Raw genomic sequence first — 57,230 nt, forward strand, 5'->3', positions numbered from 1 at the left:
CTGGGTTCCCACCGCATAGGGCGCGCGGTCTCGGCCGACGTTCACGACACCGTGGGTCACGCGGATGCCGTCGTCGACGAGTTCGTAGCGCACCGTGGTGTCGAGGGTGAACGGGTACCCGCGGGTCGGGTGGACTGTCGCCGCCAGGGTCACGGCCTCCGCTGTGCGGTCGACCACCGTGTACGGGCGCTCACGAAGGAGCCCGTGAAGGGCATTGTGCAGGGCGGGCTCCGTGATATCCAGCACCTGCGCCGCGCCCTCGTGGATCCACAGGCCGTCTCGCACCCGGTTCGGCCAGGGCACGAGCACGGTGCCGTCGCCGAAGGGCGGCACCACGTCTTCCCCGTAGGGCTCGGTGAGCTCTACGCCGCCGATGGAGAGCACGCGCAGCGATGCCGCGACCTCCGTGATCACCGCGATCGCCTCGCCGTGTGGAGTCGACTTCGAGAGGGCGAATTGGTCTCCGGTGGGGGCACGCATGCGGTCAGCCTAGCGAGCCAACAGGATGTGCAGTCCCGCTGCCTCGAGCATCGCCAGCTCGCTCGCATCGGCTTCGCTTCCGGTGATGAGGGTGTCGATCTCACCGATCGGGGCCACGCGGCTCTGCTGGGTGACCCCCAGTTTGGCGCTGTCGGCCACCACGATGCAGCGGGCGGAAGCCCCGAGCATCCGCCTCTTGAGGTCGGCCTCCGGCAAGTTGACGTTTGTGATCCCGGATGCCGCATCCACGCCACTGCACCCGATGAATGCGAGGTCGGCGCGAATGCGGTCGAACACCACCCCGGCGAGCGGGTCGACGAGGGAGTGTTGCAGCGGTCGCACCGTGCCACCGGTGACGACGACCGTGAACCGTGGGATGACCGGCTCGAGGAGCAGCGCGATGTTGAGCGCGTTGGTGATCACGACCACACCCTGCAGATCGTCCCGGTCGAGGAGGGCGGCGGCGATCGCCGTCGTGGTGGTTCCCACGTCGAGCACGATGGTCTGGTGCGACTGAACTAGCGAGGCGGCCGCACGCCCGATCCGTGCCTTCTCCGGCGAGGACGCGAGCATGGACTGCTCGAAGGGGCGCTCGGGCCCCGGCGGTCGGCCGGTCGCGGGGCTCCCGGTCACCGCACCCCCGTGCACCCGCTGCAGTGCGTTGCCGTCGGCGAGCGCATCGAGATCTGCTCGGATCGTCACCTCGGAGATGCCGAAGAGCTGGCTCAGTTGCGCCACCTTGGCGAATCCGCGCTCTTCGACGATGGACAGGATCTGCTCGCGCCGCGCCGCCGCTGGCGGTCGGGAGCTGGGGTCTGTCATGCGCTCATCTTCGATTACTTGTGTTTTCTTGTCAAACGCCGGTAACGTTTTGTTGTTTTCGAAACTCCTTCCGTGCATCCTCCCCAGAGAGTCGCCATGTCATCGATTGTCAAACGCGAATTCCGGCTGGCCGATGGGCGGGAGCTCATCTACTTCGACGACGCCGATACCCGCCTCAGCCCGGAGCGCGCCCCGGATGCCCGCCACCTGGATGCGCGACCGGACACGGCGTCCATGCGCCAGGATCCGCTCACGGGCGAATGGATCTCGATCGCGGCTGCCCGCCAGAACCGGGTCTTCCTTCCGCCGGCGGACCAGGATCCGCTCGCGCCGGCAAGCGCGAACAACCCCTCAGAGATCCCGGATGTCTACGACGTCGCCGTGTTCGAGAATCGTTCGCCCAGCTTCGGCCCCGGGATCGCGGCACCGTTCGAGGCCGAGGAACTCACCCGCATCGGTCTCGGTCGCAGCCTGCCCTCGATCGGTCGGTGCGAGGTCGTCTCCTTCGGGCCGGAACACGAGGGAGCCTTCGGCAGCGTGAGCCGATCGCGGGCGCGCACGGTGATCGAGGCCTGGGCCGACCGTACAGAGGCGTTGTCTGCGCTGCCGGGCATCCAGCAGGTCTTCCCCTTCGAAAACCGAGGTGAGGCCATCGGCGTCACCCTGCGACATCCCCACGGCCAGATTTACGCCTATCCCTACATCACGCCGCGCACGACCCGGTTGCTCGAGTCGATCGCCCGATTCGGTCCCGGCCTGTTCGCGTCGATCCTCGAGTTCGAATCGGCCTCCGACCGGGTGGTGCTGCGCGGCGAACACTGGACAGCGTTCGTGCCTTTCGCCGCCCGCTGGCCCATCGAGGTGCACATGCTGCCGCATCGCCAGATTCCCGACTTCGCCGCGACCTCGTCGGAAGAACGCGACGAACTTGCCGGCCTCTACCTGCGATTGCTTCGCGGAATCGACGAGCTCTACGACACCCCGACGCCGTACATCGCGGCCTGGCACCAGGCGCCGGTCGCGACAGGGCGTGACGACATCCGTCTCATGCTCCAGGTCACCTCGCCGCGCCGCGCGGAGAACAAGCTGAAGTACCTCGCCGGATCCGAGGCCGCCATGGGGGCCTGGATCGGCGATGTGACCCCCGAACAGACCGCCGCCTTCGTGCGCGACGCCCTCACCCGAGTAAAGGACCCCCAGTGACCTCGATCGATATCCGCGACGACCTGCAGGCGAAGTTCCTTGCGCTCTACGGCTACGAGCCGGCGGGCGAATGGTCGGCTCCGGGGCGCGTGAACCTCATCGGGGAACACACCGACTACAACCTCGGTTTCGTGCTGCCGTTCGCCATCAACCGTCGCACTTTCGTCGCGCTCGGGCTGCGAGAGGATCGCGTCATCCGGGTCGCGAGTTCGTTCTCCGACGAGGTCGTCGAAATCCCCCTCGCCGAGCTCTCCCCCGGCGCCCTGCACGGCTGGAGTGCTTACCCGCTCGGCGTCGCCTGGGCGCTCAGCGGGCACGGCGCCGACCTCGCCGCCGTGCCCGGGGTCGACATCTTCATCGAATCGGATGTGCCGGTGGGCGCCGGCCTCTCCTCCTCCGCTGCCATCGAGAGCGCGGTCGCCATCGCCCTGAACGACGTGTGGCGGCTCACCCTGGCACGCCCGGTGCTCGCCCAGGTGGGCCAGCGCGCCGAGAACGAGGCGGTAGGAGCACCCACCGGGATCATGGACCAGACCGCGTCCCTGCTCGGCCAGAAGGACTGCGCGGTGTTCCTCGACTGCCGGAGCCTCGACTCGGAGATCGTGGACCTCGGCCTCGAGGCGGCCGGTCTCGTGGTGCTCATCATCGACACCGGTGTCAGCCATCAACACGCCACGGGCGGCTACGCCGAGCGACGGGCATCCTGCGAACTCGGAGCCCGGATGCTCGGGGCGAAGTCCCTGCGCGATGTGACCGTTGCCGACCTCCTTCGCGCTCGCGAGATCCTCGACGACGTGACCTTCCGCCGTGTTCGCCATGTGGTGACCGAGAACCAGCGGGTGCTCGACACCGTCGAGGTGCTGCGCGACCTCGGACCCGCCGGCATCGGCGAGCTTCTCGATGCCTCGCACCTGTCGATGCGCGACGACTTCGAGATCTCCGTTCGCGAGCTCGATCTCGCCGTCGAGACGGCACAGGCGAACGGGGCGATCGGCGCCCGGATGACCGGCGGCGGGTTCGGCGGGGCGGCCATCGCCCTCATCCGCTCGGATGATCTTTCCCGCCTCCAGGTTGCGATCGACGGCGCATTCGCGGAACATGGTTTCGGTCAGCCTGATACCTTCGTCGTGACGGCCGCGCAGGGAGCATCGCGCGAGAACTGATTCCCCCCGAGCACGCAGGAGCCAGCAGTGAGAGCCAAGTCGATCCTCGGTGCGACCACCGGCGCCCTTCTCGTGGTGCTGCTCGCCGGCTGCACAGGCTCTTCGACGGACGCCGGTCCGACCACACGGCCCTCGGCCTCCCCGAGTCCCTCGGCCAGCGCGAGCACCCCGGCAGCGCAGAAGGACGTGCTGTTCACCATTTCGGCGAACGTGCGGGATAAGACCGGCAACACCATCGCGATCGAACTCGTCGCCCACAAGCCGCTGCCCTACAGCGACAGCAGCGCGAAGTCCCTGGTCACTGAGTTCGTGAGCGCCTGCGGCACGGGGGTCGGCACCACGCCGGTCACCGCCGACACGCTGGCGGCCAACGGCAGCATCCTGCTGCAGATGGACCTCGCCTCGAGCACCAACGGCAAGCAGTTCGTCTACCCGATCGACGTCACGCTCGGCAACGTCTACTTCGGCCAGTCGGTGCTCGGCAAGGGCATCGCCCCGACGGACTCCGCGCATCCCTGCTCGAGCGGCTTCACCTGGACCACCTCCGGCAGTGGCCGCGCCATCGCCGACTTCGAGAGCGGCAACCCGGGCCCGGACCTCACCAGCTGGAAGTACGCGCTGTACGGCTTCAGCGTGCCGGCGGATTCGCAGTCCACAATCGAGGCCTGCAAGGTGACCCTGACGGATGTCGCGAAATCGACGGTCGCCGACGTGGCCGGGTGGGACCCCGGCCAGGCCGCAACGGGCTACGCCTGCACCATCGGCTACGTCGGCGAGTAGCCGCAGGCGCGCTAGCTGTCGAGTAGTGCGCGAACGGATTCCGGCTGCGGGATGCCCGGGGCGAGGTCCGGCGTGGCGATGGCCGTCTCGTACCCGGTGCGGAGCGGCAGGATGCCCGCCCAGGCCGCGCCCGCGACATCCGCGGGGCCGTCCTCTGGCCAGCCGTCGGACACCTTGAGCGTCCACTCGTCGATGGTCATGCGCAGCACGAGGGTCGCCGCAAGTTCCTTGGCCGAGTGCGGACGCAGTTCGGCCACCCGTCCCGGGATGAGTCCCTCGGTCACGAGGTCGAGGGCAGCGGCCTTGCCCGCCGCGGTGTCGGCGACCGGGGCGCAGCGGCCGAACAGCACGGCGCTGCGATAGTTCATCGAGGATTCGAAGGCGGAACGCGCCACCACGAGAGCGTCTAGCGCGGTCACCGAGAGTGCGACAGGGATGCCCGTCGCCAGCAGTCGCAACCAGTGCGAGCCGGTGGATCCGTGCAGCAGGATGTGCGCGCCATCCGCCACGATCGCGATCGGGAGCACGCGCGGCCGGCCGTCTTCCACGAAGGCGAAGTGCCCGACCCGCGCGTCCCGCACGAGGGCCCCGAGCGCCTCGAGATCTGGTGCGACGAACTTCTCGGGCATTCGACTCGGTCGATTGCGCGCGGCGTCGCTCACAGCCGTTCGGCCGCCGCGACCACGTTGTACATCAGCATGGCGCGCGTCATCGGGCCGACCCCGCCGGGAACCGGCGAGAGGAATGCGGCGACCTCGGCGACCGCCGGATCGATGTCCCCGATGAGCTTCGCCTTGCCGGTATCCGGGTTCATCACGCGCGTGATTCCCACATCGAGCACCGCGGCTCCCGGCTTCACCCAGTCGGCCTTCACGAGCCCGGGCACACCGACAGCCGCGATCACGATATCCGCTCGACGCACTTCGGCCGCGAGGTCGACGGTGCGGGAGTGAGTGAGCGTGACCGTGGCATCCACCCCCTTGTTCGTCAGCAGCAGGCCGAGCGGGCGGCCGACGGTGAGGCCGCGACCGATCACGACCACCTGCTTTCCGGCGATCGGCACGTCATAACGCCTCAGCATCTCCACGAGACCGGCCGGGGTGCACGGCAGCGGCGAATCCAGGTCGCCACCGACGCCGAGCACGAGCCGTCCCAGATTCGTGGGATGGAGCCCGTCGGCATCCTTCGCCGGGTCCATCAACTCGAGCATGGCGTTCTCGTCGATGCCGGCGGGCAGCGGCAGCTGGATGATGTAGCCGGTGACCGCAGGATTCTCATTGAGGCCGCGGATGGCCGCCCGCACCTCCTCCTCTGTCGCCTCGGCCGGAAGGTCCACCCGGATCGACTCGATGCCGAGCTCGAGGCTGTCGCGATGCTTTCCGGCCACGTACGACAGTGATCCGGGATCGCTGCCGACCAGCAGGGTGCCGAGACCCGGGTGGATGCCGCGGGCCTTGAGCGCCGCGATGCGGCCGACGAGCTCGTTCTTGACTGCCGTCGCGGTGGCGACGCCGTCCATGCGTACTGCGGTCATCTGTTGAGTCCTTTCGGCCCGGGAGTCGACCCGACCCGCCCTTCCCGGGCACACAGTCGCCCCCTCCCGGGGTGATTCGTGGTCAGGACCAGGTTGCCGGTGACACGAGGCCCGGGTAGAGCGGGTAGCCGTCGGTGAGCTTCAGCACCCGGGCGCGCAGAGCCTCGACATCCGGAGTCGGCTTGAGTGCCGCGGCGATGATGTCGGCGACCTCTGTGAACTCCTCGTCGCCGAATCCGCGGGTGGCGAGCGCCGAGGTTCCGATGCGCACGCCGCTCGGTGTCATCGGCGGACGCGGGTCGAACGGCACCGCGTTGCGGTTGACCGTGATTCCGACCGAATGCAGGATGTCCTCGGCCTCTTGGCCATGGATCGCCGCGTTGCGAAGGTCGACGAGCACGAGGTGCACATCCGTGCCGCCGGTGAGCACGTCGATACCGGCTGCCGTGGCGTCAGCAGCGACGAGCCGCTCGGCGAGGATCTGCGCCCCGCGGATGGTGCGCTCCTGGCGGTCCTTGAATTCGGGCTCAGCGGCGAGCTTGAACGCCGTCGCCTTGCCGGCGATCACGTGCATGAGGGGCCCGCCCTGCTGGCCGGGGAACACGTTGGAGTTGATCTTCTTCTGGAGGTCGAGATCGTTGTTGAGGATGAAGCCGGAGCGAGGACCGCCGAGGGTCTTGTGCACCGTCGACGAGGTGACATGCGCATGCTGCACGGGGTTCGGGTGGAGCCCGGCGGCGACGAGCCCGGCGAAGTGCGCCATGTCCACCCAGAGGGTGGCTCCCACCTCGTCGGCGATGGCGCGGAATGCCGCGAAGTCGAGCTGGCGGGGGTAGGCGCTCCAGCCGGCGATGAGCACGTGGGGACGGGTCTCGAGTGCCTTCTCGCGCACGACATCCATGTCGATGAGGAAGGTCTCCGGGTCGACCCCGTAGGCGTGCGCCTCGTAGAGCTTTCCGGAGAAGTTGAGCTTCATGCCGTGGGTGAGGTGGCCGCCGTGGGCGAGTTCGAGGCCGAGGATGCGATCGCCCGGGCTCGCGATCGCCGCGAGCACCGCCGCGTTGGCGGATGCCCCGGAGTGCGGCTGCACGTTCGCGTAGGCCGCACCGAAGAGGCTCTTCGCGCGGGAGATCGCGAGGCTTTCCGCGACATCCACGAACTCGCAGCCGCCATAGTAGCGGCGACCGGGATAGCCCTCGGCGTACTTGTTCGTGAGGACCGAGCCCTGCGCCTCGAGCACGGCGCGGGGGACGAAGTTCTCGCTGGCGATCATCTCGAGGGTGCCGCGCTGGCGATCGAGCTCCTGCTCGAGAACGCGGGCGATCTCCGGATCGACGTCACTGAGCGGCGAATTGAACATGTTGGACATCTGGATGACTCCTCTTGGCACGACCGGATTGATGAAAAGGTTATCCGGTTCGGCCCAGGCGAACGGCCGAAACGTGGAGGCAAGTCACTCCCTGATGGATGCCCATCCGAACGCCAGTTGTGACGTCTTCGATTGTACCCGGCAGTGCGATCGGGCGCATCAGAAAGCCGAGACTTCGCCCCCGTGGATGGCATCAGTCCGTGCGCACCCGGGACGCTTCACCAGAGTGTGGGCTGCCCCCCTTCGACGGATGTCCTCGCCTCGAGTTGCACTCTTTTGCGGGTTGCCGGCCGAGGACACCCGCAAAAGAATGCAACTCACGCCGGGGCCACCCCGAGAGAGGTCAGTGGTCGAGCACGCGCCGCGGAGGGCGTTGCCGCAGCACCAGTTGCGAGACGATCACGAGCGCGATCGAGAGCACGAGGATGCCGGCGTAAACGAAGGGCAGCGATCCAAGACCGAGGGTGCCGAGCAACAGCGAGCCGAGGAGAGCGCCCCCGCCGATCCCCACGTTGAAGGCGGTGGTGTAGAACGCACTCGCCGTGTCCCGGATGCGCGCGGGGGCCGCATGCAGCATCCGCGTCTGCAGCAGGGGCGGAACGACCCCGATCGCGAGGCCCCAGAGGAAGAACGCGGGAAGGGATGCGGCCAGCACTCTCGGTTCGAGACCGAGCACGAGCACCGACGCGAGCAACACGATGAGGGCGATGACGAGTCCGAGGTTGGGCCGGCGACCGAGCACGAAGGCCACGAGCACCAGCGAGAGCACACCGGCGATTCCGTTCGCGAAGAGTGCGGGGCTCACCGCGGAAGCGTCCAGGCCCACGGCACGCGTGAGATAGGGCGCGATGAAGGTGTAGAAGCAGTATTGGCCGATCATGATGATGGCGGCGATCACGCAGACGAAGACGACGGCCATGGTCGAGTGGTCGCGCCGCGGAACCGTGGAGGTGCCGAATTGCCCGTCGAGCACGGTGATGCCCCCCGTCGCCGTTCCGACTACTGCGGCGCCCGCGAGGTGGTCGACCCGGGGCAGGAACCGGTGGACGAATCCGGCACCGACGATGAGCAGGGCGCCGAGCACGAAGAAGCTCGCCCGCCAGCCGATGGCCTGGCCGAGGGCGGTGCCGATCGGCACCCCGAGCACGAAGGCGAGCGAGCCGCCGCCGAGAGTGATGGAGACGGCGCGTCCGACCTGATGCTTCGGCACCAGGTAGGCGGAATACGCCCCCACGACCGACCAGAACACACCGTGGGCGAGCCCGCCGAGCACCCGGGAGGCGACGAGCACGGCGTAGTTGGGGGCGAGGGCCGTCGCAACAGTGCTCACCGCGAGCACCAGCAACACCGACACCACGAGCGCGTGGCGAGGAACCCGGCGGAGGAGGCCGGTGAGGGGCGCGCTCGACAGCACGACGGTGAAGGCGAACACCGACACCGTGGCACCGATGAGGGATTCGCTGACGCGCAGATCCGCGCTCATCTCCGGCAGGAGTCCGGTGGGCAGCATCTCGGTGGTGACGCTGAGGAAGATCGCGACCGCGACGGTCACGAGGGCGAAGTAGGGAAAGGGGGCTGTCGTTCGTGGCGCGGTCATGAGACCGGTAGTCCGTTCGAGGAAGAGGTGGAACGTCTCGCCGTCCGCGGGAGGCCGCGGCTCATGCGGCATCCCCTCCAGAGTACGGCCATCTCTTCGCCGTGGGGCGCAATGGAGGCAATAACCTAAGCAGATGACCTCTGCGCTGTCGACCCACTGGGTGCTGACCCTCGTCTGCTCCGACCGGCCGGGCATCGTGCACGCGATCAGCGGGGCCATCGTCACCGCCGGTGGCAACATCACCGAGTCCCAGCAGTTCTCCAGCGCCGACACCGGCACCTTCTTCATGAGGCTGCAGGTGGAATCCGCGGTGACCCGCGAGGCATTCGAGGCGGCGATCGTGCCAGTCACCACCCACTACGACGCGACCTGGACCCTGGATGTCGTCGGCCGGCCCCTGCGCACGCTCGTACTGGTCTCGAAGGCCGCCCACTGCCTCAACGATCTGCTCTTCCGGGAGCGCGCCGGTCAGCTTCCGGTTGAGCTGCCCCTCGTTCTCAGCAATCACCCCGATCTCGGCGGCCTCGCCGAGTTCTACGGTGTTCCGTTCGAGTCGCACCCCGTGGCATCCGATGGCCAGAAGCTCGCGTTCGAGGATCGTGTTCTCGATGCGGTGGAGCAGTTCGATATCGAGCTGGTGGTGCTCGCGCGCTACATGCAGATCTTGTCTCCAGCCCTCTGCGAGCGACTGTCGGGGCGCATCATCAACATCCACCACTCCTTCCTTCCGGGCTTCAAGGGGGCGAATCCCTACCGCCAGGCCCATGCCCGGGGAGTGAAGCTCATCGGGGCGACCGCGCACTTCGTGACCAGCGACCTCGATGAGGGTCCGATCATCGAGCAGAACGTGGTGCGCGTCGACCATTCCCGCACGCCCGCCGAGCTCATGGCCATCGGCCAGGACGAAGAATCCCGCACACTCACCCAGGCGGTGAAGTGGTTCGCCGAGAACCGAGTGCTGCGGGATGGGGCCCGCACGATCATCTTTCGATAACGACAGATGGATCGCTCCCGGTTCGATCGGGCAGAAACGCAGCGCCGCTGCCAGCCGAGGTGCCTAGGATCTGCACATGAGCTCACTCGAACGACACACCGACTACGGATCGACCGGCCTCTCGGAGTCGGACGTGCTTCGCGACCCGATGGCACAGTTCGCGGCCTGGCTCTCCGCCGCTGAGGATGCCGAGATCTTCGAGCCCAACGCCATGGTGGTGAGCACCGTGGATTCCGACGGCACGCCGAGCAGCCGCACCGTACTGCTCAAGGGCCTCGACGGCGAGGCATTCGAGTTCGTCACGAACTACCGGTCGCACAAGGGGCACGCGCTGTCCGCGCATCCGGCCGTCTCGCTGCTCTTCCCCTGGTACCAGCTCACCCGCCAGGTAATCGTGCGGGGCGTCGCCCACCGCACGGATGCCGCGACCTCCGACGCGTACTTCGCCGCCCGCCCGCACGGCTCCCGTCTCGCCGCGCTGGCGAGCGAGCAGTCGGAGCCGGTCGCCTCACGCCAGGTTCTCGAAGATCGGATGCGCGAGCTCGAGCTCGAGACACGCTACCCGGAGGGGTCGATCGTGCCACGCCCCGAACACTGGGGCGGATTCCGCGTGGTGCCGAGCACGATCGAGTTCTGGCAGGGACGCACCTCGCGACTGCACGACCGGCTGGTCTTCACGGCCGTCGACGGCGGGTGGACGCTGGAGCGGCTGCAGCCCTAGCCCGCGCGATCGAGCAGCCGCTGCACCTCTGCCGCGGTCGGGGCGGTCGCCGGGCCGCGCCGGGTGACCGCGATGGCGGCACACGCGTTCGCCCGCCGCGCCGCAGTCGGCGGCGTCTCCCCCGACGCGAGTCCGGCGAGGAATGCCCCCGTGTGGGCATCGCCCGCGCCGTTGGTGTCGACGGCCTCCACGGCGAAGCCCGGAACGAATCGGGCCTCGTCCTGCACGACGAGACACCCCTGCGGCCCGAGGCGGATGATGACTGCGCTCCAGGTCTCGCGCAGAACTGTAGCGGCAGCGCCGGCATCCGCGGCACCGGTCAGCGACAGGGCCTCCCGCAGGTTGCAGCTGAGCCAGTCCGCGCGCCCGGCGACGGTGGCGAGCGCTTCCCCGGGGATCGTGGTCGCGAGCGGCCCCGGATCCAGCAGAACCGTGTGCCCGGGGCCGATCCCCGCGACCCACGGGGCAAGCACGTGGGCGTTCGTGCGCTCGAGCAGGCCGTAGCCCGAGACGTGCACGAGATCACCCGCACCGAGGCTGATGCTCGCCAGGTCGCGGGCGGTGAGCCTCGCCTCTGCTCCGAACACCGTGACGAAGGTGCGCTCGCCCTCGTCGTCGACCAGGGCGATGTCGAAACCCGTGTCGGCATCCGGGGAAGGATCGAGCAGCACCGAGATTCCCTCGGCGCTGAGGGCCGACCGCACCCGGTCTCCGTGCGGTCCGACGCCGTGCGCTCCGCCGTACGCACTGGCGAGGCCCTGCCGGGCGGCCGCCACCAGTGTGTTGAAGGCTCCGCCCGGCGTGCTGCCGGTGTCGCGGGCGAGCACATCGCCGCCTCTTTCGGGAAGCTCGGGGATGCGCAGGGTGACGTCCACGATCACGTTGCCGACGCTCACCAGCCGGGTCGTCATCGCAGCGCCAACAGGCCATCGGCGACGGACTCGAGGTCGAGTGCGTTCACCACCCGCACTCTCTCGCGCGCCTCATCGGGGAAGGCTGCGGTGCCTGAGACCGCTCCCGCGATCGCTCCGGCCATCGCGGCAACGGTATCGCTGTCACCGCCGAGCGAGGCCGCGGCGCAGACGGCCCGCCAGGGGTCGTGCGGGAAGGTGGCGAGGATCCCGAATGCGACCGGCACGGACTCCTGCGTGGCGAGACTCGTGCCGATGACCTCGTAGAGGCGGGTGAGGCTGGCATCGGGATCGGCGGGATCGGCCAGGTCGATCGCGAGACGGATGCGCGCCGAGACATCCGCCGCGGCGACCCAGTACCCCCGGCTCGCACCCAGCCGGGCCGCCTCGATCGCCGCGCCGAAGGCTTCGCCGAGGCCGGCGCCGTCGATGCCGGCGCTGATTGCGGCGGCGACAGCGCTCGCTCCGGCTATGGCGACGCCGGTGTTGTGCGAGACGAGGCTGGTGGCCGCGACGAGGTCGACCAGCATGTCAACAGGCTGCCATCGGCGGATGATGCCGACCGGCGTCACCCGCATGGCGGCACCGTTCGTCGTTCCGAACCGCCCGGCGGTGGCGATCGGCTCCCCCTCGAGCACGGCGCGAACAGCGCGCTTCGTCGACGGGCCGAGAAGGTCGAGCGAACCACGCTCGCGCATCTCGTCTTCCCACCTCACCAGAGCGGCCGCGAAGGCCCCTGGATCCACCGTGCCGCGTCCCGCGATGAGAAGGCCGGCGAGCAGGAGCGCCTGCTCGGTGTCATCGGTGATGTGCCCGGCGGGGAGACCGCCGGCGAGCGGATGCCCGGGATCGGCGGCCCGGAAGCCGTCGATGATGCCGTAGCGGCCGGCGATCTCCGCGCGTGACATCTGCTGGGTCGGCATGCCGAGGGCATCGCCGATCGCCAGTCCGTACAGGGCTGCGATGGCGTGGTCGCGAGCGGTCACTCGTGGGCCGAGAACTGGAAGTGCAGGCTGAAGTGAGCGGGATCGAGCAGACTCTCCACGTGCTCTACGAGCTCGCCGACGGCGTTGCGTGTGACGCACCGTGACCAGAGGAACGCCGCACCGGGTGCGCGATCGAGCAGTGCGGCCTCGGTCGTGTCGAGCATCCGCACCTCCACCCACTGCTCGCCGGTCGACGCGACGAGGTCGCACTCGAGCAGCATGCGGGTGAGCGATCCCGCGGCCTGGCCTGCCGCGACCGCATCGGCCACCTGCGATGTCGCCCGCACCCGTGATCGCTCGTAGGAGATCACCGGGCCGTTCACGATGGATCGCAGGCGATCGATCGCGATGAAGCTGTCGCTCGGTTCCCCGAGCAATGCGGCCAGCGCGGCATCCTGCACCGGCTGCGCGCTGACGACCCGCACCGTCGTTTCGAGCCCCTGCTCCTGCAGGGCCCGCGCCCAGCCGAGCCTCACGTTGAGCGGTCGGCCGTCGTAGGTGACGAAGGATCCCTTGCCAGAGCGGGTGCTGATGAGCCCGGCCCGGCCGAGCTCCGTGAGGGCCGCGCGCACAGTATTGCGGCTCACCGAGAACCTCTCGGCGAGGGTGGTCTCCCCGGGCAGCTGCAGCCCGTAGGGCACCTCACCCGCGCGGATCTCCCCGGTGAGGATGCGGGCGATCTCCTCGTGCTTGAGCCCGGAGACCCGTGCGCCGCCGACCATCAGGACATCACGGCGTCAGCGCTCGTGATCTCGATCAGCGGGCCGTAGAGCGCCATCGCGTCGAGAGCGCGCTGGTGGTCCGCCGCGCTCAGCCCGGCACACGCGTCCTGCGCCACGAGCACGCGCACCCCGGCATCCGTGGCGGCGAGGGCCGTCGAGAGCACGCAGCAGTCAGTCGAGACGCCGGCGAGCACCACCGCCGCATCCGGTCCGATGATCGTGGAGAGTTCATCGCCCCACTTGCCGAACGTCGTGCGCGAGATCACCGGATGGTCGGTGCCCGAGAACGCCGGCATCAGCTCGTAGAGCGGATCGCTGTGATGCACGAGCGCAAACGGCCACAGCTCGTAGTAGGGCACCCAGGCGCCGGTCGGATGCTCCGGCGCGATGAACCGCGTGAGCACGACCCGCTCACCGAAGTGTTCGACGAGGCGCTCGACGGTCGGTTCGATCGCCGCGTAGCCGGGGGTGAACCAGGCGCTGCTCGGATCCCCGAACACCACCTGCATGTCGATGACGACGAGCCAGGGACCGTTCATCGCACGACGGTCTCGACGGGTTCCTCGATCGGCAGTGCCTCCTGGCGGCGGATGGTCGCCCGGCTGAAGACCACGGTGCCGAAGAAGCCGACGAGCAACGACAGCAGCACCCCGAGGTTGGCGTAGGACCAGTCCTTCGCGAGACCGAGCGGGCCGAGGAAGTAGCCCTGCCAGTTGAGCCACGGCACATCTGCGGTGGCCACGACGAGTCCCCAGCCGAGACCGGTGCCGACGGCGATGAGCAGGATCGGCACCCAGCGCACGTCACCGTAGCGCCCGGTGGTCGAGTAGAGCTCTGCCTCCGCGTAGTCCTTACGGCGGAGGATCACGTCGGCGACCATCACCCCGCACCACGCTGCGACCGGCACTCCGAGAGTGATGAGGAAGCCCTGGAATGGACCAATGAAGTTCGTCGCGAAGAAGACGACCACGATCGCGCCGACGATCATCACGACGCCGTCGATACCGGCGGCGGCGAAGCGTGGGATGCGGATGCCCGCGCTGAGCAGCGCAAGACCGGAGGAGTAGATGTCGAGCACCGCTCCCCCGACGAGGCCGAGCACCGCGACGAGCGCGAAGGGAATCAAGAACCAGACCGGGAGGATCGACGTGAGCGCGCCGATCGGGTCACCACTGATCGCGTCGCTCAGCTTGGAGGATGATCCGGCGAGCAGCAGTCCGAACACCACGAGCACGATCGGCGCGACGGCGGCTCCGAACGTGGTCCATCCGACGACGGCGGAGCTGCGGGTGGACCGCGGGAGATAGCGGGAATAGTCCGCCGCAGCATTGACCCAGCCGAGGCCGAAGCCGGTCATGACGAGCACCAGAGCGCCGACCACGGCCTGGGGCTGGCCGGCGGGGAGGGCCGCGATCTTCGCGAAGTCGATGCTGGGCAGAGCGAGCACGATGTAGACGACGGTGAGCACGCCCGTGATGACGGTGATCCACACCTGCAGACGCATGATGAAGTCGATGCCGACGATCCCGGCGACCACGATGAGCGCCGCGATCACGATCAGTGCGACGATCTTCGTCGCTATCCCGCCGTCGAAGCCGAGCTCCGTGAATACCGTGGAGGTCGCGAGCACGGCGAGGGCCGTCAGCGCCGTCTCCCAGCCCACCGTGAGCACCCAGGACAGCACGGCGGGAACCCGGTTTCCGCGCACGCCGAAGGCCGCCCGGCTGAGCACCATCGTGGGGGCCGAGCCACGCTTGCCGGCGAGCGCGACGACGCCGCAGAGCAGGAACGAGACGATGATGCCGATAAGGCTGACGACGGTCGCCTGCCAGAACGAAATGCCGAAGCCGAGGATGAAGGATCCGTAGCTGATGCCGAAGACCGAGACATTCGCGCCGAACCAGGGCCAGAACAGGCTGGACGCCTTGCCTTTTCGTTCGGACTCCTGAATCGTGTTGATGCCGTTGAGCTCGATGCCCCTGGCGTCTCGCAGCTCTCGTGGGGTGTCGGTGGTGCTCACTGAATTCCTCCGGTTCGTCGTGACAACGCTCGTACTGCACCTGTTCAGACCTGTTCAGTCCGTGAGCACACGCTAGTGGCCTCCGCGCCGGCCTGTCAATGCATCGCTACTCTGAGGGTGTGCCAACGTCAGGAATTGTTGCGGTACGAATCGGGCCGAACGATGTGCTCCGCTTCGCCCTCGAGCTGTTCGCCCTGTTCTCCCTCGGATTCTGGGGATACCTCGCCTGGCCGTTTCCGTGGCCGGGGGTGCTCTTCATGGTCGGCGCTCCTCTCTTCGCCGCCGTGGTCTGGGCCCTGTTCCGGTCCCCGAAGGCGGTGTTCCCGCTGGACGTCGTCGGCCGCAGCCTGGTGGAGATCTTCGTGATGGGGGCCGCCGTCGCCGTCTGGTTCATGATCGGATACCCCGTGGTCGGCGTCGTCTTCGGGGTTCTCGCCGCGACCAGCGGCGTCATCGCGGGCCGCACGGAAATCGCTGCGGAACTGACAGCACAGGAAGCAGAACCACGATGACCACCCTCTTTCACAGTGCCCGCAAGCTCGACGCCAACGGCCAGGTCGACGACTTCTGGGCGCTCGTGCGCGGCGACACGATCGAATCCGTCGGCTCCGGACGGCAGCATCCGGAGGCAGACACCGAGGTGGACGTCGACGGGCGCTGGTTCGTGCCCGGTTTCATCGACATCCACGCCCACGGAGGAGGAGGGCACTCCTTCGACAACGGCAGGGAGGAGATCTCTGCGGCGCTCGACGCTCACCGTGCCCACGGCACCACCCGCTCGGTGATCAGCCTCGTGGCGAATCCGGTGGCACAGCTTCGTGAGAGCCTCGGCGTGATCGCCGAGCTCGCGGCATCCGATCCACTCGTGCTCGGGTCTCACCTCGAGGGGCCGTTCCTCTCCTCCGATCGTCGGGGCGCCCACAACCCGCAGTTCCTCCTCGACCCCCTCCCGTGGGCGGTCGACGAACTGCTCGGTGCCGCTCGCGGAACCCTGCGCCAGATCACGATCGCGCCCGAGCGCGAGGGTGCGCTCGAGGCGATCGACATTCTCGTGGAGAATCGCGTGACCGTGGCGGTGGGGCACACCGATGCCGGGTTCGACCTCACCCGCGAGGCCTTCGACCGGGGAGCGCGCCTGCTCACCCACGTCTTCAACGCCATGGCGCCGATCCACCACCGGGCGCCGGGACCGATCATCGCCGCTTTCGAAGACGAACGGGTGACCATCGAACTCATTCTCGACGGCCTCCACGTGCATCCGGACGTCGCGGCTCTGGTGTTCCGTTCGGCCCCCGGCCGGGTCGCACTCGTCACCGACGCGATGGCCGCTGCGGCATCCGACGACGGGGACTACCGCCTCGGTTCCCTCAACGTGACGGTGAAAGACGGCCTCGCCGTGCTGTCGGGCACCTCGACCATCGCGGGCTCCACCCTCACTCAGGATGCGGCGCTGCGCTGCGCGATCCAGGCGACCGGGATCTCACCACGGGATGCGGTCGCGGCCCTCACCATCACGCCCGCCGCCGCGCTCGGCTACGGGCACCGCTTCGGGTACCTGGCTCCCGGCTTCGCCGCCGACGCGGTGCTGCTGGATCACGAGTGGCAGGTCTCCGAGGTCTGGGCGGCCGGCGCGAAGCTGTAGGCGCATCGCGACATCACCCATCCTCCCCGCCGTGGTCGCCATTCGAGCGGGTCGAGAAGCGGGGGTTACAGGCCTTCCCACTCCGGCTTATTGGCCCAGGCGTAGCGGTAGTAGTCGACGTTCGCGAGGCCGGATGCGGCGGCCTCATCGACGATCACCGTGACGTGCGGGTGCAGCTGGATCGCGGACCCTGGAGCACTCGCCGTCACCGGCCCCTCCACGGCGGCCGCGATCGCCGCCGCCTTGCCGGCGCCGAAGGCAAGCAGCACCAGGTGGCGGGCGCGGCGGATGGTGCCGAGTCCCTGGGTGATGCAGTTGACCGGCACCTCGTCTACCGAGGCGAAGAACCGGGCGTTGTCGCGGCGGGTCTGCTGTGTCAGGGTCTTGACACGGGTGAGCGACTCGAACGACGATCCCGGCTCATTGAAGCCGATGTGACCATCTGTGCCGATGCCGAGCACCTGCAGGTCGACTCCCCCGGCCGCCCGGATGGCGAGCTCATAATCCTCGCCCGCCGTCTCGATCGGTCCGAGGTGGCCGGGAACCGCCACGAGCGATTCGTCGAGCCCGAGCGGTTCGACCACCTCCCGGGCGATCACGGCGCGATAGCTCTCCGGATGACCGTCGGGCAGTCCGACATACTCGTCGAGGGCGAAGCCGCGGACGCGGGAGAGATCGGCCCCCCTGTCGGCGAGGGCGCGCCAGACTCCGAGCGGGGTCGATCCGGTCGCGAGGCCGAGCACGGCATCCGCTCTTCTCGCCACGAGCGCGAGGATGGCGTCCGCCGCCAGTTCGCCTGCCTCCGCGGTGCCTTTCACGATCACGATCTCAGCCATCGGTCGATGCCCTTCTCTGGTCCGGTTCTCGTTGCGCGTCTGGTTCTCGTTGCGCGTCTGGTTCTGGTTGCGGGTGTGGTGTCGGTCGCGGGCCGGCACCGTGCGATGCGGCCCCGACGAAGGCGGCCCCGACCGCCGAAACGGGAGTGCCCGCAGGCACGAGTCGCACCCGCTCGGAGAGCCGCAGCGAGGCGATGAATGGCGAGTGCTCCGACCAGCCGTCGAGCGCGGCCCGGATCCCCTCCAGCAGGGGGTCGCCGAGCGAACTGATCCCGCCACCGATCACCACGGTCTCCACATCGACGCTCAACACGAGGATCCGCACCGCGGAGGCCACGTTCGCCAGAAACCGCTGCTTCACCGCGACGGCGAGGGGCTCGCCCGCGAGCGCCGACTCGAACAGCGCGTGGACCGGGGAGGCGGCCTCGCTCGGCCACTGTCGCGAGACGGCGGATCCGGAGGCCACCATCTCGAGACATCCGCGCTGTCCGCACTGGCAGACCGGGCCGTCGGGGTCGACCGGGATGTGCCCGATCTCGCCGGCGGTGCCGCGGGCACCGCGCCACAGCCGACCCTCGAGGACGAGGCCGGCGGCGAGCCCGGTGCCCAGGTTGAGATAGGCCATGGATGTCGCGCGCGGCAGCCCGAGCAGATGGAAGGCTCCGAGCGCCGCGGCATTCACATCGTTCTCCACCCGAACCGGCAGCCCGAGCATGTGGGAGAGCTCGCCGCCGAGTTCGAGCTCCTCCAGCCCGAGATTGACCGCATGCGAGACGCGTCCGCTCGCGCTGTCGACCGCACCCGGCACGCCGACACCCACCGATTCGATGCTGTCGATCGGCACCTGCAACGCGGTCGCGAGGGACGAGACCACTCCCGCTGTGGTCTGTAGCACCGAGGAAGCCCCGAAGCCGGTAGACACCCTCAACTGGTGGAGGATCCGACCCGTCTCGTCGATGGCCACCGCGTCGGTCTTCGTGCCGCCGACATCCACTCCCACTCTCATGCGCCGGCCTTCCGCTCCAGCCAGAGGAGCAGGGCGAGGCCCGCGTGGCGTGACGCTCCGAAGGTGGCGACTTCGGCGTAGCGCCGGTCGTCCGATGGCCAGCCCATCTCCACGACGACGGTGGACGGATGTTTCCGGCGCGCCTCGTCGATCAGGCTCCGCACCCACGCCTGGCGATGGTTGCCGCGACCGACGACCACCGGTTGTGTGCCGGGCGGCAGCTCGAGTGCCTCCCCCTCTCGCACCACGAATACCTCGGCACCGGCCGCTGCCGGCCCCCAGGGGGACGCGCCCACGGCGATGTTCGCCTCGGTCTCCAGGACGACGATGGCACGGTCGGGTTGAATTCGAAGGCCGGCCGCGCTGAAGGCGGCAGTGTCCAATACGGCGGTGTCGAATACGGCGGTGTCGAATACGGCGGTGTCAAACGCAGCGGTGTCGAATACGGCGATGGTCCGTTCGAGTGAGAAGCGGGGCTCCGACGTATATGCCGGCAGCGGAATGTCGTGGGCGTCCTTGATGCAATCCCGAGCCAGTCGTCCCACCCTCGAGGCGGCATCGGTAAGGCGTTCGGGGTGCAGCCTTCCCGTCGCCACGGCATCCGCGAGCGCCCGCTCGATGTCGTCGAGCTGTTCGGCGGTGTTCTCCGTGCCGATGCAGAGGAGGTCGCAGCCGGCGGCCACGGCCCTCACGGCCGCCTCGGGGATGCCGATCTCGCCGCTGGCCCCGGCCATATCGAGGGCATCGGTGACGATCACCCCCTCGAACCCGAGTTCTCCGCGCAAGAGGCCTCCGAGCACCGTGGGAGAGAATGTCGCGGGATACTGCGCATCCAGCTGCGGCACCATGATGTGCGAGGTCATGATCGTGCGCACGCCCGCGGCGATCGCGGCCACGAAGGGCACGAGCTCACGGTCACGGAGCTGGTCGAGCGATCGATCGATCACCGGCAGTGCCAGGTGGGAGTCGAGGGCGGTGTCGCCGTGCCCCGGAAAGTGTTTGGCGCTGCCGCCGATTCCCGTCGACTGGAGTCCCGTCACCCAGGCGGCGCTGTGGCGGGCGACGAGCGAGGCATCCGTGCCGAAGCTGCGCACGCCTATCACCGGGTTGTCCGGGTTGGAGTTGATGTCGACATCCGGAGCGAAATCGAGGGTGCACCCGGCTCGGCGCAACTCCCAGCCCACGGTCGTCGCTATCGCTGTCGTGTAGTCGACGTCGTCGGTGCGACCAAGGATGGCGTTGCCCGGATAGGGCGAGCCGACCCGATCGTGCAGGCGGGTCACGTCGCCGCCCTCCTCGTCCACGGCGATCACGGCGAGGGGATTGGCGGCACGGATGGCGGCGGTGAGTTCGGCGAGCTGCGCTGCGGAGACGATGTTCTGACCGAACAGGCAGACCCCGGCGAGACCGGCGCGCAGCCGGACCGCGAGCCAGTCGGGGAGAGTCTCCCCCACAAAACCCGGAAGCAGGACGCCTGCTTGGGTGATCCCGGAAGCTTGGCTGACCACGTTGTGCTCCCTTCGAATCGCGAAACGGGGTTTGTTAGTAGAGCTTACTAACGTGACCTGCCGTGGCGAAAGCTCAGGACACACCCAGTCGTGAGGAGATCACCATGACCGCGGCTCCCCGCAGGACGATGTCGTCCCCGAGGGTCGAGAGGCGCAGCGCGAGACCCCCGTGGAACCGGTCCATCGTGCGGCCGCGAATAGTCTCGAGAGTCGCCGCGGTGAGCGAGCCGCCGAGGAGCGAATCCGGGCCGCTCAGCACCACCTCGCTGAGGTTGAGAGCCCCGACGATCGGCGCGAGCGCGATTCCCAGCCGAGTGCCCGCCTCGCGCAGGATGATTGTGCGGGACGCCGCCGGATCCGGATCGCGCTCGGCCTCTCCCAGCTTCGCCTCGAGCCGGGGTGCGGCGAGCCAGGTCTCGAGACAACCATGCTTGCCGCAGCTGCAGAGCTCCCCGCCGTCGGTGCCGACGACGACGTGGCCGATCTCGCCCGCCGCGAATCGGCTGCCGTGCAGCAGGGTGCCGCCGAGCAGGAGTCCGGCGCCGACCCCGCGGCCGACCCGCACGAGCATGAGGTCTCCCTGCGCGTCGCCGTAACTGTGCTCGGCGAGAACCGCCGCGTTGGCATCGTTCGCCACGACGACCGGCACTCCGAATCGCTCGGAGAGCTCGGCCTGCAGCGGTAGCTCGGTCCAGTGGAGGTTGGGTGCGCTCACCACTGCCCCTGCGAGGTCGACGATGCCGGGAGATCCGACGCCGATTCCGAGCAGGGGTGCCGTCACCACAGCGAGCAGGTCCTCGATGAGGGAGAACACCTGCTGAAGTGCCGCCTCCCCTGCACTTCCCGCGATCGTAAGCTCCACCCGGCGAAGGATCGTGCCTCCCAGATCGAGTACGGCCCCGCGGAAGACCTCGGAATCGCTCAGGTCGATGCCCACGATCTGAAACGCTGCGCGATCGATATCGAGCAGGATCGCCGGCTTGCCTGGCCGGGGTCCGTCGCGCTGGCCGGTCTCGACCAGCAGGGCCTCCGCCATGAGCTCGGTAACCAGATCGGAGACGGTGACTCTCGTGAGCCCGGTGCTGCGCGCGACATCCGCCCGGCTCTGCTGGCCGGCAGTAAAAAGGGTCTGGAGCACGAGGGCCCGGTTGTGCCCGCGAGCGTGTTCCGGCAGCACTTTGGCGTTCGGTCGCAGCGGGCGCCCCGAGGCGCCGGCACTGCGCTGCGAGAGGAAGGATGCCCGCGAGCGAGCCGCCCCGGTCTCGCCTGGCTGCGTCATGTTTGTTAGTAAAGCTTACGAAGGGGGGTGCCGCAACAGACCCCCCTTCGCACTGCGGCTAGAAGATGACCAGATAGCGCTTCGTCGGGCTGGTCGACCCGGCAACGGTGTCGGCCGCCGTCGGCACGAAGCTCGCTCGCACCGAGTAGATACCGCTGCCCCTCTTCGGCAGTGGGTAGCTCACGACACCCGAACTCCCCGCGGCGATCGGCACGGTGGCGACCGGACGACCGTTCACGGTGATCACGACCTGCCCCGCGGGCAGCGCGGCGGCACCGGACGTCAGCTTCACGGTCGCCGTCGTCTGCTGCCAGGAGAACAGCACGGTGCGGCTCAGGGAGAGGCTCGTCGCGGTGGCGAACTTCACCGTGACCGCGGCAGAGGTGGCCGTGCCCGGGGGCAGCGTGCCCTTCATCGCGGTGACCACCACGGTGAGCGCCTTGCCCTGGTCAGCAGTCGCTACGCGATAATTCGCCCGGGTCGCACCGGGGATGTCCACCCCGTTCGCCTGCCACTGGTAGGCGAAGCGCAGGCCCGCGACATCCCACGGTCCGGGCGTCGCGGTGAGCCGCTGGCCGACCTCCGGGGTGCCGGTGATGGTTGGCGGAGCCGTGTTGAGGGGCGTACCCGGTTTCACGTCGGCCTGTGTCACCACATTGACGACGGTGTACGCACCGGTGTCTCCGTAGCTGACGAGTCCGAGATAGTTGGAGTAGGCCGCGAGGCCCGCCCAGGCTGCCGTGTAGGTCGCCGGCACACCCTGCTTACCCGGCAGCACCGGGGGCGTGAGGGTGAGCGGGGCGCCCCCGTCGGACACCGCGTAGGTGTGCAGGTCGAAGGTGGTCGGCGCGGGCGCCGCATACACACTCACCTCCACGAGATAGCTTCCGGCATCCGGAGCGAGTAGGTTCACCCGCTCGTCGGCAGAGCCGGTGGCCGACTGGAAAGCCGCGACCGGAGTGCCCGTGGCATCCAACTGGTAGACCACGAGGTCGAGGTCCGCGGCGTTGTCGGTGGTGTCGAGATCGAACCGGGCGTACTTCGATCCGGCGGGCACGTCGACCGTGTAGTCGAAGGTGTCAGCCTCGGCACTCGACCCCGAGTGGCCTGGCGTGCCGCCCGCGGTGGGGTCGGGCTGCAAGGTTCCGGCGGTGAGACCGGTGGTCGTCAGCGGGATGTCTCCATCACCACCCGGCGTGACGGTCACGTCGACCGATCCATAGGTGCCGGTGCCGTTGGCGGAGGCCGGTGCCACGATCGTCACGGGCTGCACCGCGATCGGACTGCGGACCGTCGTCGAGCCGCTGGTCCAGGTGAGGGAACCCGTGGCGAAGGCATCGAGAGGCGCCGTCGTGCGGGTGAAGGTGACCGTGTAGCTCTTGGACTCGCCTGCCGCACCGAAGGTGAGGGTCGATGGGGTGACCACCGCGTCGATTCCCGGCACGCTCGCCGCAGCGGTGAAGGTGCCAGCCTGGGTCGAGGTGACCGTGCGAGTGACGGTCTGCGAGCCGGTGAGTGATCCGATGCCGATGGAGGCCAGGTTGAGATCACTCGGATCGATCGGGGCGACTCCCACGTCATAGCCGGCGCCCTGGATGTAGCCGTACCAGTCGTCGAGACCGTTGAGGTAGAGGAGTCCCGGCGCGAAGAACCTGGTCGGGTCGGCGTGACCGGCTCCCTGGGTGAACGGATCGGTCACCGCCTTTCCGGCACCGTCCTTGGTGTCGTAGGCGGTGGTCATCAATGCGGACTTGATCTCCGACGGCGTCGCGGTGGGATGCACACCGAGGTAGAGCAGACCGAGGCCGGAGATGTGCGGCGCGGCCATCGAGGTTCCGGAGAGGAACTGGAAGGTCGGGTCGGCGCCGGCGGCGTTCGCCCCGTCGGCGATGATCGCCACCCCGGGGGCGGAGATGTCGGGCTTGATGATGTCGCTGCCGTCGGCGAGCACCGGGCCGCGGGACGAGAATCCCGCCACGATCGGAGTCGGCGGGGTGTCACCCGCGGTATTGTCCGGGGTGAAGGTGGCCGTCGCACCTGCGGTCGCCGCGTAGGCGAGCACCTGATTGTGGTGCTGCGCATCCAGGTGAACCGTCGGCACGGAGTGCGGGTCGAGGTCGAGCGATCCCGCAACCACATTGACGAGGACCATGCCGATTCCTCCGGCACGCTTGACCCCGGCGGACTTGTCCACCCGAGCGTTGGTTCCCCGCTCACAGACCACGATCTTGCCGGCTGCCTTCGCCGGGTCGAGGGAGTTCGTGAAGCAGAGGTTGGGGCTCGTGCCACCCGCGAGTGCCACGCTCGCCGCGGTGACGAGCGGGCCCGTGAGTGGAGTCGCACCCGCGGTCCGGTCGACGGAGACGGATGCGCCGCCGAACTTGCTGCCGTCGCCGAGGGTCACTGTCGCCTCGTAGCTGGGGATCGTGCTGGCGGCGACCGTGGTGATCCACGGAGACGCGTTATCGAGAGTGGATGCGCCCGGGCCGGAGTTGCCCGCCGAGGCGGAGACGAAGACTCCGGCAGCGGCAGCGCCGAGGAAGGCCTGGTCGGTCGGTGACACCGTGGTTTGGGCCGCCCCGCCGCCGATCGAGTAGTTGATCACGTCGACGCCGTCTGCGACCGCCTGGTCGATTCCGGCGAGGAGGTCGGAGGTGGCGCATCCGTCATCGGTCGTCACCGAGGGATCGGGACCGGACCAGCAGACCTTGTAGACGGCGATCTTCGCCGCGGGGGCGACACCGGTGATCGTGCCGTAGCTCGTGCCGCTGACGGAGGCGGGAACTCGGGCGTCACCCGCGGCGGTGCTCGCGGTGTGGGATCCGTGGCCGTCGCCGTCACGCGGCGAGACGTACTCGCCTGTCGCTGCGCTTCCGATCTTGCCGGCGCCGAAGCCGGCGAGGAAGTATCGGGCGCCGATGATCTTGGTGGAACAGTCTGCGGCCGTGAATTGCTCACCGGTCTGGCACACACCGGTGAAGGTGGCACCATCGGCCTTCGCGAAGGTCGTGGTGGTGCCGTTGAGATAGGGGTCCGCACCCGCGGTCGTTCCGAGGGGCGAGCCGGCGAAGGAGGGATTCTCCGGGGCGATGCCGGTGTCGAGATCGCCGAGCACGATGCCCTTGCCCGCCTTGTCGAGACCGCCGATCTTGTCCCACACGCCCCCCGTGCCATCGAGGCCGAGGAACGAGGTCGACGGGGTCGCCGTCACGTGCTTGAGTTCGTCCGGTGCAAGGGACGCGACTTTCCTGTCGGAGGAGAGCGCGGCGAGCTGCTTCACCGAGAGAGTCGCGGAGAAGGCATTGAGCGCCAGCGTGTAGGACTGGTCGATCTTCACGGCCGCCGCCCCCGCGACATTCTTCTGCTCGGTCGAGAGGTATTCGGAGTAGGTCTGCACGGCCTTGGCCCGGGCATTGAGCTGCTTGCCCTCCACGGGCTTCGTGGCCGCGTAGCCCTTCACCCCTCCGCGATACGTCGCGACGGCCGGGTCGGCGAGGGTCACGATGTAGCGACCGGGAGTGAAGGTGGTCTGGTGTTGACCACCGATCCCGGTGGGGGCGGCACTGGCGCTGAGCGCGGTGCCGGCGACGAGGGAAGTGGTGATCAGGCCGACGATGGCGAGGCCTGAGAGTGCTTTCCGAATGCTCAATACTTTCCGAATGCTCACAGATAGGTCCTTTTCGTGGAAGGTGAATCTCTGCCGGGCAGTCGGGAACTGCGCGCGATTGTCTCAACCTAGGGTTCTACCCCCGTCCCGGGGGTGCCTCGTTACTATTCCGTTACCGGAATGTCCCCCGTCCGTCCCTGAACGGGACAAACGGGGGACACTTCGTCCGGCCTGTCGGCGGTTGACTGCAAGACGGAGGAGTCGCTCAAACGACGAACGCACGGGCGCCATGCGGCACCCGTGCGTTCGGAAGACGTTCCTGGTGAGCCCAGGTTGGTGGACTAACCCAGTCGCGCGGCGAGATTCTTGTCGAGCGTGTCGAGGAACTCCTCGGTGGTCTCCCACTTCTGGTCCGGTCCGACGAGCAGCGCGAGGTCCTTCGTCATGTGACCGGCCTCGACGGACTTGATGACGACGTCCTCGAGCGTTGCGGAGAACGCCTCGAGCTCGGGGTTGTTGTCGAGCGTTGCGCGGTGCGAGAGGCCGCGGGTCCAGGCATAGATCGACGCGATCGGGTTGGTCGAGGTGGGCTTGCCCTGCTGGTGCATCCGGTAGTGGCGCGTCACGGTCCCGTGCGCGGCCTCGGCCTCGACGACCGATCCATCCGGAACCGAGAGCACCGAGGTCATCAGACCGAGCGAGCCGAAGCCCTGCGCGACGGTATCTGACTGCACGTCACCGTCGTAGTTCTTGCAGGCCCAGACGTAGCCGCCCTCCCACTTCATGGCGGAGGCCACCATGTCGTCGATCAGGCGGTGCTCGTAGGTGAGACCTGCCGCGTCGAACTTCTCTTTGAACTCGGCCTCGAAGACCTCCTCGAAGATGTCCTTGAAGCGACCGTCGTAGGCCTTGAGGATGGTGTTCTTGGTGGAGAGGTACACCGGGTAGTTGCGGGTCAGGCCGTAGTTCAGGCTCGAGCGCGCGAAGTCGCGGATCGAGTCATCCAGGTTGTACTGCACCTGCGCGACCCCGTCGCCCGGGGCGTCGTAGACCTCGAACTTGAGCGGCTCGGATCCGTCTTCCGGGGTGAACTCCACGGTGAGCTTTCCCTTGCCGTGAAAGCGGAAGTCCGTGGCACGGTATTGGTCGCCGAACGCGTGGCGTCCGATGATGATCGGCTTGTTCCATCCCGGAACCAGTCGCGGGATGTTCGAGATGATGATCGGCTCGCGGAAGATCACACCGCCGAGGATGTTGCGGATGGTGCCGTTCGGCGACTTCCACATCTTCTTCAGGCCGAACTCCTCGACGCGGGCCTCGTCGGGAGTGATGGTCGCGCACTTGACACCGACGCCGTGCTTCTGGATGGCATGGGCGGCGTCGATGGTGACCTGGTCGTCGGTCGCGTCGCGGTGCTCGATACCGAGGTCGTAGTACTCGAGGTCGATGTCGAGGTAGGGGTGGATCAGGGTGTCCTTGATCTTCTGCCAGATGATTCGCGTCATCTCGTCGCCGTCGAGTTCGACGACAGTTCCTGCGACCTTGATCTTTTCAACCTGGCTGTTGGACAAGCGATTCTCCTTACACGACGGGGCATTCTGCGCACCGCGTGTAAGCTTACCGGTTTCTCGAAGTATCTCGATATCGAGATACTTTCCGGACTCGAGACGACTCCGACTACCCCCGGATCGGTGGCGGGGGTTAGCCTGTGCTCATGGCTGAACTGAGACTGGAAGAGTTGTCGGCGAGAACTATCGTTGCCGCCAACAGCCTCACGCTTCGACGCGGGCAGGAGCAGTTCGTCACTCCCCCCTCTTACGCGATCGCGGATGCGTACCTCAGTCCGGTCACGTCCTGGCCGCGGGTGGTGCTCGACGGAGACACCGTCGTCGGCTTCATCCGGGGCAATTTCGACCCGGATGCCACGCAGGAGGAATTCCGCAGCTGTATCTGGCGCGTCACCGTCTCCGCCGATGCGCAGGGCACCGGAGTCGGACGTTTCGCCGTCTGGGCCCTCGCGGAGGAGGCCCGCCAGCGCGGCTTCGATCGCATCACCGCCATCTGGGAAGAGGGCGAGGAGGGCCCGGAGCTGTTCTTCCTCCACACCGGCTTCACCGTGGTCGGCGAGACCCAGTACGGCGAGAAGATCGGCGAGCTCGGGCTGTGATTCGGGTGCTGAGGGCTGTGGGGGCGTCGATTCTTCGGATTGCGATGAACGTGCTCCCCGGCCTCGCTGGCCGCAACTCGGAGCCGGTGCGGCCGACACCGCGCCCGCCGGAGTATCGGCCATAGCCGGCCCACCCTCCGAACGAGTGAGCTTCGATACGGCGGCCTCTGATGGGCCCGCTGGCGACTTCGTGTCCCGCGTGCTCACGGTGGTCGAGGCCATCCCGAGCGGCCGGGTGATGACCTACGGCGATGTCGCCGCCGCCATCGGATCCCGCGCTGCGCGGGCCGTCGGCCAGGCGATGGCCTACTACGGGTCGGATGTGGCGTGGTGGCGGGTCATCCGGGCGAGCGGCCATCCCGCGGTCGATCACGAGTCAGCGGCCCTCGAGCATTTCCGTGTCGAGGGCACGCCGCTGACGTGGTCGGCTTCCGGCATCTTCCGCGTCGACCTGACCAAGGCGCGCTGGGTGTCCTGATCGGGGTCATGTGCCCTGTGCCCTGTGCCCTGTGCCCGCAAGATCCCCCGCACCCCGCCGAACCGTCACAAACAGCTCCCCGCTCGGCCCGCCCAAGCACTTTGTGACGGGTGACCGTCGCGGGCGCCCGGCGCGGCGCACCCGCCCGGCGCCCGGCGCGTGGCTCACGGCTCCCCGGCGCACGGCTCACGGCGCACGGCTCACGGCTCACGGCCCCCCGCTCGGCCCGGCTCACGACTCACGGCTCCCCGGCTCACGGCTCCCGGCTCCCGGCTCGCGGCTCACCAACTGGCCGAACGGTCACAAACTGCTCTCGACTTCGCCGCAACGAGCTGATTTTGACGGTTGACCCGGACCGTACCGGCTCCCACGCAGCCCAACCGTCACACATAGCGCTCTACTCTGCCTCCCCAAGCACATTGTGACGGATGATCGCCGCACCTCGCCCGGCCCTGGCGCTGGCGCTGGCCCCATCCCAGCAGATCGCCGAACCGTCACAAACAGCTCTCCGCTCGGCCCGCCCAAGCACTTTGTGACGGGTGATCGTCGCGGCCGCCCGGCACCGGCACCGGCACCGGCAGCGGCGCCCGGCACCGGCACCGGCACCGGCACTCCTAGACCAGCGACTCCCGCCAGGCGGCATGCAGCTTCGCGAAGCGACCGGTTCCGGCGATGAGGTCGCGCGGCGCGCCATCCTCCACGATGATGCCGTGTTCCATGACGAGCACGCGGTCGGCGATCGCCACTGTCGACAGGCGGTGGGCGATGATGATCGCGGTGCGGTCCGCGAGCAGGGTCTGCAGGCCCTCCTGAACAAGACGTTCCGAAGGAATGTCGAGCGACGCGGTGGCCTCATCGAGAATCAGCACGACGGGATCCGCGAGGAACGCCCGCGCAAACGAGATGAGCTGGCGCTGCCCGGCCGAGACGCGACCACCGCGCTTGTTCACATCGGTGTCGTAGCCATCCGGAAGCGACTGGATGAACTCGTGAGCTCCGACCGCCTTCGCTGCGGCGCGGATCTCCTCCGGCGTCGCATCCGGCTTCCCGAGCGCGATGTTGTCGGCAACGGAGCCAGAGAAGAGGTACGCCTCCTGGGTGACCATCACAATCGCTCGCCGCAGGTCCTTCGGATGCAGCCGGCGAAGGTCGATGCCATCGAGCGAGACGACGCCATCCGAGGGGTCGTAGAACCGGGAGATGAGCTTCGCCAGGGTCGACTTGCCTGCTCCCGTCGATCCCACGAGGGCGATGGTCTGCCCGGCCGGGATGTCGAGATCGAAGCGCGGGAGGATGACCCGGTCCGCTTTGTAGGCGAATTCGACGCCCTCGAATCGCAGCTCGCCCTCCGCCTTCCAGAGGTCGATCGGACGGGTCGGGTCCGGCACACTCGGCTGTTCCTCCAGAACTCCGGAGATCTTCTCGAGCGCGGCGGTCGCGGACTGGTAGGAGTTGTAGAACATCGCCATCTCCTGGGCCGGCGCGAAGAACGACCGCGTGTAGAGCAGCGCCGCGAGCAGCACACCGATGGCGAGCCCTCCGCCGGCGACACGCAGCCCGCCGACGAGCAGCACCACGGCGAGCGCCACGTTGCCGATCAGTACGAGACCGGGATCGAGAACTCCGAAGAGCTTGATGGTGCGCAGGTTCGAAAGACGGTAGTCCTCCACGAGTTCACCGAACTCGGTCTCGTTGCGCTTCTCCTTGCGGAACGCCTTCACCGCGCGGATGCCGGTCATCGTCTCCACGAACTGCACGATGAGACGAGCGGATGCGGTGCGCGTCTCGCGGAACGCCTTCTGCGAGCGCACCTGGAACCAGCGGATCAGGAGGCCGAGCGGCACGAGCGATCCGAACAAGACCACTCCGCTCACCCAGTCGATCGAGAACAGCGCCACGGCGATGAACACCATGTACAACCCGCCCTGGATCAGCTGGTTGATACCCGAATCCAGGAGTTCGCGGATGGCATCCAGGTCGCTGGTCTGGCGCGCGATGATGCGACCGGAGGTGTAGCTCTCGTGAAACTCGAGGCTCAAGCGCTGGGTGTGCAGGAAGACGCGCTTGCGCAGATCGATCAGGATGGCCTGGCTGATGCGCGCAGTGAGCACCGTATACCAGGCGATCAGAACCGCCCCGATCACCCCGGTGAAGAGATAGGCACCGACCGCGAAGGCGAGGGGCACCCCGTCGTGTTTCACCAGGGCGGGCAGGCCTGTGTCGATCCCGAACGCGATCAGCGCGGGACCGGCGACCTGCGCGGCCGTCGAGACCACCACCACGATGATCGTGAGGGTGACACGGGCCCAGAGCGGGCGCAGCAGCGAGTTGAGCAGGCGAAGCGAGCGGTCCCGGATCTGCCGGCTCTCCGCCTTGCTGAAGTCGTTGCGCTCTTCGCCCTCGACACCGGTGATGTTGGCGGTGCTCATGCGGTGACCTCCTGCGCTTCGCGCTTCTCTTCATCCTCGAGGCTCGAGATGACGAACCTGTAGTGATCGCTCGATTCGAGCAGTTCGCTGTGGCGACCGACGGCGGTGATACGGCCGCGTTCGAGCAGTGCCACCCGGTCGGCGAGCATGACCGTGGACGGGCGGTGCGCCACAATGAGCGCGGTCGTTGAGGCGAGCACCCGACGGAGCGCCGCCTCGACGAGCGCCTCGGTGTCCACATCCAGCGCGGAGAGGGGATCATCGAGCACGAGCACCTCCGGGCGCGCCGCCACCGCACGGGCGAGCGCGAGCCGCTGGCGCTGGCCCCCGGAGAGGCTGAGCCCCTCCTCCCCCACCTTCGTGTCGATGCCGAAGGGCAGGTCGTAGACGAAGTCCGCTTGCGCGATGTCGAGCGCCTCGGCGAGGTCGGCATCGGATCCCTCCGGACGCCCGAGCATCACGTTGTCGCGCACGGAGGCCGAGAACAGCGTGGCATCCTCGAACGCCATGGCGATGTGGGTGCGCAGGTCGAGTCGTCCGAGGTCCCGGATGTCGACCCCATCCAGCCGGATCGCGCCACCGGTGACGTCGTAGAGCCGGGTGGTGAGCGCGGTGAGAGTCGACTTGCCGGAGCCGGTGAGGCCCACGACCGCCATCGTCTCCCCTGGCTCGAGCTCGAGGTCGATTCCGTCGAGGAGGTCGTCGTACTGGCTCGGGGAATCCGAGTAGCGGAAGTGCACGTCGTCGAAGACGAGACGCCCCTCGGGCTTCGCGATGGTCTTCGGGTGCTCCGGGTCGACGATCGTGTTCTTCGCGTCCATCACCTCGAAGAAGCGATCGGCAGCGGTGCGCGTGTCGAAGGTCATCGACAGCAGGAAGCCGATCGACTCCACCGGGAAGCGCAGCACGGTCGCGGTCGCGAAGAACGCGACGAGCTGGCCGACCGAGATCTGGTCGGCAGCGGCGAGCCAGACGCCGCCGAGAAGGCAGAGTCCGAACGTGACATCCGGAACCATCAGCAGCCAGAGCCAGATGCCGGCGATCGCCTTGGCCTTCTCGATCTCGGTGCCGCGCAGGTCCTCCGCCTGGGAGGCGAAGTTCTTGAGCGCGTGAGGGCCGCGGCCGAAGGCCTTGAGCACCCGGATGCCGTGCACCGACTCCTCGACGGCCGTCGCGAGGTCGCCGGCCTGGTCCTGGCTGCGGCGAGCGACCACCGAGTATTTCTGTTCGAAGAGGTAGCCGTAGATCCAGAGCGGAATCGAGCAGAGCACGAAGACGACGCCGAGGATCCAGCTGATCGAGAGGAGGAACACGAATCCGATGAGGATCGTGATGGTGTTGACGACGAGCAGCACGATGCCGAAGGAGATCCACCGGCGCACCAGGTTGAGGTCGCTGACGGCGCGCGAGAGCAACTGGCCGCTCGCCCAGCGATCGTGGAAGTTCACCGGCAGGTCCTGGAGCTGCTTGTAGAGCGAGTTGCGCAGATCCGCCTCGACATGGGTGCCGGGCTGAAGCACGAACCAGCGGCGGAACCAGATCATCACCGCTTCGAGCACGCCGAGCCCGAGCACCGCGGCCACCGGCCACCAGATCTGGCTCGAATCACCGTCTTGAAGCGGGCCGTCGACGAGGGCACGCAGCACCTGCGGGATGAGCAGCGCGACGAGCGCGGCGATGAGCGCGGAAACCATGCCCAGGTAGATGCGCGGCATGGCCGGCTTCGCCCAGGGGTAGATGCGCACGATGGAGGCGAAGGTGCCCTGGCGTTTCGTGGCCGGGACCTTCGCTGTCGGAAGCGAGCGTTTGCGGTTGTCTGCAGACAAAGGATTTCCTTGCGGATTGGATGGCACGCACCGATGTGGTGGTGGCCGGAAACAGAAGGTGGGAGAGATAGGGATGATGCCGTGCGGACGCGCCAGTGCGGGCCGGGCGACGGACGGTGGAGCTGGCGGGGCAGGCGAGCGACTCGGCGGCCCCGGGTGTTACCGGGTGCCGATGAAGGGGACGAACGGAAGGACGGCACCACGCGTCGCGCCTGCAGTTGCGAGATGTGTGATGGTCATGGTGTCCTCCGGAACAGTTGTGTCTTCACCAGTGTGGCCACGATTCGGCCCCTCGTAAGGGTCGACCGGACAGCCTTACAGGATATGCCCACTACTTACAGAGATACAACCTTTGTCACGAATTAGTCGCAGAATCCTTCTCCCAAGGAGCGGACGCCCGAAGGGCTCAGCGCACCCGCACCGAGAGGCAGGTGACGCAGCCCTCGAGCTTCTCGAACTCGCTGATGTCGGTGGTGAGCACACGGTATCCGAGGTCCGCGATGAGCGCGGCGGACTTCGGAGCTGCGGATGACATCAGCACCGTGTCATCCGCCAACACCACAACGGCCACGCCCTCCGCCTCCGGCACCGCCAGATAGCGACCGAAAACCGATGGGTCATCGACGAGTGGCGGGTAGCCGATGACCGTGCCATCCGGAAGCGCCGTCACAGCGCTCTTGAGGTGCAGGGCTTTGGTCACCGGAACCGCGACGACCGTGTAGCCGAGGGGCGTCACGAGGGCTCGCAACTGGCGAATCCCTTCCGCGTTCGTGCGACCGCCGCGGCCGACGAAGACGGTGCGATCCACCTTGAGCACGTCGCCGCCGTCGAGGGTACCGGGCATCTCGATGCGGCGGATGCTGAGTCCGAGCGCCGCGACGGCCCGCTCCGCTTCGACGATCTCCCCGGCGCGGGACTCGGCTCCGGGGCTGCCGATGATGGCCGTGTCGCCGAAGATCACCATGGTGTCCTCCACGAACACGGAATCGGGCTGACCGGTGGCCACCGGCACCTCCACGACGTCCCACCCGGCGTTCGAGAGCAGTGCGACGTATTCGTCCCACTGGGAGTTGGCGAGCTCGAGGTCCACCGGAACCCGTTCGATGTGGGTGACCTGCCCGTCGGCGAGGCTGTCTGCCGGGGCCCGCACGAGCGCGATGCGGCGGCTGGCGGCATCCGCCTGCCTTCCCATCAGCAGTCGCCAGACGGCGTACCCCGCGGTGACTGTGCCGACGATCGTCGCGAGCACGAAGGGGAGGTTCGTGCCGATGAGCTGGGTCGCGACCGTTTCGGTCACGGGGGAGGCGCTTCGGGCGACCGTGATCGCCGCTCCGGCGATGGCTCCGACGAGACCGGCGACGACGCCGCCGATGAGTCTGAGGTACCAATAGCGATAGAAGCCGACAAGGGCGAAGACGGTGAGGACGACGAAGACGATGAGGGTCGACCCCAGGAAGAAGTCGAGCACCTGGCCGAGAGTCGAGACGCTGCCGCCGTAGAACAGCAGGGAGACCGCGAGAAGCGAGATCAGGGACACGGCTAGGGCGGAGACGACCGCGCCCGTGAGTCGGCGGAGGAATGGCGAGCGGGCGCTGTCGACGGTCATGGGTCCCGACCCTAGGGGATTTCGGCTATGGATCGGCTGTGCCGGGCCGTTGGCCTCGAGACGCTCGCTGGCGCCCGCTACTCGACCGGCGTGGTCGGCACCGCGTCCCGGTCGCCTGGGACGCTGCAGCGGCCGCGCTGCGCCCGCCGCGCGGCTCGAGCCGGCGCAAAGTGCGCTCAAGCGCCTGATTCAGCACCGATTGTGACGGTTGAGCGAGTCGGGGGCGCCGGCCGTCCGGGGCGCCGGCCGTCCGGGGGCACTCCGGCGCCGGCGCGAGCCGCGCGGGCTCAGCCGGCGCGAACTGCTCTCTGCGACAGGGCTCAGCGCCGATGGTGACGGATGAGCGGGCCGACGACAGCGGCAGTCTGCCATCCGACCCCGAAGGTTCCCTGCCCCGTCGCCCAATGCAGCGCCCACTGTCTGTAGCGCCCACTGTCCCGCCACCGACTCCTCGACCGCCGGCACCCCGACCAACGGCACCCCGAGCCCGGCGCTCTGGCCCCGGCCCGACCCAAACCGCTGCGCGCCCGGGCCGAGCCGGCGCAAAGTGCTCCCAGCGGCGGGTTTCGGAGCGGATTGTGACAGCCGGGTGAGCGGAGCGCAGCGCAGCGACCTAGTGGTAGAAGTGGCGCTCGGCCGTGAAGTACATGGTGACGCCAGCAGCCTTCGCCGCCTCGATCACATCGGCATCGCGGATCGACCCACCGGGCTGCACCACCGCGCGCACGTCCGCGTCGAGCAGGATCTGCAGGCCGTCGGCGAACGGGAAGAAGGCGTCGGATGCCGCAACCGATCCGGCCGCGCGATCGCCGGCCCGCGACACCGCGAGTCGGCAGGAATCCACGCGGTTGACCTGGCCCATGCCGACGCCGACCGAGGCGCCGTCATCCGCCAGCAGGATCGCGTTGGACTTGACCGCCCGCACCGCACGCCACGCGAATTCGAGGTCGGCGCGGGTGGCGTCATCCGCCTCTTCACCGGAGACGAGGGTCCAGCCGTCGCTGGAGAATTCGTCGAAGACATCGGGCTGTTGGACGAGAAGCCCCCCGCTGATCTGCTTGAACTCGAGGGCTTCCCGCGTGTAGCCCTCTGGCAGTTTGAGCAGCCGGAGGTTCTTCTTGGTCTGCAGCAGTTCGAGGGCCTCGGGGTCGAAGTCGGGGGCGATCACGACCTCGGTGAAGATGTCCTTCACCGTGTGGGCCATCTCTATGGTGACCGGGCGGTTCGCCGCGATCACTCCGCCGTAGGCCGAGACCGGATCGCAGTCGTGGGCGCGCTGGTGCGCGGAGGCGATGGGATCGCCGGCCCCACGCGCGACCGCGATGCCGCAGGGCTGGGCGTGCTTGATGATGGCGACGGCGGGCTCGCGGAAGTCGTAGGCGGTGCGGAGCGCTGCATCCGCATCCACGTAGTTGTTGTACGACATCTCCTTGCCGCCGAGCTGGGTCGCCTGCGCGATTCCCGCTCCGTGCTCGGTGACGTAGAGCGAGGCGTCCTGGTGCGAATTCTCGCCGTAGCGCAGCACGTTCTTGAGCGACGCGGTCACGCTGAAGGTGTGGGCTTCTTCGCGCGGATGCTCCGCCCGGATCCCCACATTCGCGGCGAAGAACTCGGCAACGGCCGAGTCGTACGCAGCGGTGTGCGCGAAGGCCTCACCCGCGAGACGCTGGCGCTGGGCGAGGGTCGTGCCACCGAGGGTGACGGCCTTGATCACCTGGGCGTAGCTGTCGGGCGACACGACGATAGCGACGTTGGCGTGGTTCTTGGCGGCCGCGCGCACCATCGCCGGTCCGCCGATGTCGATCTGCTCGATCGCATCATCGCCGGTGATCCCCGAGGCGATGGTCTCGACGAAGGGGTACAGGTTCACGACGACGAGCTCGAAGGGGCGGATGTCGAGCTCGGCGAGCTGCGTCTCGTGGCTCTCGAGCCGCAGGTCGGCCAGGATGCCGGCATGGATGGCGGGATGAAGCGTCTTCACCCGCCCATCGAGGGTCTCCTGGAAGCCGGTGACGCTTGCGACCTCGGTGACGGGGTGGCCGGCATCCGCGATCGCCTTCGCCGTCGAGCCGGTGGAGACGATCTCGACGCCCGCGCCCGCGAGAACCGCGGCCAGTTCGAGGAGGCCGGTCTTGTCGCTCACGGAGATGAGGGCGCGGGTGATCGGGATGGCATCCCGTGCGCGGTAGTCGGAGGGGTCGTGGGTCGGTGCACTCATGGGGCACTCCTCAGGTCTGGCGCAGCTGTATCGGAAGCTGCTTTGCGTGCGGCGATGGTCGGGAGGTCGATGGCACCGTTGGCGATGTCGAGCACGGCCTGCACGAGCAGTTCGCGTTCGACCGGCTTGATGCGCTCGTGGAGGGTCGATTCGGTGTCGCCCGGCAGCACGGGAACGCGGCGCTGGGAGATGATCGGTCCGGCATCCACCCCGTTGTCGACGACGATGATGCTCGCCCCGGTCTCGGTGACGCCGGCGGCGAGCGCATCCCGAACGCCATGGGCCCCCGGGAATTCGGGCAGGTATGCCGGATGCGTGTTGATCAGGTTGGGGCTGAGGGCCGCGATCACCCGCGGCGGAAGCAGCTTCATGAAACCGCTGAGGATCACCAGATCCGGCTGCCAGACCCGGATCTGGTCCAGGAGCGCATCGCCCCAGCTCTCCCGGTCATCGAAGCTCGTCAACGCGGCCGCGAAGGTGGGGATGCCGTAGGCCTCGGCATGCTCGAAGCCGTCGGCATCCCGGTCCGCTCCGACCGCGATCACCCTGGCCGGGAACTCGGCATCTTCGGAGGCCTCGAGAAGCGCGCGGAGGTTCGACCCTCCGCCGGAGATCAACACGACCAATGAGAGCACCCACAGAGCCTATCGGAGTGCCCCGCCGGCCGAGTAGCGAGCGCCAGCAAACCACTGGTCGAGTAGCGAGCGCCAGCGAGCGTATCGAGACCACAGGCCCTCAGCGGCGAGACGGCCGCCCGGCCAGTAGCCCGATGACCGCAGCGACGCCGATCTCGAGCGCGGCGAACCCGCCGACGAGCCACGGGGACGGCCCGACATCCACCAGTCGCCCGGGGCCGGCAGAACCGGCGGATGCCCAGGCGAGCAGTGCGAGAAGGACGCCGCCGACGGCGCCACTCGCGAGCCCGGCGGCGATGAACGAGCTGACGGACGCCCGGGGACCGAGCTCGCGGGCCAGGCGCGGTCGCACGACGAGAGCGATGAAGAAGCCGGCGAGCACGGGCACGAGGAGTCCGAGGAAACCCCACCCGAGCGCTCCCGGAGCGGGAAGTGCCCCGAGCACGGGGATCGCGGGGATGGGCCCGAGCGTAGTGCCGAGCGGCGTGACGGACGAGCCTGCTCCCATGGCGAAACCGGGCCCGATGAACCACGAGGCGCCCCAGATCACGAGATTGGGCAGCACCGCCAACTGTCCAATGGTGAGCGCGATCCCGCCCAGAACCCCCGCGTGCACGCCCTCGTACAGGGAGATGATGGCCGCATAATTCGCGAGGAACAGCACAGCGACGGCGAGGGCGGATGCCGCGATCACCACGCTCGCGGAGCCGACGCCGCCGCGCAGCCCGGCCACGATGATCGTGCGCACATCCGGCCGCCAGCCCCGCACGATTCCGCGGGCACTGTCGCCGAGCACGTCAGCCGCGGCGGTGGGAGGGCGCATAATGTCCGACCCGATCACGATCCCGAGGGCGAAGACGAGAGTCGGCAGCAGCGTTCCCTGCCAGATGGAGGGTCGCGCGGCGGGCAGGAGCACGCTGAGCGTGAGCCCGAGCGAGATCACTGCGAAAGCGGCGACGGACACCGCCATCCCGAGCAGTCGATGGGGGGTCTCGCCGATGCGACGACCGGCGCGCACCCCGAGCAGCACGGTCACGAGCGCGAAACCAAGGGGGGCGATCGTGACGATGAACGGGGTTCCCGCACCATCGAATCCCAGTCCGGAGGCCATCACCGGGTCGAGGGTGAGCTGGATGTCCACGCCGGAACCGAGCAGCCACAGGTCGACCGCGGTGCGCCAGAACACGATGAAATCGACCTGGAGCCCGTACTGGAACGCCCACAGCACCGTGAGCGGCACCAAGGGGATCGCGACACCGATGGCGGCGACGAGCACCGCTTCGAGCGCGGAGAAGAGGGCGGTGAGCGGACGATTCATACCGGAGGTGAGCCTACCGGCGGCCCTGCGATCCGCCGGTCCGCCGGTCCGCCGTGGCGCAAACGCGATTGCCGGTGAGCTTCACATCCTCAGACTTCGCCGAATCCCTCCGTCACGAGCTCGGTGACCTTCGCGAGCGCCTCCGCAGCCTGTGCTCCGGATGCTGCCACGGTCAGCACATCCCCGGACTTCGCCCCGAGCGACAGCAACCCGATGAGGCTGTTGGCGGCCACGGGGCCGGTGCCGGAGCGGGTATTCACCACGGTGAGTTTCGCGTCGAACCCGGCGAGGGTCGACACCAGCGTGGCCGCCGGCCGGGCGTGAAGGCCGTCGGAATTGATGATCGTGAGGTCGGCGGAGAGCCCGGCCGGCGCGCGTTCCGCAACGGAGGCTGCCGAGGCCGTGCCGTCTGGAGCAGCGACGTCTGGGGTAGCGATCTCTGGGGCAGGGGCGCCACCCAGCATCGAGATCTTCGGCTCGAGAGCTCCCCGCGCCTCCCGATCGACATCGTCGAGACTCCCTCCCCCGGCCGCGGTGACGACCGCGGCGAGGATCCCCTCGACGAACGGCGCGCTCGAGAGACGTACCTCCGCCTCGGATGACCGGAAGTCGAGCGCCATCTCCGCGCTCATCACCGCCGATCCGAGGTCCATGATCACGAGCACGCCCTCGGGCGAGGCCACCTCGTCGATCGCCGCGGAGACGGCCGTGGCATCCGTTCCGATCAGTCCCTCGCCCGCTCCCGCGGCGATCGCGATCGCCGGTTTCTCGCCCGGCACCATCTGCAGGGCGAGATCCACGGCGGCGTGCGCGAGGGCGGGGCTGTGGGACACCACCACCACTCCGATCACGCGACTGCTTCGGCGAGCGCCTGGAACAGGAATGCGGTGGACGTCGCGCCCGGATCGAGATGACCGGCGCTTCGATCACCCAGGTAGCTCGCCCGGCCCTTTCGCGCGACGAGAGGCACCGTGGCATCCCGCCCCGCCACCGCCGCCGCCGCCGCGCCCGCGGTTGCGGTGGCGATGTCGGCTCCTGCGGCGATTTCGGCATCGAGCGCATCCACTGCGGGCGACATGGCATCGAACATCGTCTTGTCTCCCAGCTCTGCTTTGCCGCGAGCGAGGATACCGCCGAGGCCGGCCCGCAGGGATGCCGCGAGAGCGCCGGCATCCAGCTCCGCCACCGGCCCGGCGGTCGATCCGAAGCGGAGGAAGAAGGTGCCGTAGAGCGGACCGCTCGCCCCGCCGACGGAGGTGACGAGGGTCATGCCGACCTGCTTGAACAGTTCGTCGACGGCGGTCGACGGGGTGGCACCGATTTTCTCCATCACCGCGGTCATGCCCCGAGCCATGTTGGACCCGTGATCGGCATCCCCGATCGCCGAGTCCAGCTCGGTGAGATAGCTGCGATTCTCGGCCATGAGCGCGTCGAAACGACTCAGCCAGTGCACCAGCTGGTCGATGGTCACCGTGCCACCCGCCATGGCCTTCAGACCCCCCAGCGCAGGCCGGCGGTGTTCACCGGTGCGTCCCAGAATCGGAGGATCTCGTCATCCGCCTTCAGGATCGTGACGGAGCATCCCGCCATGTCGAGCGAGGTGATGTAGTTGCCCACCAGGCTTCGGGCCACGGTGATTCCCGACTTCTCGAGGATCTTCTTCACCTCTCCGTACATGAGGTAGAGCTCGATGAGGGGAGAACCGCCCATGCCGTTGAGCATGACGATCGAGGGGCCGCCGGTGAAATCGAAGTCGTGGAGGATGGGCTCCACCAACTGCTGGGCGATGGACGCCGCGGGCGCGAGCGGCACGCGATGCCGGCCGGGCTCGCCGTGGATACCCACGCCCATCTCCATCATGTCGTCGGGGATCTCGAAGGTCGGCTTTCCCGCCGCGGGCACCGTGCAACTCGTAAGCGCCATGCCCATCGAGCGCCCCTGCGCGTTGACCTTGCGAGCGAGCGCACCGACGGCGGTGAGGTCGGCACCGGCCTCGGCGGCCGCGCCGACGATCTTCTCCAACAGCACCGTTACTCCGACTCCGCGTCGGCCGGCGGTCCAGGTGGAGTCTTCGACGGCGACATCATCGTTGGTCACCACCGTCTCGACCATGACCCCGGCATCCGCCTCGGCCAGCTCCGCCGCCATCTCGAAGTTCATGACGTCACCCGTGTAGTTCTTCACGATGTGCAGCACGCCCGCCCCGGCATCCGCCACCTTCGTCGCCTCTTGCATCTGGTCGGGGGTGGGGCTGGTGAACACTTCACCTGCACACGCCGCATCCAGCATCCCGAACCCGACGAATCCGCCGTGCAGCGGTTCGTGCCCGGATCCGCCGCCCGAGATCAGGGCGACTTTGCCCCGTTTCGTCGGCTCTGCACGATAGATGATGCGGTTGACATGGTCGACCCGCAGTTCCGGATGCGCCGCCTCGACTCCCACGAGGGAATCAGCGAGCACGTTGTCTGGGTCGTTGATGAGCTTTTTCACGGGTGAGACCTCTTCCTCGAGTTTTCCTGGATATCACGCTAGACCCGAGCCCTGTGCGGCACCAGAGCCCGGTCCTCGCCCACGGGCATCCGCTCCCCGAACCCGGGAGCGGTGAATCGACGTGCTGGAGGTTGCGAACGAAGCTCGGTCAAACCCGCGTCAGCCACCGAGTCGAGCGACAGGCTCACGCACACGATGCGCGCGTCGTGCAGAAAAATCTCGTCCGGTGCATCCGAATGACCGGTCGAGCCGGAAGTATTCCATAGGAACAGTACGAAACGCCCGACCTCGGGCCTCACAAAGGAGTGCATCGTGAAGAACCGTCTCATCGTCACCGCCATCACCACCGTCGCCGCCGGAGTGCTGGTGCTCGGCAGCTCGATTCCGGCATCAGCCTCGGTGCCTGCTAACTATTCGCCTCCCGCCCCCAAGGGATCGATCGTGGATGTCGCGGTCGCCGCCTCCGGAGGGGGGACTCCCGACAACAACCCCTACGACTACGACCTCCTGGTGCAGGCGCTGACGGCAACGGGGCTCGTGCCGGTGCTCGCCGACACCAGCCGCAAGTTCACTGTGTTCGCTCCCAACGACCTCGCGTTCGAGCGTCTCGTGCAGGATCTCACCGGGGTCGCGCCCACGAGCGAAGCGGCCGCGCTCAGCACCATAACGAGCGCCCTCACCATCGACCAGATCAAGAACGTGCTGCTCTACCACGTGGTCGCCGACCGCAAGCTCGGTCCGATCAGCGTGCTCACGGCCCGGTCGCTGACCATGGCCAACGGAGGCATCGTGAAGCCGCGCGGCATCACCCTGCGTGACGCGAACCCGGCATTCCAGGACCCGCGACTCGTGCTCTCCGGCCTCAACATCCAGGCCAGCAACGGCGTGATCCACACCATCAACCGAGTGCTCCTGCCGGCAGTTATCTGACCGTTCGGAGCGAAGGGTGCCTCCGAGTCCGGCGCGGCGAGTCTCCGCTCAGCGCCCCGATCGCGGTTCGGCTCAGTCCCACCAGAGTCGAGTCGCCTGAGCCGATCTGACGAAGGCACGGATCGGAGGACCCGCAACTCACGCAACCGAAAGAGCGACCAGGACCGGATACCCGCGGCCTGGTTAACGACGGAAGGCCAGCCGAGGCTGGCCTTCCGTTTCGGAAACCGTTACAGCGAGGCGAGCACCTCGCGCATGAGCGTGGCGGTCTCGCTCGGCGTCTTGCCGACCTTGACCCCGGCGGCCTCGAGGGCCTCCTTCTTGCCCTGCGCGGTGCCCGCTCCGGAGGAGACGATGGCGCCGGCGTGGCCCATCGTCTTGCCCTCTGGCGCGGTGAAACCGGCGACGTAGCCGACGACGGGCTTGGTCACGTGCGCCTTGATGTAGTCCGCGGCCCGCTCCTCGGCGTCACCACCGATCTCACCGATCATGACGATCGCCTTGGTGTCGGGGTCCGCCTCGAACGCGGCGAGCGCGTCGATGTGGGTGGTGCCGATGATCGGGTCGCCGCCGATGCCGATGGCCGTCGAGAATCCGAGATCGCGCAGCTCGTACATCATCTGGTACGTGAGCGTTCCCGACTTCGAGACGAGTCCGATCGGGCCCTTTCCGGTGATCGTCGCGGGCGTGATGCCCACGAGCGACTCCCCCGGTGTGATGATGCCGGGGCAGTTCGGTCCGATGATCCGGGTCTTGCCCGAGGCCTTGGCCGTGGCCCAGAACTCGGCCGAGTCCTGGATCGGGATGCCCTCGGTGATCACGACGACGAGCGGGATCTCGGCCTCGATGGCCTCGAGCACGGCGTCCTTGGCGAAGGCCGGGGGTACGAAGACGATGGAGACATCCGCTCCGGTCTTCTCTATAGCCTCGGCGACCGTACCGAAGACGGGCAGTTCAACGTCGCCGTGGGAGACGGTCGTGCCGGCCTTGCGGGCGTTCACGCCACCGACGACCTGCGTGCCGGCCTTCAGCATGAGGGCGGTGTGCTTGGTGCCCTCACCGCCGGTGATGCCCTGCACGATGACCTTGGAGTCCTTATTGAGGAAGATCGACATTTCTCTGCAGTCCCTTACTTCGAAGCCAGTTCGGCAGCCTTGGCGGCGCCGTCGTCCATGGTGTCGGCGAGCGACACGAGCGGGTGCGCGTATTCGGCGAGAATCGCGCGCCCCTCCTCGACCTTGTTGCCGTCGAGACGAACAACGAGGGGCTTGGATGCCGTGTCGCCGAGCGTCTTGAGCGCTCCGACGATGCCGTTGGCCACCGCGTCGCACGCGGTGATGCCGCCGAAGACGTTCACGAACACGCTCTTCACCTGCGGGTCGCCGAGGATCACGTCGAGGCCGTTGGCCATCACCTCGGCGGATGCTCCACCGCCGATGTCGAGGAAGTTGGCCGGCTTCACGTTGCCGAAGTTCTCGCCCGCATAGCTGACGACGTCGAGGGTGGACATCACGAGGCCAGCACCGTTTCCGATGACACCGACCTCACCGTCGAGCTTCACGTAGTTGAGACCGAGTTTCTTGGCCTTCGCCTCGAGCGGGTCCTCCGAGTCGGTGTCCACGAGTGCCTCGTGGTTCGGGTGACGGAACTCCGCGTTCTCGTCGAGCGATACCTTGCCGTCGAGGGCGACGATGTCACCGTCTTCGGTGATCACGAGCGGGTTGACCTCGACGAGCGTGGCATCCTCGCCCTTGTAGACCTCGTAGAGCTTCACGAACACGGGAGCGACCTTCTCGACGATGTCGGCCGGGAACTTGCCCGCGATCGCGATCTCGGTGGCCTTGGCGAGGTCGATGCCGGTGAGCGGGTCGATCTCGATGCGAGCGAGGGCCTCGGGCCGCTCGACGGCGAGCTCCTCGATCTCCATGCCACCCTCGTAGCTCGCGAGTGAGAGGTAGCTGCGGTTCGCGCGGTCGAGCAGCACGGAGAAGTAGTACTCCTCCTTGATGCGGGCTCCGGCGGCGACCATGACCCGCTTGACGGTGTGACCCTTGATGTCGAGCCCGAAGATGCCTTCGGCTGCAGCAGCCGCGTCGTCCGGGTTGTGTGCGACCTTCACGCCGCCCGCCTTGCCGCGCCCGCCGGCTTTGACCTGCGCCTTGACGACGACCGTGCCGCCGAGCTTCGTCGCGGCTGCGCGCACCTCTTCCGGCGTATCGGCGATGATGCCGGCGAGTACCGGCACTCCGTAGGATTCGAAGAGATCTCGGGCCTGGTACTCAAATAGATCCACGCTGCTGTGTCCAATCCGCAGTTCGTATGTCTGATGTGGCGGCAAGTCTCTCGATATCGAGATAGCTCGACATCAAGATATTTGGGCCACCAAGCACTCTACCCCCGGCGGCTCGGGAGCTTGGCTCGAGTGGGACGACCAGGAGGGAAACTTTGGGGGTTTTTGCGCTCCCGATTCAGACGGAGAATTGCACGGTGCCCGTCGGAATGTCCGCCGTCACCAGGGTCGCGCGCACCCGGCTGCCCGCCTCGAGCTGCCCGCTGCATTCCGCCGCCACCGCCGGGTCTGCCAGTTGGATGACTCCGCCGCCCTTTCGTGCGGAGATCACCGTCGCGTCGAAGACCTCGCCCACCCGCCCGCGCAGCACGGCGGCCTCGACCGCGTCGATCGAGCCCCGGCCGAGACGGGAGGCGATGCCGTCCGACGCAGCCATGACCGCCGGGATGGCCGGCAGCGCACTCCGAACCCAGGACGGCACCGGATGCCCGGCCACGAGCGCCTCGCAGGTGACGAGAACGAAGCGGTCGACGAGGCGTCGCAACGGCGCGGTGGTGTGCGCATAGGGCGCCCCGACCGCGGCCTGCAGTGTGACCTTCGGGGCCTCGCCGTCGAAGACCGTATAGCCGGCGCCGCGGAAGAGCGAACCGGCCGCATGGATGATCGCGAGCTGTCTCGGGTCGTCCGAGTCCAGGGTGCGCAGGTATTCGCCGTACGCGAGCTGCGGCGCCCACTGCCAGCCGAGTGCCACGGTCTGTAGCCGGAAGCGGTCGATGGCTGCGGCATCCGGGGCCGGCATGGTGCGCAGGATGCCGACTCCGCCCTCGATCATGATGCCGGCGGCGGCCATGCCGGTCATCAGGGAGAGCTGGGCATTCCAGTCCTCGACCGGAAGCGACCGGCGGCGCTCGAGCCGGTAGACGTGATCGACTTCGGTGACCTCCTGATCGGCGCGGTTGAGGCTCGCCCCTCCGCGCTTCCTCTCGAGCAGGATGCGCTTCTCGCCGACCTCTCGCAGCAGCTGCAGTGATTCGGCCGCCGTTCCCGCATCGATCTCCCGCTGCACTTCGGCGTAGTCGCACTGGCGGATGCTGCGAATGCGAGCGCGGGCGACGGTGGCGACGATCACGTCGGCGGCGGCGTCGAGCGTGAAGTCCCACACGAACGCGCCGCGCACCTCGCCCGGCAGCAGCGACGCGGCATCCTCACTGATGACAGTCGGATGCAAGGGGATGCGGCCGTCGGGCGCGTACATGGTCTGGCCGCGCCGGCGGGCCTCCGCATCGATCGGGCCGTTCGGTGCGACGAACGCTGGCACATCGGCGATGGCGTACCGCACGCGGTATCCGTCGGCGCTGCGCTCGAGGTGGAGCGCCTGGTCGAGGTCGGTGGCACCAGCGGGGTCGATCGTGATGAACGGTATCGCCGTGCTGTCCACCTCCGGCAGCACCTGGTGGGCGATCACGGATCGCGCATCGGCCTCGATCGCCGCGGGGAATTCCGCGAGCAGCCCCAGCTCGGCACGCAGCTGGGCGAAACGCTCGGCGAGCTGACCGGATGACGGAAGCACGAGGTGCACTGAAGACACGGTCATGCGCGTCAGCCTACGTGCCCACGCTCATGGAGCACGGCGCACAATGGACGGATGAAACCCGTGGCGCTCACCGACATCGGCGCCGAGGCCGTGCTGCTCGCCGGTGGCGGTCGCGCGATCCTGCTGCAATTGGCGAAGCCCGCGGTGGGTCACGCCGTCGCCGATCACAGCGACTTCGCCGCCGACCCGCTCCGGCGACTAAGCAACACATTGACATACGTGTACGCACTCGTCTTCGGCACCCCGCACCAGGTCGCGGCGGTGACGGCGATGGTGCAGCGTGCCCACGCGCCGGTGCGGTCCGAAACCTACGATGCCTCTGACGCCAGACTGCAGCTCTGGGTGGCGGCCACGCTCTACGAGACGGCGACCACGCTGCATGAGCGCGTGTTCGGCCCCCTCGATGAGGCATCCGCCGACCGGGTCTACCGGGATTACGCGGTCGTCGGCACCGCTCTCGGCATGCCCGCGACCCTCTGGCCCGCAGACCGGGAGGCCTTCGGTCGCTACTGGCAGGAACAGCTGGCGAGGCTCGAAGTCGACGACCGGGTTCGAGCGGTCTCGGTGCAACTGCTGCGACCGGCCTCCGGTCCCCTCTGGATGCGAGCGCTGATGCCGATAGCGCGCCTGGCTACCGCCGGCTTGCTCTCTCCCGCGCTGCGCGAGGCCTATGCGCTGCCCTGGGACGACCGCCGCCAACGCTGCTTCGATCGCCTGATGGATGTCACGGCGCGCCTCTACCCGCGGCTGCCCGCCCGGCTGCGGCACTGGCCCAAGAACCACCTGCTCACACGGCTCGGCTGAAGACGGTTCAGTCGCCGGATCCGCTCCGACCAGGGCCACAACCGCTGCTCTGCGCACGGCAAGCGCCAGAACTGGCAGTGGGTGCTGCGGGAGCGGCCCTCAGCGACACCAACTGCCAGTCCTGATGCGGACCGGGGCCGCCGTGGGCTGCACGGCGGCCACGGTTCAGATCGCGAGGGCGGGGTAGTCCGTGTAGCCCTCGCCGGTCGCACCGTAGAAGGTGCTCGGGTTGGGCTCGTTGAGCTCGCGGTCGTCGCGCCAGCGCGCAACGAGGTCGGGGTTCGCGATCACCTGGCGGCCGACGGCGACGACATCCGCGTGGTCCGCCTTCACGAACTCCATCGCCTCGTCGCGGGTGGTCAGCTGGCCGAAACCGCTGTTCACCATGAGGGGTCCGCCGAAGCGGGCGCGGAGGTCCTGCACGAGTTCACCGGCCGGATCGCTGTGCAGCACGCTGAGGTAGGCGAGGCCGAGCGGGGCGATGCCGTCGATCAGAGCGTCGTAGGTGGCCTTGGTCTCTGCCTCATCCGTCTCGAAGACGTCCTGGATGTTGTGCGAGGGCGAGATGCGGATGCCCACCCGATCCGCTCCGATTGCTTCGGCGACGGCCGTCACGGTCTCGATTCCGAACCGGGCGCGGTTGGCGGGCGATCCACCGTAGGCATCAGTGCGCACGTTGGACACGGGCGACAGGAACTCGTGCAGCAGGTATCCGTTCGCGGAGTGCACCTCGACGCCGTCGAACCCGGCCTCGATCGCATTGCGGGCGGCCTGCACGATCTCTTCGGTCACGCCGGGGAGTTCGTCGGCCTCGAGCGCGCGGGGCTCGGGGTAGCGCTTCTTGCCGAGCGGGGTGTGCGTCTCGCCGTCGATCGCGATCGCGCTCGGAGCAACCGGGGTGAGGCCTTCGATGATGTCGGGATGCGTCACGCGTCCGCCGTGCATGAGCTGCATGACGATGATTCCGCCCTCCGCGTGCACGGCTTCGGTCACCCGGCGCCAGCCGGCGATCTGCTCGGCGGTGACGATGCCGGGCTGGCCCGGGTACGCCCGGCTCACCGGGCTCGGGAAGGTGCCTTCGGTCACGATGAGGCCGAGAGTGGCGCGCTGCCGATAGTGCTCGACGAGAAGGTCGTTCGGCACGCCGGCATCACCGGCACGCAGCCGGGTGAGGGGCGCCATGACGACACGGTTGGACAGGGCGAGGGCCCCGAGGTTCACGGGCGCGAAGAGTTGCACGGTACTTCCTTCTGAACTGGTGAGCTCTGAACTGGAGAGCAGGACCTGATCCAGAACGGGGATGCGCCCCCGATAATTCCACTCCCCCAGGACTCACATCATTCAGGAAGGTTTGAGGTGGGAGTGGCCAGAGTGCGGGATGCGTTCCCACTAGAGTCATCCCACCCCTTCAGCCCCGCACCTTCCTGAATGATGAAAGGCACCGCTGAGGCAGAGGGACGCGCCAGCTAGAGCTTCTCGATGGGCGCCAGTTTGATCAGTAGGCGCTTGCGCCCGGCGGTGTCGAACTGCACCTCGGCGATCGACTTGGGCCCGATGCCGGTCACCCCGGTCACCCGACCGTCACCGAAGTCGATATGGCGGATGCGATCCCCCGCCGCCAGCGTCAGGTCGCCGTTGTCCCGCACCACGTTAGTCACCCGGTTGGCCCACTGGGTCTTTGGCTGCGCCGCTCGCTCGGCACGGGCGGCACGGGCGAGCGCCGTCGCCCCCGGTCCGCTGGAGGCGCCATAGCCCGAGCCCAGCGCCGGGGAATCCTCCGCACCGAATCCGCCGCGGCGGGCGTTGAGCGCCCGAGGTTGGGTGCCCCCGCGCGAGGTGGCCATGCCGGGCGACTGGCGCCAGTCGATGAGCTCGGGCGGAATCTCCTGCAGGTAGCGCGACGGCATGGCCACGGAGACCTCGCCGAACTGCGCGCGAGTCATGGCGAGCGAGAGGTAGAGCTTGCGGCGAGCGCGCGTGATGCCCACGTAGAACAGTCGACGTTCCTCGGCGGGACCGCCGGGCTCGTTCGCCGACATCCGGTGCGGGAGCAGGTCTTCCTCGATTCCGGTGAGGAACACGGCCTCGTACTCCAGGCCTTTCGCGGTGTGGAGCGTCATGAGCGAGACGGTGCCGCTCGAATCGTCGATATCGTCGGCCGCCGCCACGAGCGAGGTCTCGGTGAGGAAGTCGAGCAGCGTGCCATCCGGATTGTTCTTGTTGAACTCCTTGGTCACCGCCACGAGCTCCTCGATGTTCTCGGCGCGGGCCTCGTCCTGGGGGTCGCGGGACGCCCGCAGCGCCTCGACGAGTCCGGTCTTGGTGATGAGGGCGGTGAGGATTTCGGCGACCGCGGCGGTGTCGGAGGTGAGCGCCACCTCGTCGAGGATCGCGCCGAGGCCGAGGATCGCCCCGGTGATTTTGGGCCCGAACCCCATCTCATCCGCGTGGCGCAGAGACTCCCGCAGAGTGATCCCGTGCGTCTCCGCGTAGCGCTGCAGGGTCGCTTCGGTGACGCCACCGATGCCACGCTTCGGGGTGTTGAGGATGCGACGCAGGGCCATCGGGTCCGCGGGGTTCGCGATGGCGATGAGGTAACCGAAGGCATCCTTGATCTCGGCGCGTTCGTAGAACTTGGTTCCGCCGAGCACCCGGTAGGGCAGCGCCGAGCGGATGAAGATCTCTTCCAGCGCTCTCGTCTGGGCGTTGGTGCGGTAGAAGACGGCGATGTCGCGATACTCGATGTTGCCGGTGGAATGGAGCTCGGTGATCTCGTCCGCGATGAACTGGGCTTCGTCGTGCTGGCTGTAACCGGTGAAGCCCACGATCTTGTCGCCGTCGCCGACGGTGGTGAAGAGCTTCTTGTCCTTGCGGTCGAAGTTGTTCGAGATCACCGCATTGGCCGCGCTCAGGATGTTCTGCGTCGAGCGGTAGTTCTGCTCGAGCAATACCACCTTGGAGTTCGGGAAGTCGCGTTCGAACTCGACGATGTTACGGATGTCCGCGCCGCGGAACGCGTAGATCGACTGGTCGGAATCACCGACGACCGTGAGCGACGCGGGTTCGAGGTGTTTCGTGGGGTTGCTGAGCAGCGACCCGTCGAAGCCCGTCGCACCCCCGAGCAGGTCGGTGCGTGGCGGCTGCGTCAGCTCCCGGATCAGCGAGTACTGGGCGTGGTTCGTGTCCTGGTATTCGTCGACCAGGATGTGCCGGAAGCGCCGCTGGTAGAGCGCGGCCACCTGCGGGAAGGCCCGGAACAGGTAGACGGTCTGGCCGATGAGGTCGTCGAAGTCGAAGGCGTTGGCGCTCTGCAGGCTGCGCGTGTATTCGCGGAAGATGTCGAGGAACACCCGCTCGGCGGGATCATTGAAGTTCGCCCCGCGCGCATAGGACTCCACGTCGTTCAGCTCGTTCTTGAGCTTGGAGATCTTGCCCGCGACGCTCGAGACGGTGAAACCGAAGGTGTCGGCATCCAGGTCCTTGATGATCCGCTTGATCAGCGCACGCGAGTCCGCCGAGTCGTAGATCGTGAAGTTCTTTCCGAAACCGAAGTGCTCGGCCTCCCGGCGCAGGATGCGCACGCAGGCGGAGTGGAAGGTCGAGATCCACATGCCCTGGGAGGCCTGTCCGAGGATGGCCTCGACGCGCTCGCGCATCTCGGCAGCCGCCTTGTTGGTGAAGGTGATCGCGAGGATCTGCGACGGCCAGGCATCCTGGCTCTCGATCAGGCTCGCGACCCGCCGGGTGAGCACGCTGGTCTTGCCGGATCCGGCACCCGCGACGATGAGCAGGGCATGGCCGCGGTACTCGACGGCTTCGCGCTGCTGCGGATTGAGTCCGGCGAGCAGGGGCGACTCTCTCGGCTCGGAACGCGAGGGCTCGGCCGGATCCAGGATGAAGGTCATAACCGACCCAATTGTAGGGCGAGGCACCGACGGTTCTGCGAAAGTGCTGATGGGCGAGGGGCTCGATCGGGATCACCTTTACTCTGAGATCGAGTCCCTTGGAGAGAACCGTGCCCGCATCCCCCGTCGATCGTGACTTCGACGTCGTCGTCATCGGAGCCGGGCCAGCCGGCACCGCCGCCGCCCTCCGAGCCGCCGAACTCGGCGCCCGGGTCGCCGTGCTCGAAGCGGACCGCACCGGCGGCACCTGCGTGAACACCGGCTGCGTGCCCACCCGGGTTCTCGCCAGAACCGCCCGCATCACCCGCGAGATGCGCACCGCAGGATCGTGGGGAATCATCCTCACCGAGCAGTCCCTCGACTGGCCGGAGACGGTCGCCCGGGTGACGCGAACCGTGGACCGGGTGCGCTCGATCAAAGCCGAGGCGGATCGATTCGCGGCTGCCGGGATCGAGCTGATCCTGGAGGGCCGCGCGCGCTTCTCCGACGCCAACACCCTTGTGCTCGACAGCGGTCGCGTCGTCACCGCCGAGTCGGTCATCATCTGTGTCGGCGGGCACTCCCGCCGGCTGCCGATCCCCGGAGCGCAGCTCGCGACCGTTCCGGAAGACATCCTCTCCCTGCCGGAGCTGCCCGCGCGCCTCGCCGTGATCGGGGCGGGCAATACCGGGGCGCAGCTCGTGACGGTGTTCAACTCCTTCGGCAGCGCCGTCACCGTGCTGGATGTCGCGCCTCGCCTTCTCATGGCCTCCGATGCCGCGATCGCCGAGGCCGTGAGCGAGGCCTTCGTACAACAGGGCGTGTCCGTCCGCACCGGTGTGGACGGGGTCGACGGCCTCTCGCGGGCCGCCGATGGCTCGATCCGCCTGAGCTGGAGGGAGGGCGGTGCCGAGACATCCGCCGACTTCGACGCCGTGATCATGGCGACCGGCTGGCCCGCGGATGTCGACGACCTCGGTCTCGAGCACGCGGGGATCACGCCGGCCCGGTCGGCGATTCCGGTGGACCAGTACTTCCGCACGTCCGTGCCGCACATCTTCGCCGTGGGGGATGCGAACGGTCGGGACATGCTCGTGCAGGCCGCTCACTTCGAGGGTGAGGCCGCGGCGGAGAACGCGGTGCTCGACGCGAATCGACGCACCCCGCATCACCTGCTGCCCGCCGGCGGCTTCACCGACCCGGACTATGCGGGTGTGGGACTCACCGAGGCAGTGGCCCGCGATCGCGATCCGCACTGTGTCGTCGCCCGCGTCGATTACTCCACTCTCGACCGGGCCGTGATCGACGACCGGGAGCGTGGATTCCTCATGCTCATCTCAGATCGCCGCCGCGAGCTGATTCTCGGGGCGCACGCTGTCGGCGAGAACGCGATCGAAGTGGTGCAGTCGGTCACCACAGCGATGGCGGCGGGCATCGATGTGGCGACCCTCGCGAACGTCAAGTTCGCCTATCCCACCTACAGCGCGGTGATCGGGTTGGCCGCGCGGGCGCTGCTGACGGAGCGAAAAGAGCCGACACCCGCGCTTCAGTGACGCCCACCGGGGCTGCTGCTCAGTGCGGCGTGAGGCCGGTCCAGTTGAGCGGCGGCTGGCCATTCGGGGTCGGTGCCCCCGGGTTGTCGAAACGCGTGTTGGCTCGGCCGGCGGAGGACTGCGGATCGCCGGTGCTCGCGCGCCGCTGGGTCTGGATGCCGACCACGATGAGCGTGATGCCCGAGACGAGCGCGACGATGCCCACCGCGACATCGATGGTTCCGATGGTGGAATCGATGGAGGTCACGGCGAGCGCGATGATCGACTGGGGCACGAGCCACCAGGATCCGATGACCGCGAGCGCGCCGAGCGCGATCAGAAGCCCACCGTTGCGGCGACCGCGCAGCCGGGCCTCGTCCTGCTGCAGCGCGCGTTCGGTTAGATCGAGAGTTTCCATATCGTGAGAGTAGTTCGCCTGTGCCCGGGTGTCGAGGACTTCGACACCGCCGCCGACCTACTCGAGCAGTAGCGCAGACCTCGCCGCGATGGCGAGGTCGGGCTGGTCGGTGAAGACCCCGTCGACCCCCATGCCCATCAGCTCGAGGAACTCGGTCTTCCAGTCACCGAACCGGCTCGCGGAGGTGCCGTTCCGGAGTGCCTTCGCGAGAAACCTGTTCTCGGCGCGGAGGGTCCAACAGAACACGGTGAGTCCTGCGGCGTGGGCGCGCGCGACGAGTTCGGCGCCCACGGCCGAGCCCGAGGCATCCGCCTCTTGCAGCAGGTGTTTGTCGAAGCTGATGCCGTCTGCGGCGACCGCGAGCGCCGCCATGCCGTCGACGGTGAGGTAGGACGAGTAGGGGCGAGCGTCGGCGCCACGCTGGGCGACCTGGTCGGCCGGCGCGCCCTCCACGTCGACCAGGAACACATAGCGCGCCCGCACTCCCCGGTCGCGGATCTGCCCGAGCACGGTCTCTTCGAAGCTCTCGACCGTCAGCCTGTCGTCGTCGGTCCAGCCCGCCGAGGCGAGCTCGTTCCCGAAGAGTTCGTCGAGGGGCAGGCCGATCGACGCGAAATAGCTGGCGTGCTTGATCTCCGCGACCATGCCGATTCGGGCGCCGCGAGCGCTCAGCGGTGCCGCATCGAGCAGCGCAATCAGGTCGACGAGCCTCAGGATCCCCTCGTCCCCGTGCTCCGTGTTGTGCGGTCGCACCTTGGGGAGCCGCTCCCGCGCGCGCAGCGTGGCCAGCTCCGCCCAGGTGAAGTCCTCGGTGAACCAGCCGGTGAGACTCACCCCGTCGATGTCTCGCGTCGTCCGACGGTCCGCGAACTCGGGATGCGAGGCCACATCCGTCGTGCCCGAGATCTCGTTCTCGTGGCGGATCACGAGCACGCGGTCCTTCGTCGCGACAAGATCGGGCTCCACGGCATCCACCCCCTGCGCGAAGGCGAGTTCATAGGCCGAGCGGGTGTGCTCTGGTCGGTAGCCACTCGCTCCGCGATGACCGATCACGAGGGGGCCGGGTGAAGTAGTCACAGGGGCAACGCTACGGGATGCCGCTGGCGCGCTCGGCGGACTTGCTACTCTCGTGGCCATGGGGAAATGCACGAACTGTGGGACGACGCTCGATCCGAGTTGGAAGTTCTGCATCGCGTGCGGTGAACCCGTTGTGGCAGCCGAGGACACGGCGGTGGAGGGCGCGACCGCCCAGCTACGCGAGCCGATCCCCTCGGCCATCCGCCCCGACGAGCCGGACGAACCGTTGCCCCGAAAGCGAATGGATGCGGCCGTCATCTTCGGAGTCGCCATGGCCCTCGGGGGTGGCGTGTTGATCATGCTCGTGGCGATCGCCGTCTTCAGTCCCCGGGGCTGAGCCCATGGCGACGCCCTCCGGCTGGCAGGAACCGACCGCGCGAATCCCCCTGCGCTGGGGCAGCTACCGCGTGCGCTATGCCGGTGCCCTCGCGCTGATCCTGGCCGGCGCACTCGTGCTGCAGGCCGGATCCGCGTATGCCGACTACCTGATCGTTCTCGGCGCCGGAGCGCACATCGCCGGCTGGCTGATCCTGCCCGCGCGGGGTGCTCGACGGGCTGCGGTCGCGGTGCCGAGCGCGCTTCTCGTCGGCTCACTGCTGATCGGGTCGGTCGCCGCGGTGCTTCTCGTCGGGCCGCTCGCCTTCTGGCTGTTGCTGCGGCAGCGCCCCGGGCGCAGCTACCTCGCGACGCTTCTTCCGCTGGCCAGCGGCCTCATCCTCGCGCAGCTCTATCCGCAATACGGGGACGGGGCGATCGTGGTGGCCGTCTCTCTGGTGGTGATCGTGGCATCCGCCTGGATCGCCCGCGGTATCGCCGTGCGCACAACGCTGGGCCGATAGCAGGGCAATCCCCAGCATTTCGGATGCCTCGGCCGATAAACTCGGCACCATGGCTTCCTCAAACCCGGCATTCAACCGTTCCCCCGCGTTCTCGTCCAATCGCGACATCGCGGCGAAGATGCAGTCCGGCGCGACTCCCGCGGTCTCCACCGAGGGAATGACGGCAGCCCAGCTCACCGAGCTCTACAGCGCACCCTCGGCGACACCCACCGACACCGACCGCATGACCTATGAAGACACGATGGTCAAGATCGTCGTCTCGTTCGTGATCCTGCTGGTCGGCGCCGCCGTCGGCTGGTTCTTCCCGGTGCTCGCCCTTCCGGCCGCCATCGTCGGATTCGTGCTCGCGCTCGTCAACATCTTCAAGAAGAAGCCCTCTCCCGCGCTGGTGCTCAGCTATGCCGCCGTCGAGGGGATCTTCGTCGGTGGCATCACCGTATTCTTCGAATCGCGCTTCCCCGGCATCGCCGTCCAGGCGGTTCTCGGCACCCTTGTGGTGGTCGGAGTGACCCTCGCACTCTTCGTCAGTGGCAAGATCCGCGCATCCAAGCGTGCAACGAAGGTGTTCCTGATCGCGATGATCGGCTACGGCGTCTTCTCGCTGATCAACTTCATCCTCATCGCGACCGGCGTCAACTCGGACGCCTTCGGTCTGCGCAGCGCGGAAATCCCGATCCTCGGAGGTATTCCGCTCGGGGTCATCCTCGGCCCGCTCGTGATCGTCATGGCGGCCTACTCGCTGGTACTCGACTTCGACAGCATCAAGGCCGGCGTGCAGCGCGGAGCGCAGCGCGCCTACGGCTGGATCGCCGCCTTCGGCATCATGGTCACCGTCGTCTGGCTCTACCTCGAGATCCTGCGCCTGCTCGCCCTGCTGCGCCGATAATCTCCAGCCGGCCGCCTCGGGTCGCCGCGGCATTCTGCACGTCGGCTAACGGGACCGCGGCCGTGAAGTCACACTAGCGACGACAGATGCCCGGCACCCAACTACTGGGGGTACTCAGTTCGTGCGCGGAGCCGCGGCTGAACCTAGGCTTTAGTGCACAGAACCGCCAAACGAAGGAACAGTCCGTGACATCCGCTGAACTGGCTGCTCGGCAGGCACCTCTCGTGTCGGATGATGCGCACCTCCTTGGCGATCCAGCGAGCCCCACGCGGCTTCTGGCGCGAGCCCTCCATCATCTCGACATCGAGCATCGCCGCATCCGCGGTGTCTTCGCCGAGACTCTTCACGTGAGCGCCTCGGAGTTCAACGCGCTGATGCATCTGGGCGAGATCGGCGAAGTGACCCCCAAGGCACTGGCGCGGGAACTGGGCCTCACCACCGGCGCCATGACCGCGATGGTCGACCGGCTCGAGGCCGCCCAACTGGTCTTACGTCGCCCGAACCCGGACGATCGCCGCTCTCTCTACGTTCGCCTGTCACCCACCGGCCAGGATGCACGCGCGGGGGTCTATCGCCGATACTTCGAAGCGGTGGCGCACGCCAACGACAGCTGGAGACCGGACGGTGCGGTCGATGCCATCGAGTTGCTGGAGCACATCGCGCAATCGATCCGCACCACCATCAGCCCGACGGAGTAGCGCTACTCCCACTCGATGGTGCCCGGTGGCTTCGACGTGACGTCGAGCACCACACGGTTGACGCCGGCGACCTCGTTGGTGATGCGGTTGGAGATGCGCGCGAGTACGTCGTAGGGCAGGCGGGTCCAGTCGGCGGTCATCGCATCTTCCGACGAGACCGGGCGAAGCACGATCGGATGCCCGTAAGTGCGTCCGTCTCCCTGCACGCCGACGGAGCGCACGTCCGCGAGCAGCACGACCGGGCACTGCCAGATCTCCTGGTCGAGGCCGGCCGCCGTGAGCTCGGCGCGAGCGATCGCATCCGCCTTTCGCAGCAGCTCGAGGCGGTCGCGCGTGACCTCGCCGACGATACGGATGCCGAGGCCGGGGCCGGGGAAGGGCTGGCGGCCGACGATGACCTCCGGAAGCCCGAGCTCACGACCGATGGCCCGCACCTCGTCCTTGAACAGGGCACGAAGCGGCTCGACGAGTGAGAACTGGAGGTCTTCGGGCAGTCCGCCGACGTTGTGGTGGCTCTTGATGTTCGCGGTGCCGGTTCCGCCGCCCGATTCGACGACATCGGGATACAGGGTGCCCTGCACGAGGAAGTCGATCGACGTTCCATCCCCCGCCGCTTCGGCGACGAGATCGGCGGCTGCGGCCTCGAAGGAACGGATGAATTCGCGGCCGATGATCTTGCGCTTGGTCTCGGGGTCGCTCACCCCGGCGAGGGCGTCGAGGAACTGGTCGACGGCATCCACGGTGACGAGTCGCACGCCGGTGGAGGCGACATAGTCCTCCTCGACCTGGCGGCGCTCATCCTGACGCAGCAGTCCGTGGTCCACGAAGATACAGACGAGCTGGTCGCCGACGGCCTTGTGGACGATCGCCGCGGCGACGGCCGAGTCGACGCCTCCGGAGAGTCCGCAGATCACCCGGGCGGTACCCACCTGGGCGCGGATGCGCTCCACCTGCTCGGCGATGACGCTCCCGCTGTTCCAGTCCGCAGGGATCCCCGCGGCATCGTGGAGGAAGTTCTCGAGCACCCGCTGGCCGAACTCGGAGTGCTTCACCTCGGGATGCCACTGCACCCCGTACATCCGCTTCTCGTCGCTCGCAAAGGCCGCGACCGGGGTGGATGCGCTCGAGGCGAGCACAGTGAAACCCTCCGGCGCCTTCGAGACCGAGTCGCCATGGCTCATCCAGGTGGTCTGTTCTGTCGGCTGGTCGCCGAGCAGCGTCGAGCTGCCGGGCGCGAGCGTCACGGCGGTCGACCCGTATTCGCGCAGACCCGTGTTGGCGACCTCTCCTCCGAGCTGCTGCGCCATCACCTGGAAGCCGTAACAGATGCCGAGAGTGGGGATACCGAGCTTGAGGATGCCCGGGTCGAGGCTCGGCGATCCCGCCTCGTAGACGCTCGACGGGCCGCCACTCAACACGATCCCGGAGGGATTGAGGGCGGCGACCTCGGCCGCCGTGATCGTGTGCGGCACGATCTCGGAATAGACATTGGCCTCGCGCACCCGGCGGGCGATCAACTGGGCGTACTGGGCGCCGAAGTCCACGACGAGTACGGGCTGGTGGTCGGTCTCGCTGCGTGCCGTGCTAATGATTCGTTACCTCCGAGGGGGCGGCCGGAGCCGGGACGGCCTGTTCGAGCTCGGCGAGCTCGAGGCGCACGCGACGCGTGATGAAGTGCTCGACGATGAACGAGAGGAATGGCACGACCCCACCGAGGGCGATCTGGATGAAGCGCAGGAAGGGCCAGCGCATGAAGCTCCACAGTCGGAAGTCGGCGAAGAGATAGACCACGTACAACCAGCCGTGGGCGATGAGGATGCCCGTTGACAGGTTGACCGCACGAACCGTGCCATCCGGAACCAGGGCGATGAAACCCTGGCTGCCGCCGAGCTCGATCTCCCGCTGGATCGGCGTGTACTTCAGCACCATCT

General features: G+C 68.0%; 50 protein-coding genes, 2 pseudogenes and 1 riboswitch (1 of these 53 cut by a window edge). Of the genes and pseudogenes, 17 read left to right on the forward strand and 35 right to left on the reverse strand.

What is annotated here, in order from left to right; translation table 11 throughout:
• Both VLI63_RS05190 and VLI63_RS05195 read right to left on the reverse strand, forming a co-directional pair.
• Positions 1-480 (reverse strand): annotated as a pseudogene (locus VLI63_RS05190) (aldose epimerase); the annotation flags it as partial.
• 9 nt (positions 481-489) lie between these two features.
• A complete protein-coding gene (locus VLI63_RS05195; protein WP_409155844.1) occupies positions 490-1,302 on the reverse strand; it encodes a DeoR/GlpR family DNA-binding transcription regulator in 813 nt (270 codons plus the stop codon).
• 96 nt (positions 1,303-1,398) lie between these two features.
• Here VLI63_RS05195 and galT point away from each other — a divergent pair, with 96 nt between their 5' ends.
• Genes galT through VLI63_RS05210 form a run of 3 tightly spaced genes read left to right on the forward strand, consistent with a single transcriptional unit; the run spans position 1,399 to position 4,448 of the window.
• Entirely contained in the window at positions 1,399-2,505 is a 1,107-nt protein-coding gene (gene galT, locus VLI63_RS05200) for a galactose-1-phosphate uridylyltransferase (RefSeq protein ID WP_409155845.1), read from the forward strand.
• 5 nt (positions 2,506-2,510) lie between these two features.
• Positions 2,511-3,668, forward strand: a complete 1,158-nt coding sequence (galK, locus tag VLI63_RS05205) for a galactokinase (protein WP_409156582.1) — start codon at positions 2,511-2,513, stop codon at positions 3,666-3,668.
• A gap of 27 nt (positions 3,669-3,695) precedes the next feature.
• Positions 3,696-4,448: a hypothetical protein gene (locus VLI63_RS05210; protein ID WP_409155846.1), complete on the forward strand. Its 753-nt coding sequence runs from the start codon at positions 3,696-3,698 to the stop codon at positions 4,446-4,448.
• Positions 4,449-4,459: 11 nt separating this feature from the next.
• Here the strand turns inward: VLI63_RS05210 and VLI63_RS05215 are convergent, their stop codons facing one another.
• From VLI63_RS05215 to VLI63_RS05230, 4 genes are all read right to left on the reverse strand, one after another.
• Complete coding sequence (locus VLI63_RS05215) at positions 4,460-5,077, reverse strand: pyridoxamine 5'-phosphate oxidase family protein (RefSeq protein WP_409155847.1); 618 nt, start codon at positions 5,075-5,077, stop codon at positions 4,460-4,462.
• Between the two features lie 29 nt (positions 5,078-5,106).
• On the reverse strand, positions 5,107-5,982 hold the full coding sequence (locus VLI63_RS05220; protein ID WP_409155848.1) for a bifunctional methylenetetrahydrofolate dehydrogenase/methenyltetrahydrofolate cyclohydrolase: 876 nt from the start codon (positions 5,980-5,982) through the stop codon (positions 5,107-5,109).
• Between the two features lie 82 nt (positions 5,983-6,064).
• Positions 6,065-7,351 carry a serine hydroxymethyltransferase gene (glyA, locus tag VLI63_RS05225; protein ID WP_409155849.1) on the reverse strand — a complete coding sequence of 429 codons (1,287 nt, stop codon included), beginning with the start codon at positions 7,349-7,351 and terminating at the stop codon, positions 6,065-6,067.
• 45 nt (positions 7,352-7,396) lie between these two features.
• Positions 7,397-7,482: riboswitch (ZMP/ZTP riboswitch) on the reverse strand.
• Positions 7,483-7,694: 212 nt separating this feature from the next.
• On the reverse strand, positions 7,695-9,020 hold the full coding sequence (locus tag VLI63_RS05230; protein ID WP_409155850.1) for an MFS transporter: 1,326 nt from the start codon (positions 9,018-9,020) through the stop codon (positions 7,695-7,697).
• Positions 9,021-9,081: 61 nt separating this feature from the next.
• Between VLI63_RS05230 and purU the strand changes: the two genes are divergently transcribed.
• A complete protein-coding gene (purU, locus tag VLI63_RS05235) occupies positions 9,082-9,942 on the forward strand; it encodes a formyltetrahydrofolate deformylase (protein WP_409155851.1) in 861 nt (286 codons plus the stop codon).
• A 76-nt stretch (positions 9,943-10,018) separates the two neighbouring features.
• Entirely contained in the window at positions 10,019-10,663 is a 645-nt protein-coding gene (gene pdxH / locus VLI63_RS05240) for a pyridoxamine 5'-phosphate oxidase (RefSeq protein ID WP_409155852.1), read from the forward strand.
• On the opposite strand, the gene VLI63_RS05245 is transcribed toward pdxH, so the two are convergent.
• The 5 genes from VLI63_RS05245 to VLI63_RS05265 are packed head-to-tail and all read right to left on the reverse strand — an operon-like array spanning position 10,660 to position 15,302.
• Positions 10,660-11,574, reverse strand: coding sequence for a PfkB family carbohydrate kinase (locus tag VLI63_RS05245; protein ID WP_409155853.1), 915 nt, complete (start codon positions 11,572-11,574; stop codon positions 10,660-10,662). The genes pdxH and VLI63_RS05245 overlap by 4 nt on opposite strands.
• Positions 11,571-12,560: an ADP-ribosylglycohydrolase family protein gene (locus tag VLI63_RS05250; protein WP_409155854.1), complete on the reverse strand. Its 990-nt coding sequence runs from the start codon at positions 12,558-12,560 to the stop codon at positions 11,571-11,573. The genes VLI63_RS05245 and VLI63_RS05250 overlap by 4 nt, the downstream gene beginning before the upstream one ends.
• Positions 12,557-13,282 carry a GntR family transcriptional regulator gene (locus VLI63_RS05255; protein WP_409155855.1) on the reverse strand — a complete coding sequence of 242 codons (726 nt, stop codon included), beginning with the start codon at positions 13,280-13,282 and terminating at the stop codon, positions 12,557-12,559. The genes VLI63_RS05250 and VLI63_RS05255 overlap by 4 nt, the downstream gene beginning before the upstream one ends.
• Positions 13,282-13,821 carry a cysteine hydrolase family protein gene (locus tag VLI63_RS05260; protein ID WP_409155856.1) on the reverse strand — a complete coding sequence of 180 codons (540 nt, stop codon included), beginning with the start codon at positions 13,819-13,821 and terminating at the stop codon, positions 13,282-13,284. Before VLI63_RS05260 ends, VLI63_RS05255 begins: the two co-directional genes overlap by 1 nt.
• Positions 13,818-15,302, reverse strand: a complete 1,485-nt coding sequence (locus VLI63_RS05265) for a purine-cytosine permease family protein (RefSeq protein ID WP_409155857.1) — start codon at positions 15,300-15,302, stop codon at positions 13,818-13,820. The genes VLI63_RS05260 and VLI63_RS05265 overlap by 4 nt, the downstream gene beginning before the upstream one ends.
• Positions 15,303-15,421: 119 nt before the next feature.
• Between VLI63_RS05265 and VLI63_RS05270 the strand changes: the two genes are divergently transcribed.
• Together VLI63_RS05270 and nagA are read left to right on the forward strand one after the other, a co-directional pair.
• Positions 15,422-15,814, forward strand: a complete 393-nt coding sequence (locus tag VLI63_RS05270) for a YrdB family protein (protein ID WP_409155858.1) — start codon at positions 15,422-15,424, stop codon at positions 15,812-15,814.
• On the forward strand, positions 15,811-16,944 hold the full coding sequence (nagA, locus tag VLI63_RS05275; RefSeq protein WP_409155859.1) for an N-acetylglucosamine-6-phosphate deacetylase: 1,134 nt from the start codon (positions 15,811-15,813) through the stop codon (positions 16,942-16,944). The genes VLI63_RS05270 and nagA overlap by 4 nt, the downstream gene beginning before the upstream one ends.
• A 65-nt stretch (positions 16,945-17,009) precedes the next feature.
• Here nagA and VLI63_RS05280 read toward each other — a convergent pair whose 3' ends face one another.
• The 6 genes from VLI63_RS05280 to VLI63_RS05305 all read right to left on the reverse strand — a co-directional run bounded on the left by VLI63_RS05280 (position 17,010) and on the right by VLI63_RS05305 (position 26,751).
• Positions 17,010-17,780, reverse strand: coding sequence for a glucosamine-6-phosphate deaminase (locus tag VLI63_RS05280; protein ID WP_409155860.1), 771 nt, complete (start codon positions 17,778-17,780; stop codon positions 17,010-17,012).
• Positions 17,773-18,786, reverse strand: coding sequence for an ROK family protein (locus VLI63_RS05285; protein ID WP_409155861.1), 1,014 nt, complete (start codon positions 18,784-18,786; stop codon positions 17,773-17,775). The genes VLI63_RS05280 and VLI63_RS05285 overlap by 8 nt, the downstream gene beginning before the upstream one ends.
• Positions 18,783-20,294 (reverse strand): glycoside hydrolase family 3 protein, encoded by a 1,512-nt coding sequence (locus VLI63_RS05290; RefSeq protein ID WP_409155862.1) that lies wholly within the window; start codon positions 20,292-20,294, stop codon positions 18,783-18,785. The genes VLI63_RS05285 and VLI63_RS05290 overlap by 4 nt, the downstream gene beginning before the upstream one ends.
• A gap of 73 nt (positions 20,295-20,367) precedes the next feature.
• Complete coding sequence (locus VLI63_RS05295; RefSeq protein WP_409155863.1) at positions 20,368-21,573, reverse strand: ROK family protein; 1,206 nt, start codon at positions 21,571-21,573, stop codon at positions 20,368-20,370.
• Between the two features lie 58 nt (positions 21,574-21,631).
• Positions 21,632-25,240, reverse strand: coding sequence for a S8 family serine peptidase (locus VLI63_RS05300; protein WP_409155864.1), 3,609 nt, complete (start codon positions 25,238-25,240; stop codon positions 21,632-21,634).
• Between the two features lie 281 nt (positions 25,241-25,521).
• Positions 25,522-26,751: an NADP-dependent isocitrate dehydrogenase gene (locus tag VLI63_RS05305; RefSeq protein WP_354574386.1), complete on the reverse strand. Its 1,230-nt coding sequence runs from the start codon at positions 26,749-26,751 to the stop codon at positions 25,522-25,524.
• Positions 26,752-26,894: 143 nt separating this feature from the next.
• Between VLI63_RS05305 and VLI63_RS05310 the strand changes: the two genes are divergently transcribed.
• Positions 26,895-27,347 carry a GNAT family N-acetyltransferase gene (locus VLI63_RS05310; RefSeq protein ID WP_409155865.1) on the forward strand — a complete coding sequence of 151 codons (453 nt, stop codon included), beginning with the start codon at positions 26,895-26,897 and terminating at the stop codon, positions 27,345-27,347.
• 145 nt (positions 27,348-27,492) lie between these two features.
• Positions 27,493-27,825, forward strand: a complete 333-nt coding sequence (locus VLI63_RS05315) for an MGMT family protein (protein ID WP_409155866.1) — start codon at positions 27,493-27,495, stop codon at positions 27,823-27,825.
• Between the two features lie 614 nt (positions 27,826-28,439).
• Here the strand turns inward: VLI63_RS05315 and VLI63_RS05320 are convergent.
• From VLI63_RS05320 to dhaK, 9 genes are all read right to left on the reverse strand, one after another.
• Positions 28,440-30,254 carry an ABC transporter ATP-binding protein gene (locus VLI63_RS05320; RefSeq protein ID WP_409155867.1) on the reverse strand — a complete coding sequence of 605 codons (1,815 nt, stop codon included), beginning with the start codon at positions 30,252-30,254 and terminating at the stop codon, positions 28,440-28,442.
• A complete protein-coding gene (locus tag VLI63_RS05325) occupies positions 30,251-31,969 on the reverse strand; it encodes an ABC transporter ATP-binding protein (protein ID WP_409156583.1) in 1,719 nt (572 codons plus the stop codon). Before VLI63_RS05325 ends, VLI63_RS05320 begins: the two co-directional genes overlap by 4 nt.
• 517 nt (positions 31,970-32,486) lie before the next feature.
• Entirely contained in the window at positions 32,487-33,686 is a 1,200-nt protein-coding gene (gene ddaH / locus VLI63_RS05330; RefSeq protein WP_409155868.1) for a dimethylargininase, read from the reverse strand.
• Positions 33,687-34,299: 613 nt separating this feature from the next.
• The gene (gene purH / locus VLI63_RS05335) at positions 34,300-35,904 is read right to left on the reverse strand and encodes a bifunctional phosphoribosylaminoimidazolecarboxamide formyltransferase/IMP cyclohydrolase (protein ID WP_409155869.1); all 1,605 of its coding nucleotides are present in this window, start codon (positions 35,902-35,904) and stop codon (positions 34,300-34,302) included.
• Positions 35,901-36,539, reverse strand: a complete 639-nt coding sequence (purN, locus tag VLI63_RS05340; RefSeq protein WP_409155870.1) for a phosphoribosylglycinamide formyltransferase — start codon at positions 36,537-36,539, stop codon at positions 35,901-35,903. The genes purH and purN overlap by 4 nt, the downstream gene beginning before the upstream one ends.
• A 100-nt stretch (positions 36,540-36,639) precedes the next feature.
• Entirely contained in the window at positions 36,640-37,857 is a 1,218-nt protein-coding gene (locus tag VLI63_RS05345) for a DUF6350 family protein (protein ID WP_409155871.1), read from the reverse strand.
• A gap of 89 nt (positions 37,858-37,946) precedes the next feature.
• Entirely contained in the window at positions 37,947-38,708 is a 762-nt protein-coding gene (dhaM, locus tag VLI63_RS05350) for a dihydroxyacetone kinase phosphoryl donor subunit DhaM (RefSeq protein WP_409155872.1), read from the reverse strand.
• Positions 38,705-39,343 (reverse strand): dihydroxyacetone kinase subunit DhaL, encoded by a 639-nt coding sequence (gene dhaL, locus VLI63_RS05355; protein WP_409155873.1) that lies wholly within the window; start codon positions 39,341-39,343, stop codon positions 38,705-38,707. The genes dhaM and dhaL overlap by 4 nt, the downstream gene beginning before the upstream one ends.
• Positions 39,344-39,348: 5 nt before the next feature.
• Positions 39,349-40,347: a dihydroxyacetone kinase subunit DhaK gene (dhaK, locus tag VLI63_RS05360; protein ID WP_409155874.1), complete on the reverse strand. Its 999-nt coding sequence runs from the start codon at positions 40,345-40,347 to the stop codon at positions 39,349-39,351.
• A 312-nt stretch (positions 40,348-40,659) separates the two neighbouring features.
• Here dhaK and VLI63_RS05365 point away from each other — a divergent pair, with 312 nt between their 5' ends.
• Positions 40,660-41,277 carry a fasciclin domain-containing protein gene (locus tag VLI63_RS05365; protein WP_409155875.1) on the forward strand — a complete coding sequence of 206 codons (618 nt, stop codon included), beginning with the start codon at positions 40,660-40,662 and terminating at the stop codon, positions 41,275-41,277.
• 230 nt (positions 41,278-41,507) lie between these two features.
• Here VLI63_RS05365 and sucD read toward each other — a convergent pair whose 3' ends face one another.
• The 3 genes from sucD to VLI63_RS05380 form a co-directional block, all read right to left on the reverse strand.
• Positions 41,508-42,392 carry a succinate--CoA ligase subunit alpha gene (gene sucD, locus VLI63_RS05370; RefSeq protein ID WP_409155876.1) on the reverse strand — a complete coding sequence of 295 codons (885 nt, stop codon included), beginning with the start codon at positions 42,390-42,392 and terminating at the stop codon, positions 41,508-41,510.
• A 14-nt stretch (positions 42,393-42,406) separates the two neighbouring features.
• Complete coding sequence (gene sucC, locus VLI63_RS05375) at positions 42,407-43,570, reverse strand: ADP-forming succinate--CoA ligase subunit beta (RefSeq protein WP_409155877.1); 1,164 nt, start codon at positions 43,568-43,570, stop codon at positions 42,407-42,409.
• A gap of 175 nt (positions 43,571-43,745) precedes the next feature.
• Complete coding sequence (locus VLI63_RS05380; RefSeq protein ID WP_409155878.1) at positions 43,746-45,161, reverse strand: RNB domain-containing ribonuclease; 1,416 nt, start codon at positions 45,159-45,161, stop codon at positions 43,746-43,748.
• Between the two features lie 51 nt (positions 45,162-45,212).
• On the opposite strand from VLI63_RS05380, the gene VLI63_RS05385 reads away from it, so the two are divergent.
• Positions 45,213-45,965 (forward strand): oxygenase MpaB family protein, encoded by a 753-nt coding sequence (locus VLI63_RS05385; protein WP_409155879.1) that lies wholly within the window; start codon positions 45,213-45,215, stop codon positions 45,963-45,965.
• A gap of 165 nt (positions 45,966-46,130) precedes the next feature.
• Here the strand turns inward: VLI63_RS05385 and VLI63_RS05390 are convergent, their stop codons facing one another.
• Positions 46,131-47,204: an alkene reductase gene (locus VLI63_RS05390; RefSeq protein ID WP_409155880.1), complete on the reverse strand. Its 1,074-nt coding sequence runs from the start codon at positions 47,202-47,204 to the stop codon at positions 46,131-46,133.
• Between the two features lie 227 nt (positions 47,205-47,431).
• Positions 47,432-49,870: an ATP-dependent helicase gene (locus VLI63_RS05395; protein WP_409155881.1), complete on the reverse strand. Its 2,439-nt coding sequence runs from the start codon at positions 49,868-49,870 to the stop codon at positions 47,432-47,434.
• A gap of 110 nt (positions 49,871-49,980) precedes the next feature.
• Between VLI63_RS05395 and VLI63_RS05400 the strand changes: the two genes are divergently transcribed.
• Positions 49,981-51,402: a dihydrolipoyl dehydrogenase family protein gene (locus VLI63_RS05400; RefSeq protein ID WP_409155882.1), complete on the forward strand. Its 1,422-nt coding sequence runs from the start codon at positions 49,981-49,983 to the stop codon at positions 51,400-51,402.
• A 19-nt stretch (positions 51,403-51,421) separates the two neighbouring features.
• Here VLI63_RS05400 and VLI63_RS05405 read toward each other — a convergent pair whose 3' ends face one another.
• Both VLI63_RS05405 and VLI63_RS05410 read right to left on the reverse strand, forming a co-directional pair.
• Entirely contained in the window at positions 51,422-51,799 is a 378-nt protein-coding gene (locus VLI63_RS05405) for a hypothetical protein (protein WP_409155883.1), read from the reverse strand.
• A 57-nt stretch (positions 51,800-51,856) separates the two neighbouring features.
• Positions 51,857-52,876, reverse strand: coding sequence for a glycerophosphodiester phosphodiesterase family protein (locus tag VLI63_RS05410; protein WP_409155884.1), 1,020 nt, complete (start codon positions 52,874-52,876; stop codon positions 51,857-51,859).
• 58 nt (positions 52,877-52,934) lie between these two features.
• On the opposite strand from VLI63_RS05410, the pseudogene VLI63_RS05415 reads away from it, so the two are divergent.
• The 5 genes and pseudogenes from VLI63_RS05415 to VLI63_RS05435 form a co-directional block, all read left to right on the forward strand.
• Positions 52,935-53,003, forward strand: a pseudogene (locus tag VLI63_RS05415) (zinc-ribbon domain-containing protein); the annotation flags it as partial.
• 6 nt (positions 53,004-53,009) lie between these two features.
• Positions 53,010-53,213, forward strand: coding sequence for a hypothetical protein (locus VLI63_RS05420; RefSeq protein ID WP_409156604.1), 204 nt, complete (start codon positions 53,010-53,012; stop codon positions 53,211-53,213).
• A 4-nt stretch (positions 53,214-53,217) separates the two neighbouring features.
• The gene (locus tag VLI63_RS05425) at positions 53,218-53,715 is read left to right on the forward strand and encodes a hypothetical protein (protein ID WP_409155885.1); all 498 of its coding nucleotides are present in this window, start codon (positions 53,218-53,220) and stop codon (positions 53,713-53,715) included.
• A gap of 49 nt (positions 53,716-53,764) precedes the next feature.
• The gene (locus VLI63_RS05430) at positions 53,765-54,601 is read left to right on the forward strand and encodes a Bax inhibitor-1/YccA family protein (RefSeq protein ID WP_409155886.1); all 837 of its coding nucleotides are present in this window, start codon (positions 53,765-53,767) and stop codon (positions 54,599-54,601) included.
• A gap of 185 nt (positions 54,602-54,786) precedes the next feature.
• Positions 54,787-55,299 carry a MarR family winged helix-turn-helix transcriptional regulator gene (locus VLI63_RS05435; RefSeq protein ID WP_409155887.1) on the forward strand — a complete coding sequence of 171 codons (513 nt, stop codon included), beginning with the start codon at positions 54,787-54,789 and terminating at the stop codon, positions 55,297-55,299.
• Positions 55,300-55,301: 2 nt separating this feature from the next.
• Here VLI63_RS05435 and guaA read toward each other — a convergent pair whose 3' ends face one another.
• Together guaA and VLI63_RS05445 are read right to left on the reverse strand one after the other, a co-directional pair.
• Positions 55,302-56,888 (reverse strand): glutamine-hydrolyzing GMP synthase, encoded by a 1,587-nt coding sequence (gene guaA / locus VLI63_RS05440; RefSeq protein ID WP_409156584.1) that lies wholly within the window; start codon positions 56,886-56,888, stop codon positions 55,302-55,304.
• Positions 56,884-57,230, reverse strand: the 3' portion of a protein-coding gene (locus VLI63_RS05445; protein WP_409155888.1) for a DUF3817 domain-containing protein. The gene runs 109 nt beyond the window's last position; the window shows 347 of its 456 coding nt (coding positions 110-456); its start codon lies off the right edge, out of view; its stop codon occupies positions 56,884-56,886. The genes guaA and VLI63_RS05445 overlap by 5 nt, the downstream gene beginning before the upstream one ends.

This window comes from Lacisediminihabitans sp. H27-G8 (assembly GCF_046156175.1).
In the GTDB taxonomy this organism is placed as follows: Bacteria; Actinomycetota; Actinomycetes; order Actinomycetales; family Microbacteriaceae; genus Lacisediminihabitans.

Excerpts from the sequence above, each read along its gene's own strand:
- VLI63_RS05195 (WP_409155844.1), bottom strand. The coding sequence starts at position 1,302 with ATGACAGACCCCAGCTCCCGACCGCCAGCGGCGGCGCGGCGCGAGCAG.
- galT (WP_409155845.1), top strand. The coding sequence starts at position 1,399 with ATGTCATCGATTGTCAAACGCGAATTCCGGCTGGCCGATGGGCGGGAG.
- VLI63_RS05215 (WP_409155847.1), bottom strand. The coding sequence starts at position 5,077 with ATGCCCGAGAAGTTCGTCGCACCAGATCTCGAGGCGCTCGGGGCCCTC.
- VLI63_RS05220 (WP_409155848.1), bottom strand. The coding sequence starts at position 5,982 with ATGACCGCAGTACGCATGGACGGCGTCGCCACCGCGACGGCAGTCAAG.
- glyA (WP_409155849.1), bottom strand. The coding sequence starts at position 7,351 with ATGTCCAACATGTTCAATTCGCCGCTCAGTGACGTCGATCCGGAGATC.
- VLI63_RS05230 (WP_409155850.1), bottom strand. The coding sequence starts at position 9,020 with ATGCCGCATGAGCCGCGGCCTCCCGCGGACGGCGAGACGTTCCACCTC.
- purU (WP_409155851.1), top strand. The coding sequence starts at position 9,082 with ATGACCTCTGCGCTGTCGACCCACTGGGTGCTGACCCTCGTCTGCTCC.
- pdxH (WP_409155852.1), top strand. The coding sequence starts at position 10,019 with ATGAGCTCACTCGAACGACACACCGACTACGGATCGACCGGCCTCTCG.
- VLI63_RS05245 (WP_409155853.1), bottom strand. The coding sequence starts at position 11,574 with ATGACGACCCGGCTGGTGAGCGTCGGCAACGTGATCGTGGACGTCACC.
- VLI63_RS05255 (WP_409155855.1), bottom strand. The coding sequence starts at position 13,282 with ATGGTCGGCGGCGCACGGGTCTCCGGGCTCAAGCACGAGGAGATCGCC.
- VLI63_RS05260 (WP_409155856.1), bottom strand. The coding sequence starts at position 13,821 with ATGAACGGTCCCTGGCTCGTCGTCATCGACATGCAGGTGGTGTTCGGG.
- nagA (WP_409155859.1), top strand. The coding sequence starts at position 15,811 with ATGACCACCCTCTTTCACAGTGCCCGCAAGCTCGACGCCAACGGCCAG.
- VLI63_RS05280 (WP_409155860.1), bottom strand. The coding sequence starts at position 17,780 with ATGGCTGAGATCGTGATCGTGAAAGGCACCGCGGAGGCAGGCGAACTG.
- VLI63_RS05285 (WP_409155861.1), bottom strand. The coding sequence starts at position 18,786 with ATGAGAGTGGGAGTGGATGTCGGCGGCACGAAGACCGACGCGGTGGCC.
- VLI63_RS05295 (WP_409155863.1), bottom strand. The coding sequence starts at position 21,573 with ATGACGCAGCCAGGCGAGACCGGGGCGGCTCGCTCGCGGGCATCCTTC.
- VLI63_RS05310 (WP_409155865.1), top strand. The coding sequence starts at position 26,895 with ATGGCTGAACTGAGACTGGAAGAGTTGTCGGCGAGAACTATCGTTGCC.
- VLI63_RS05320 (WP_409155867.1), bottom strand. The coding sequence starts at position 30,254 with ATGAGCACCGCCAACATCACCGGTGTCGAGGGCGAAGAGCGCAACGAC.
- VLI63_RS05325 (WP_409156583.1), bottom strand. The coding sequence starts at position 31,969 with ATGCCGCGCATCTACCTGGGCATGGTTTCCGCGCTCATCGCCGCGCTC.
- ddaH (WP_409155868.1), bottom strand. The coding sequence starts at position 33,686 with ATGACCGTCGACAGCGCCCGCTCGCCATTCCTCCGCCGACTCACGGGC.
- purH (WP_409155869.1), bottom strand. The coding sequence starts at position 35,904 with ATGAGTGCACCGACCCACGACCCCTCCGACTACCGCGCACGGGATGCC.
- VLI63_RS05345 (WP_409155871.1), bottom strand. The coding sequence starts at position 37,857 with ATGAATCGTCCGCTCACCGCCCTCTTCTCCGCGCTCGAAGCGGTGCTC.
- dhaL (WP_409155873.1), bottom strand. The coding sequence starts at position 39,343 with ATGGCGGGTGGCACGGTGACCATCGACCAGCTGGTGCACTGGCTGAGT.
- sucD (WP_409155876.1), bottom strand. The coding sequence starts at position 42,392 with ATGTCGATCTTCCTCAATAAGGACTCCAAGGTCATCGTGCAGGGCATC.
- VLI63_RS05380 (WP_409155878.1), bottom strand. The coding sequence starts at position 45,161 with ATGACCGTGTCTTCAGTGCACCTCGTGCTTCCGTCATCCGGTCAGCTC.
- VLI63_RS05385 (WP_409155879.1), top strand. The coding sequence starts at position 45,213 with ATGAAACCCGTGGCGCTCACCGACATCGGCGCCGAGGCCGTGCTGCTC.
- VLI63_RS05395 (WP_409155881.1), bottom strand. The coding sequence starts at position 49,870 with ATGACCTTCATCCTGGATCCGGCCGAGCCCTCGCGTTCCGAGCCGAGA.
- VLI63_RS05405 (WP_409155883.1), bottom strand. The coding sequence starts at position 51,799 with ATGGAAACTCTCGATCTAACCGAACGCGCGCTGCAGCAGGACGAGGCC.
- VLI63_RS05425 (WP_409155885.1), top strand. The coding sequence starts at position 53,218 with ATGGCGACGCCCTCCGGCTGGCAGGAACCGACCGCGCGAATCCCCCTG.
- VLI63_RS05430 (WP_409155886.1), top strand. The coding sequence starts at position 53,765 with ATGGCTTCCTCAAACCCGGCATTCAACCGTTCCCCCGCGTTCTCGTCC.